Annotated in this window: 59 protein-coding genes and 1 tRNA gene (1 of these 60 only partly in view); 21 read left to right on the forward strand and 39 right to left on the reverse strand. The window is 65.5% G+C overall.

Annotated features, from left to right (window positions below):
* Nucleotides 1-234 precede the first annotated feature (234 nt).
* The 3 genes from ACI3K3_RS15530 (at nt 235) to ACI3K3_RS15540 (ending at nt 2334) form a co-directional block, all read left to right on the forward strand.
* Nucleotides 235-414: a hypothetical protein gene (locus ACI3K3_RS15530; protein WP_404915209.1), complete on the forward strand. Its 180-nt coding sequence runs from the start codon at nt 235-237 to the stop codon at nt 412-414.
* A 97-nt stretch (nt 415-511) separates the two neighbouring features.
* Entirely contained in the window at nt 512-1150 is a 639-nt protein-coding gene (locus ACI3K3_RS15535) for a glutathione S-transferase family protein (protein ID WP_404915211.1), read from the forward strand.
* A 119-nt stretch (nt 1151-1269) separates the two neighbouring features.
* Nucleotides 1270-2334 (forward strand): AI-2E family transporter, encoded by a 1065-nt coding sequence (locus ACI3K3_RS15540; protein WP_404915213.1) that lies wholly within the window; start codon nt 1270-1272, stop codon nt 2332-2334.
* A 60-nt stretch (nt 2335-2394) separates the two neighbouring features.
* Here ACI3K3_RS15540 and ACI3K3_RS15545 read toward each other — a convergent pair whose 3' ends face one another.
* Both ACI3K3_RS15545 and ACI3K3_RS15550 read right to left on the reverse strand, forming a co-directional pair.
* Nucleotides 2395-3027 carry a DUF4198 domain-containing protein gene (locus ACI3K3_RS15545; protein ID WP_404915214.1) on the reverse strand — a complete coding sequence of 211 codons (633 nt, stop codon included), beginning with the start codon at nt 3025-3027 and terminating at the stop codon, nt 2395-2397.
* A 27-nt stretch (nt 3028-3054) separates the two neighbouring features.
* A complete protein-coding gene (locus ACI3K3_RS15550) occupies nt 3055-5247 on the reverse strand; it encodes a TonB-dependent siderophore receptor (protein WP_404915216.1) in 2193 nt (730 codons plus the stop codon).
* Nucleotides 5248-5366: 119 nt separating this feature from the next.
* Between ACI3K3_RS15550 and ACI3K3_RS15555 the strand changes: the two genes are divergently transcribed.
* Nucleotides 5367-5825 (forward strand): ribonuclease inhibitor, encoded by a 459-nt coding sequence (locus tag ACI3K3_RS15555; protein ID WP_404915218.1) that lies wholly within the window; start codon nt 5367-5369, stop codon nt 5823-5825.
* A 54-nt stretch (nt 5826-5879) separates the two neighbouring features.
* Here ACI3K3_RS15555 and ACI3K3_RS15560 read toward each other — a convergent pair.
* Nucleotides 5880-5969, reverse strand: a tRNA-Ser gene (locus tag ACI3K3_RS15560).
* A gap of 154 nt (nt 5970-6123) precedes the next feature.
* Between ACI3K3_RS15560 and hspQ the strand changes: the two genes are divergently transcribed.
* On the forward strand, nt 6124-6504 hold the full coding sequence (hspQ, locus tag ACI3K3_RS15565) for a heat shock protein HspQ (RefSeq protein WP_404915333.1): 381 nt from the start codon (nt 6124-6126) through the stop codon (nt 6502-6504).
* 72 nt (nt 6505-6576) lie between these two features.
* Here hspQ and ACI3K3_RS15570 read toward each other — a convergent pair whose 3' ends face one another.
* Nucleotides 6577-7467 (reverse strand): ABC transporter permease, encoded by an 891-nt coding sequence (locus tag ACI3K3_RS15570; protein ID WP_404915220.1) that lies wholly within the window; start codon nt 7465-7467, stop codon nt 6577-6579.
* A 95-nt stretch (nt 7468-7562) separates the two neighbouring features.
* Between ACI3K3_RS15570 and ACI3K3_RS15575 the strand changes: the two genes are divergently transcribed.
* The 3 genes from ACI3K3_RS15575 (at nt 7563) to ACI3K3_RS15585 (ending at nt 9682) form a co-directional block, all read left to right on the forward strand.
* Nucleotides 7563-8264, forward strand: a complete 702-nt coding sequence (locus tag ACI3K3_RS15575) for a GcrA family cell cycle regulator (RefSeq protein ID WP_404915222.1) — start codon at nt 7563-7565, stop codon at nt 8262-8264.
* A 22-nt stretch (nt 8265-8286) separates the two neighbouring features.
* A complete protein-coding gene (locus ACI3K3_RS15580; RefSeq protein WP_404915224.1) occupies nt 8287-8994 on the forward strand; it encodes a peptidylprolyl isomerase in 708 nt (235 codons plus the stop codon).
* Nucleotides 8995-9334: 340 nt separating this feature from the next.
* Nucleotides 9335-9682: a hypothetical protein gene (locus tag ACI3K3_RS15585; protein ID WP_404915226.1), complete on the forward strand. Its 348-nt coding sequence runs from the start codon at nt 9335-9337 to the stop codon at nt 9680-9682.
* Nucleotides 9683-9795: 113 nt separating this feature from the next.
* Here the strand turns inward: ACI3K3_RS15585 and ACI3K3_RS15590 are convergent, their stop codons facing one another.
* The 7 genes from ACI3K3_RS15590 to ACI3K3_RS15620 all read right to left on the reverse strand — a co-directional run bounded on the left by ACI3K3_RS15590 (nt 9796) and on the right by ACI3K3_RS15620 (nt 17136).
* Nucleotides 9796-10470 (reverse strand): flagellar hook assembly protein FlgD, encoded by a 675-nt coding sequence (locus tag ACI3K3_RS15590; RefSeq protein WP_404915228.1) that lies wholly within the window; start codon nt 10468-10470, stop codon nt 9796-9798.
* Nucleotides 10471-10482: 12 nt separating this feature from the next.
* Nucleotides 10483-11895, reverse strand: a complete 1413-nt coding sequence (locus ACI3K3_RS15595) for a flagellar hook-length control protein FliK (protein ID WP_404915230.1) — start codon at nt 11893-11895, stop codon at nt 10483-10485.
* A gap of 126 nt (nt 11896-12021) precedes the next feature.
* Complete coding sequence (flhA, locus tag ACI3K3_RS15600; protein ID WP_404915232.1) at nt 12022-14121, reverse strand: flagellar biosynthesis protein FlhA; 2100 nt, start codon at nt 14119-14121, stop codon at nt 12022-12024.
* A 21-nt stretch (nt 14122-14142) separates the two neighbouring features.
* On the reverse strand, nt 14143-14604 hold the full coding sequence (locus tag ACI3K3_RS15605) for a helix-turn-helix domain-containing protein (RefSeq protein WP_404915234.1): 462 nt from the start codon (nt 14602-14604) through the stop codon (nt 14143-14145).
* The gene (gene fliN / locus ACI3K3_RS15610; protein ID WP_313433840.1) at nt 14604-14963 is read right to left on the reverse strand and encodes a flagellar motor switch protein FliN; all 360 of its coding nucleotides are present in this window, start codon (nt 14961-14963) and stop codon (nt 14604-14606) included. The genes ACI3K3_RS15605 and fliN overlap by 1 nt, the downstream gene beginning before the upstream one ends.
* Nucleotides 14964-14974: 11 nt before the next feature.
* Entirely contained in the window at nt 14975-16585 is a 1611-nt protein-coding gene (fliF, locus tag ACI3K3_RS15615; protein WP_404915236.1) for a flagellar basal-body MS-ring/collar protein FliF, read from the reverse strand.
* A gap of 95 nt (nt 16586-16680) precedes the next feature.
* Nucleotides 16681-17136 carry a hypothetical protein gene (locus tag ACI3K3_RS15620; RefSeq protein ID WP_404915238.1) on the reverse strand — a complete coding sequence of 152 codons (456 nt, stop codon included), beginning with the start codon at nt 17134-17136 and terminating at the stop codon, nt 16681-16683.
* Here ACI3K3_RS15620 and ACI3K3_RS15625 point away from each other — a divergent pair.
* The gene (locus tag ACI3K3_RS15625) at nt 17110-17451 is read left to right on the forward strand and encodes a hypothetical protein (RefSeq protein WP_404915240.1); all 342 of its coding nucleotides are present in this window, start codon (nt 17110-17112) and stop codon (nt 17449-17451) included. The two genes, ACI3K3_RS15620 and ACI3K3_RS15625, sit on opposite strands and share 27 nt — an antisense overlap.
* A 142-nt stretch (nt 17452-17593) precedes the next feature.
* Here the strand turns inward: ACI3K3_RS15625 and fliG are convergent, their stop codons facing one another.
* Nucleotides 17594-18622 carry a flagellar motor switch protein FliG gene (fliG, locus tag ACI3K3_RS15630; protein ID WP_404915335.1) on the reverse strand — a complete coding sequence of 343 codons (1029 nt, stop codon included), beginning with the start codon at nt 18620-18622 and terminating at the stop codon, nt 17594-17596.
* A gap of 105 nt (nt 18623-18727) precedes the next feature.
* Between fliG and ACI3K3_RS15635 the strand changes: the two genes are divergently transcribed.
* The 4 genes from ACI3K3_RS15635 (at nt 18728) to ACI3K3_RS15650 (ending at nt 25134) form a co-directional block, all read left to right on the forward strand.
* Entirely contained in the window at nt 18728-21472 is a 2745-nt protein-coding gene (locus ACI3K3_RS15635; protein WP_404915242.1) for a hypothetical protein, read from the forward strand.
* A gap of 10 nt (nt 21473-21482) precedes the next feature.
* Nucleotides 21483-21908 carry a flagellar basal body rod protein FlgB gene (locus ACI3K3_RS15640; protein WP_404915244.1) on the forward strand — a complete coding sequence of 142 codons (426 nt, stop codon included), beginning with the start codon at nt 21483-21485 and terminating at the stop codon, nt 21906-21908.
* Nucleotides 21909-22633: 725 nt separating this feature from the next.
* A complete protein-coding gene (locus ACI3K3_RS15645; RefSeq protein WP_404915246.1) occupies nt 22634-23692 on the forward strand; it encodes an XRE family transcriptional regulator in 1059 nt (352 codons plus the stop codon).
* Between the two features lie 80 nt (nt 23693-23772).
* Entirely contained in the window at nt 23773-25134 is a 1362-nt protein-coding gene (locus ACI3K3_RS15650; RefSeq protein ID WP_404915248.1) for a putative bifunctional diguanylate cyclase/phosphodiesterase, read from the forward strand.
* A 73-nt stretch (nt 25135-25207) separates the two neighbouring features.
* Here the strand turns inward: ACI3K3_RS15650 and ACI3K3_RS15655 are convergent, their stop codons facing one another.
* From ACI3K3_RS15655 to flgC, 8 genes are all read right to left on the reverse strand, one after another.
* A complete protein-coding gene (locus tag ACI3K3_RS15655) occupies nt 25208-25630 on the reverse strand; it encodes a flagellar biosynthesis protein FlgN (RefSeq protein WP_404915250.1) in 423 nt (140 codons plus the stop codon).
* Nucleotides 25620-25919, reverse strand: a complete 300-nt coding sequence (locus ACI3K3_RS15660; RefSeq protein ID WP_404915252.1) for a rod-binding protein — start codon at nt 25917-25919, stop codon at nt 25620-25622. The genes ACI3K3_RS15655 and ACI3K3_RS15660 overlap by 11 nt, the downstream gene beginning before the upstream one ends.
* A 2-nt stretch (nt 25920-25921) precedes the next feature.
* Nucleotides 25922-27043, reverse strand: a complete 1122-nt coding sequence (locus ACI3K3_RS15665; protein ID WP_404915254.1) for a flagellar basal body P-ring protein FlgI — start codon at nt 27041-27043, stop codon at nt 25922-25924.
* A gap of 58 nt (nt 27044-27101) precedes the next feature.
* Entirely contained in the window at nt 27102-28172 is a 1071-nt protein-coding gene (gene flhB / locus ACI3K3_RS15670; protein WP_404915256.1) for a flagellar biosynthesis protein FlhB, read from the reverse strand.
* 4 nt (nt 28173-28176) lie between these two features.
* Complete coding sequence (gene fliR, locus ACI3K3_RS15675) at nt 28177-28962, reverse strand: flagellar biosynthetic protein FliR (RefSeq protein WP_404915258.1); 786 nt, start codon at nt 28960-28962, stop codon at nt 28177-28179.
* 4 nt (nt 28963-28966) lie between these two features.
* Nucleotides 28967-29230 (reverse strand): flagellar biosynthetic protein FliQ, encoded by a 264-nt coding sequence (locus ACI3K3_RS15680; protein WP_021233031.1) that lies wholly within the window; start codon nt 29228-29230, stop codon nt 28967-28969.
* Nucleotides 29231-29405: 175 nt separating this feature from the next.
* Nucleotides 29406-29756, reverse strand: coding sequence for a flagellar hook-basal body complex protein FliE (locus ACI3K3_RS15685; RefSeq protein WP_404915260.1), 351 nt, complete (start codon nt 29754-29756; stop codon nt 29406-29408).
* An 11-nt stretch (nt 29757-29767) separates the two neighbouring features.
* A complete protein-coding gene (flgC, locus tag ACI3K3_RS15690) occupies nt 29768-30175 on the reverse strand; it encodes a flagellar basal body rod protein FlgC (RefSeq protein ID WP_086491344.1) in 408 nt (135 codons plus the stop codon).
* 117 nt (nt 30176-30292) lie between these two features.
* On the opposite strand from flgC, the gene ACI3K3_RS15695 reads away from it, so the two are divergent.
* Genes ACI3K3_RS15695 through fliP form a run of 3 tightly spaced genes read left to right on the forward strand, consistent with a single transcriptional unit; the run spans nt 30293 to nt 31608 of the window.
* Entirely contained in the window at nt 30293-30526 is a 234-nt protein-coding gene (locus ACI3K3_RS15695) for a FliM/FliN family flagellar motor switch protein (RefSeq protein WP_021233034.1), read from the forward strand.
* Between the two features lie 4 nt (nt 30527-30530).
* A complete protein-coding gene (locus ACI3K3_RS15700) occupies nt 30531-30872 on the forward strand; it encodes a flagellar biosynthetic protein FliO (protein ID WP_404915263.1) in 342 nt (113 codons plus the stop codon).
* Nucleotides 30865-31608, forward strand: a complete 744-nt coding sequence (gene fliP, locus ACI3K3_RS15705) for a flagellar type III secretion system pore protein FliP (RefSeq protein WP_404915265.1) — start codon at nt 30865-30867, stop codon at nt 31606-31608. The genes ACI3K3_RS15700 and fliP overlap by 8 nt, the downstream gene beginning before the upstream one ends.
* Before the next feature lie 91 nt (nt 31609-31699).
* Here fliP and ACI3K3_RS15710 read toward each other — a convergent pair whose 3' ends face one another.
* The 13 genes from ACI3K3_RS15710 to motA are packed head-to-tail and all read right to left on the reverse strand — an operon-like array spanning nt 31700 to nt 41180.
* The gene (locus ACI3K3_RS15710) at nt 31700-32347 is read right to left on the reverse strand and encodes a PilZ domain-containing protein (RefSeq protein WP_404915267.1); all 648 of its coding nucleotides are present in this window, start codon (nt 32345-32347) and stop codon (nt 31700-31702) included.
* A 22-nt stretch (nt 32348-32369) separates the two neighbouring features.
* Nucleotides 32370-32807 (reverse strand): hypothetical protein, encoded by a 438-nt coding sequence (locus ACI3K3_RS15715; RefSeq protein ID WP_404915269.1) that lies wholly within the window; start codon nt 32805-32807, stop codon nt 32370-32372.
* 27 nt (nt 32808-32834) lie between these two features.
* Nucleotides 32835-33701, reverse strand: a complete 867-nt coding sequence (locus ACI3K3_RS15720; RefSeq protein WP_404915271.1) for a flagellar motor protein MotB — start codon at nt 33699-33701, stop codon at nt 32835-32837.
* Between the two features lie 10 nt (nt 33702-33711).
* Nucleotides 33712-34026, reverse strand: a complete 315-nt coding sequence (locus ACI3K3_RS15725) for a hypothetical protein (protein WP_404915273.1) — start codon at nt 34024-34026, stop codon at nt 33712-33714.
* Between the two features lie 35 nt (nt 34027-34061).
* A complete protein-coding gene (locus tag ACI3K3_RS15730; protein ID WP_313433875.1) occupies nt 34062-34592 on the reverse strand; it encodes a chemotaxis protein CheD in 531 nt (176 codons plus the stop codon).
* 4 nt (nt 34593-34596) lie between these two features.
* Nucleotides 34597-34986 (reverse strand): response regulator, encoded by a 390-nt coding sequence (locus ACI3K3_RS15735; RefSeq protein WP_313433877.1) that lies wholly within the window; start codon nt 34984-34986, stop codon nt 34597-34599.
* 12 nt (nt 34987-34998) lie between these two features.
* Complete coding sequence (locus ACI3K3_RS15740; RefSeq protein ID WP_404915276.1) at nt 34999-36030, reverse strand: chemotaxis response regulator protein-glutamate methylesterase; 1032 nt, start codon at nt 36028-36030, stop codon at nt 34999-35001.
* The gene (locus ACI3K3_RS15745) at nt 36027-36911 is read right to left on the reverse strand and encodes a CheR family methyltransferase (RefSeq protein ID WP_404915278.1); all 885 of its coding nucleotides are present in this window, start codon (nt 36909-36911) and stop codon (nt 36027-36029) included. Before ACI3K3_RS15745 ends, ACI3K3_RS15740 begins: the two co-directional genes overlap by 4 nt.
* Nucleotides 36911-37399, reverse strand: a complete 489-nt coding sequence (locus ACI3K3_RS15750; RefSeq protein WP_404915280.1) for a chemotaxis protein CheW — start codon at nt 37397-37399, stop codon at nt 36911-36913. The genes ACI3K3_RS15745 and ACI3K3_RS15750 overlap by 1 nt, the downstream gene beginning before the upstream one ends.
* Nucleotides 37396-39594 carry a chemotaxis protein CheA gene (locus ACI3K3_RS15755; RefSeq protein WP_404915282.1) on the reverse strand — a complete coding sequence of 733 codons (2199 nt, stop codon included), beginning with the start codon at nt 39592-39594 and terminating at the stop codon, nt 37396-37398. The genes ACI3K3_RS15750 and ACI3K3_RS15755 overlap by 4 nt, the downstream gene beginning before the upstream one ends.
* Nucleotides 39591-39956 carry a response regulator gene (locus tag ACI3K3_RS15760; protein ID WP_404915284.1) on the reverse strand — a complete coding sequence of 122 codons (366 nt, stop codon included), beginning with the start codon at nt 39954-39956 and terminating at the stop codon, nt 39591-39593. Before ACI3K3_RS15760 ends, ACI3K3_RS15755 begins: the two co-directional genes overlap by 4 nt.
* Complete coding sequence (locus tag ACI3K3_RS15765; RefSeq protein ID WP_404915286.1) at nt 39953-40312, reverse strand: STAS domain-containing protein; 360 nt, start codon at nt 40310-40312, stop codon at nt 39953-39955. The genes ACI3K3_RS15760 and ACI3K3_RS15765 overlap by 4 nt, the downstream gene beginning before the upstream one ends.
* Nucleotides 40296-41180 (reverse strand): flagellar motor stator protein MotA, encoded by an 885-nt coding sequence (motA, locus tag ACI3K3_RS15770; protein WP_404915288.1) that lies wholly within the window; start codon nt 41178-41180, stop codon nt 40296-40298. The genes ACI3K3_RS15765 and motA overlap by 17 nt, the downstream gene beginning before the upstream one ends.
* Before the next feature lie 213 nt (nt 41181-41393).
* Between motA and flaF the strand changes: the two genes are divergently transcribed.
* From flaF to ACI3K3_RS15785, 3 genes are all read left to right on the forward strand, one after another.
* Complete coding sequence (gene flaF, locus ACI3K3_RS15775; RefSeq protein ID WP_313433889.1) at nt 41394-41756, forward strand: flagellar biosynthesis regulator FlaF; 363 nt, start codon at nt 41394-41396, stop codon at nt 41754-41756.
* A 230-nt stretch (nt 41757-41986) separates the two neighbouring features.
* Nucleotides 41987-44572, forward strand: a complete 2586-nt coding sequence (locus ACI3K3_RS15780; protein WP_404915290.1) for a PAS domain S-box protein — start codon at nt 41987-41989, stop codon at nt 44570-44572.
* The gene (locus tag ACI3K3_RS15785; RefSeq protein ID WP_404915291.1) at nt 44569-45189 is read left to right on the forward strand and encodes a response regulator transcription factor; all 621 of its coding nucleotides are present in this window, start codon (nt 44569-44571) and stop codon (nt 45187-45189) included. Before ACI3K3_RS15780 ends, ACI3K3_RS15785 begins: the two co-directional genes overlap by 4 nt.
* A gap of 61 nt (nt 45190-45250) precedes the next feature.
* Here the strand turns inward: ACI3K3_RS15785 and ACI3K3_RS15790 are convergent, their stop codons facing one another.
* The 6 genes from ACI3K3_RS15790 to ACI3K3_RS15815 all read right to left on the reverse strand — a co-directional run bounded on the left by ACI3K3_RS15790 (nt 45251) and on the right by ACI3K3_RS15815 (nt 51437).
* Nucleotides 45251-46711 (reverse strand): alginate export family protein, encoded by a 1461-nt coding sequence (locus tag ACI3K3_RS15790; protein ID WP_404915293.1) that lies wholly within the window; start codon nt 46709-46711, stop codon nt 45251-45253.
* A 354-nt stretch (nt 46712-47065) separates the two neighbouring features.
* On the reverse strand, nt 47066-47974 hold the full coding sequence (locus tag ACI3K3_RS15795; RefSeq protein WP_404915295.1) for a sigma-70 family RNA polymerase sigma factor: 909 nt from the start codon (nt 47972-47974) through the stop codon (nt 47066-47068).
* A 172-nt stretch (nt 47975-48146) separates the two neighbouring features.
* Nucleotides 48147-49220 (reverse strand): peptidoglycan-binding protein, encoded by a 1074-nt coding sequence (locus ACI3K3_RS15800; protein WP_404915297.1) that lies wholly within the window; start codon nt 49218-49220, stop codon nt 48147-48149.
* Nucleotides 49217-49654, reverse strand: a complete 438-nt coding sequence (locus tag ACI3K3_RS15805) for a hypothetical protein (protein WP_313433899.1) — start codon at nt 49652-49654, stop codon at nt 49217-49219. The genes ACI3K3_RS15800 and ACI3K3_RS15805 overlap by 4 nt, the downstream gene beginning before the upstream one ends.
* Nucleotides 49638-50975 carry a flagellar protein export ATPase FliI gene (gene fliI / locus ACI3K3_RS15810; RefSeq protein WP_404915299.1) on the reverse strand — a complete coding sequence of 446 codons (1338 nt, stop codon included), beginning with the start codon at nt 50973-50975 and terminating at the stop codon, nt 49638-49640. Before fliI ends, ACI3K3_RS15805 begins: the two co-directional genes overlap by 17 nt.
* A gap of 15 nt (nt 50976-50990) precedes the next feature.
* Nucleotides 50991-51437 carry a flagellar biosynthesis repressor FlbT gene (locus ACI3K3_RS15815; protein ID WP_404915301.1) on the reverse strand — a complete coding sequence of 149 codons (447 nt, stop codon included), beginning with the start codon at nt 51435-51437 and terminating at the stop codon, nt 50991-50993.
* Between the two features lie 174 nt (nt 51438-51611).
* Between ACI3K3_RS15815 and flgE the strand changes: the two genes are divergently transcribed.
* Nucleotides 51612-52928, forward strand: a complete 1317-nt coding sequence (flgE, locus tag ACI3K3_RS15820) for a flagellar hook protein FlgE (protein ID WP_404915303.1) — start codon at nt 51612-51614, stop codon at nt 52926-52928.
* Between the two features lie 104 nt (nt 52929-53032).
* Nucleotides 53033-54630, forward strand: partial view of a flagellar hook-associated protein FlgK gene (gene flgK / locus ACI3K3_RS15825; protein ID WP_404915305.1) — the 5' portion only. The gene runs 499 nt beyond the window's last position; only the first 1598 of its 2097 coding nucleotides appear in the window; its start codon is at nt 53033-53035; its stop codon lies beyond the right edge, outside the window.

The following is a 54630-nucleotide window of genomic DNA, read 5'->3' on the forward strand; positions in this document are numbered from 1 at the left end:
GCCGGTGGCCGCAGAGGAAGCGTCACCCCCACCCAACCCCTGCGCTCCCCGGCGCAAGGCGCTCCTTCCGCCCGGCCTCCGGCCCCGATCGTCTCCTGGCGATCGGGGCCGGACCCTTTTTGGCAGGCCCATAGCAGCCCTTCCGGGCAATACTGAGCACAGGAGCCATTTCCCGTTTCGCGCGCTCTCCTATCGTCACGGTCGTTCAAGACCGGCAACCGCAGGAGAGAAGACATGAGCATCAAGGGTCAAGCAAAGGAAGCCGCCGGCTACGTGAAGGAAGAAGCCTTCGAGCACGGCACCTCGCCCGAGGCCAAGCAGAAGGCCCAGGAAGGCCGCGATCTTCGCAACGAGGGCCGCATCGAGGATGGCAAGGCTCCCAAGCCCGGCGCACCGGGCACCGACAAGCCCTGAGCCGTATAGGCTTCAAGGCCTAGGGTCAGAACCCTAGATGGGCGGCCGGGAAGGTTCCTCGATGGAGCTTCCCGGCCGCTCTTGCGTTCAATCCCCCATGATCACCGTCCATCACCTCGAAAACTCGCGCTCCCAACGTGTGCTCTGGCTGCTGGAGGAATTGCAGCTGCCCTACCAGGTGCAACGCTATCAGAGGGACGAGCGGACCATGTTGGCCCCGCCCCGGCTGCGCAAGGTCCACCCGCTCGGCAAATCGCCGGTCATCGTCGACCACACCGACGGGGCTTCGCCGCGCACGGTCGCCGAAACCGGCGCGATCGTAGAGTACCTCACCGAGAAGGCAGGCGGCAGGCTGGGCATCCCGGCCGGGCGCGAGGACGCCCTGCGCTATCGGCATTTCCTGCACTATGCGGAAGGGTCGCTGATGCCGCCCCTGCTGGTGAAGCTGGTGCTGGGGCAGGTTCCGATCTTCGGCCGGATGGCGCAGAAGCGGCTGCAACCGATGATCGACGTCCATCTCGACTACGTCGAACAGGAACTGGCGCAGCGGGAATGGTTCGCCGGCGACAGCTTCACGGCCGCCGATGTCATGATGAGCTTCCCGCTAGAGGCCGCCCATAGCCGCGCCGGGCTGGACGGATCGCGCCCGGCGACGATGCGCTGGCTGGAACGGATTCACGCGCGCCCCGCCTACCAGGCCGCGCTGGCCAGTGGCGGACCGTATAAATACGCCTGATCCGACGAAGCCCCCGCCATTCCGCAGATGGCCGAATTGACAGCCGGCGACTGGCCGGAGCAAAGCGTAGCGCGGCGCGTTTCGATGCGTGACGATTTCGACAGGGGCAGTTTTCAGATATGACCATCAACCGTGCGCGGGTCGAGAGCGGGGGCCTGATCCTCTTTCTGGCCGCGATCACCATCGCTCTGACCCTGGTGGTTTCGAGCTTCATCGGCGCGCTGCTCTGGGCTGCACTGGCCGCGCTGCTGTTTCAGCCGCTGTTCCAGCGCTTCCTCGCCCGCTGGCCCGAACGGCGCAACCTCGCCGCCGCGCTGACGTTGCTGGTGATCGCAGTGGCGGTCGTGATCCCGGCGCTGGTCGTGACCAGTCTGGTCGTCGAGCAGGCCGCGGGGGTCTATGCCCAGATGCGCGATGGCCAGATCGATTTCGCCAGGTACTTCCAGCAGGTTCATGACGCCCTGCCCCTGCGCCTCCAGAACATGCTCGACGGGTTCGGTTTCAATTCCTTCGAACGCGCCCAGGCCCGCATCAGCGAGGCCGTAAGCAACAGCGTCAGCATAATCGCCAGCCGCGCCCTCGCGATCGGCGCCAATGCCGCAGCCTTCCTGCTCGCCTTCGGTGTCGGCCTTTACGTCACCTACTTCCTGCTGCGCGACGGCGAGCGGATCGGCCCGGCCATCGTCCGCGCCCTGCCGCTGGAGCAGAGCGTCGCCAAGCGCCTGGCGGAACGCTTCGCGACGGTGGTGCGAGCGACGATCAAGGGCAGCGGCCTCGTCGCCCTGGCGCAGGGCGCGCTGGGCGCGGTCACCTTCTCGATCGTGGGCCTTCCGGCGGCCCTGCTCTGGGGCATGCTCATGGCGATCGCGGCGCTGTTGCCCGCCATCGGGCCGGCAATCATCTGGGGCCCCGTCGCGATCTACCTGCTGGCGACCGGCGCGATCTGGCAGGCGGCGGTGGTGGTCGGTTCGGGCGTGCTGGTGATCGGCCTGGCCGACAACGTGCTGCGGCCGATGCTGGTCGGACGCGACACCGGCATTCCCGACTGGCTGGTGCTGGTGACGACGCTGGGCGGAATCGAACTGATGGGCCTTAGCGGCATCGTCGTCGGGCCGCTCGCGGGCGCCCTGTTCATGACCGGCTGGAAGATCATGACCGAAGAACGCGTCGGCCACGAAATCTAGCGGAAGACGGAAACGTCGCGGCGGGGTCACCCACCGCGACGTTTCCGAATGCTGCGAGGCTCAGTCCACCACGAAGCTGGTGGTGGCGATGCGGTGCAGCACGGCCACCTTGCCCACCGAGGTATCGAACGCGCCCTCGTCCTTTTGCGAGGCCGTCAACAGATAGCGCCCCTTGCCCAGCATCGGCACGGTGACGGCACCCTTGGCATCGGTCTTGATCGACTTCGTCCACTTGTCGGGCGAGATCACCGTGACGGCGGCATCGGCCACAGGCTTGCCGTCGCGCACGACCACGAAGCTGTCTCCACCCGCACGGACGGGAGCGATTTCGAACGGCATGACCGCGCGCGCATCGGCGCGGCCGGCGCGCGCGTAATAGGCCACCGCTTCCTTCTTGCCCTCTTCGCCCCAGGGCTGGAACACGCTGTCGTCATGGGCGCGGACATCGCCTGCCGGCACCGCGACCTCAAGGTAGCCCGCCTTGCGCGCCATCGCGGCCGTGCTGGCGGGAACCAGCTTCGGTGCCTTGAGGTGGTCGAACTCCGGATCGCCACCGGCAGGCAGCGGTTCCGCCGGTTCGCCGAGGTAGATCCGGGCGGGACCGGCGCCGTCGCGCTCGATCCAGACTTCGTGGGCCTGCGCGGCCGGGGCCAGAACGGCCAGCAGCATCGGTGCCAGATATAGTGCCTTCATGTCATCCTCCTGTTTGACGAGCGGAACTCAAGGGTAGGCGAAACGGAGCGTGGCGAACACCGTGCGCGGCGTGCCGAAGTAATTGCCGCGACCGGTGGACGAGATACGCGCGTAGTAGGTCTTGTCGAGCAGGTTGTTGACGTTGACCGAGAGCGAGATCTTCTCGTCGAACTCGTAGCCCGCGCGCAAGTCCACGACGGCATAAGCGCCCTGGCGAACGATGGAGGAGCGCGTCACCAGCGTCCCCGCCGCGTTGAACACCGCCGGATTGCCGCCATAAGTCGAACTGAACCAGGTCAGTCCGCCGCCCACGCTGAAACCGGCCAGGGCCCCCCCCGGAGCCTTGTAGTTGGTGAAGACCTTGACCGAGTGCTTAGGAATGATCGGCACCAGCGGCAGCCCTTCGAACTGCGCATTGGCGTCTTCCAGATATTTGGTGCGCGTGAAGCTGTAGCCGCCGTTGATCCTCCAGCCGGGCAGGATCTCGCCCGCCGCCTCGGCCTCGAAGCCCCGCGCGCGCACTTTGCCGATCTGGAGCACGACGGTGGCGTCGTCGGGATCGTTGAACAGGCGGTTGGTCTGCTCGATCTGGTATGTCGCCGCGCTCAGCAGCAGGCGATCGTCCATCAGCGAGAGCTTGGTGCCCACCTCGTACTGGGCGCCGAGCAGAGGCTCTATCTGCTTGCCATCGGGGCGGCTGCGACCGGCAGGAGCCGCCTGGGGGCTGAAGCTGTCGGCATAGGAGGCGTAGAGATTCCAATCGCGCGTCACATCCCAGACCAGTCCGGCGTAAGGCGTGAAGCGGGCCTCGATCGAATATCCGCCCTTCTTGCCCAGCACCGGAAGCAAGGTCTGGGTATCGGTATCCCACCAGGTCAGGCGCCCGCCACCGATCGCGGTCAGGCCCTCCACCGGGTTAAAACGCAGCTGACCATAAGCGCCGAATTGCGCGACGCGCGTGTCGCTGGCGCCGTAATTCTGGGTCACCGTCTGCCCCGTGCCACCCTGCACCGGGTAAGGCGGCAGCGGCCCATAGGGATCGAGCGGCGGCTCCAGCGGCGAGACGGGATTGTAGACGTCGATCTTCGCGTAGTTCGACAGACGTGTGAAGTACGACTGATAGGAACTGTCTTGGTAATCGACGCCCAGGATCAGCGTATGATCGCGCCCGAACGCGGGGAAGCTGCCGACGGCGTTGAAGTCGAACGAATGCGCTTTCATGAAGCTGTCGCCGCGATAGGCGATGTGGTTCGTCACCCCGTTGGTCGCGGTGATCGGCTGGTTGCCGATATAGCTGTAGATGTCGACGCGCTCGACGTCGGTGTAGAGCCCGCTCGCCCGGATCGTCCAGCGATCGCTGATCTCGTGCGTCACGTCCGCGAAGACCGACCAGATATCGGACCGGAAGCGGTTCCAGTCGGCACCGAGGTAGGTGGAACGCGGAATGTCCAGCAGTTGCCCGTCGCTGCCGTCGAGCCCACCGATGATGCCGGGCAGACCCGACTGGATCGCCGGCTTGAAGCGATCGTAGGTAGCACCGAAAGTGAACGTCGTGCGCTCGCCGATGTCCACTTTGCCGACGCCGAACAGGGTCAGGCGGTTACGGTGCGCCACGTCGAAGAACTGGTCCTGGTCCTGCACCATGGCCCCTGCGCGCACTGCCACGCCCTTGGCGATCGGCGCGGAGATATCCAGTTCGCCCCGGAAGTTCTGATAGCTGCCATAACCAAGCGAACCCTGGAGCTTCAGCTCCTCCAGCGGTCGCTTGCGGACGAGGTTGATGCTGCCGGCCGGATTACCCGACCCGCTGAACAGACCCGCAGGTCCACGCAGCACTTCCAGGCGATCGTAGGAAAACAGGTCCGGCACCACCGCCGGGAAACCGAAAGACAGTGTCGGCGTGCCGTCGATCAGGTAATTGCTGATCGCGAAACCGCGCGACATGTAGGAAGGATCCTCGCTGCCCACGCCGGTGACGGTGATGCCCGGCGTCGCCGTAAGCGCGTCTTCGAGCGTGAACAGGTTCTGCGCCTGGATCTGCTCGCGATCGACCAGCGTGACGGTGTTCGGAATATCCTTGAGCGGCGTCACCGTCTTGCCGACTTCCTCGCCGTAGCTCTTGCCGACGACGACGATTTCAGGACCGCGCTCGCCTGCCGCCTCGGCCTCTTCCGCCATTGCGTAAGTCGGGCACAGGCAAAGCACGGCCACGCCAGCCATGCCGGCGCTATTCAAAAGTCTGGTTTTCAAGATGTCGCTCCCTGATTCGCCGGAGCCGATACCGCATAATGCTATCGCAAGTCACTCTCATTAAGTCACGGCACGCAACTTCTTCGTGGGTGCGGCACCTTTCCCTGCCGGGACATGTTACGGGAAACACAAAAAGCAAAACGGAAGACCCGATGGAACAGCGACAATTCGAGATCGAGGGCAGCCGAATCATCGATATTCTCTCGTTCTACGCTGAGATCAACCGGCTGCTCATGGCCGATGAAACCTGGCAACTCGCCGAAAGCCTCGACGCTCTGAACGACGTCCTCTACGGCGGCTACGGCGCGATCCAGGGCAAAGAGCCGGTTCGCATAGTCTGGAAAGACATGCCCGCCACGAAAGCCGCCCTGGGCCGCGCCGCGACATCGGCCTTTCTGAAAGCCAGACTTGCCACGCGAACGATGTTCAACGGCAGACCGATCGTCGATCAACTCGCAGCGATGGAGAATGGCGAAGAGGCCACCTACTTCGACGTCATCATGGAAGTGTTTTCAGAACACCCCAACATCGAGATCGTCGCGGCATAATCCGCGGGAGTTTCGTTCGGTGAGTAGAATGGCGATCGCAGCAGATCAAGCTCTTGGCGGAGAGGGTGGGATTCGAACCCACGGTACGGTTTCCCGTACACTGCATTTCGAGTGCAGCGCATTCGACCACTCTGCCACCTCTCCGCTAGAGATGCGATAGCGATGGAAGGTCTCCATCGGGTCGGGAAGCGCGCCGATAGCCCGGCTTGTGGGACTTGCCAACCCCCTCTTTTCAAAAAATGGGGATTGTCCACAAGGCTCGCTTGTGGGCACCTCGCGGGAAACCTATATTTCAAGCATGAACAAGGCGTCTTTTTTTTCCCCGGCGGCCGGTCGCGTCATCGATGCACCGCGCGAAACACGCGCTCGATTCGGGATCGGGGATGTCGTTCGCCATCGAAACCATGACTTTCGGGGCGTGATCTTCGATATCGATCCCGTGTTTGCCAATAGCGAGGAATGGTACGAATCCATCCCGCTCAACGTTCGGCCCAAGCGCGACCAGCCGTACTATCACCTCCTCGCCGAAAACGAGGATTCCAGTTACGTGGCCTATGTCAGCCAGCAGAACCTGATGGCGGATGCCGAGGGCGGTCCGGTCGACCATCCTTCGCTGTCGCAGATCTTCGATGATTTCGACGATGGTCGCTATCATCTGCGGCGCGGCCTGACGCACTGAAATAGCCCAAATACTGAAAAACCCCGGTCGGATGGTCCGTCCGGGGTTTTCCTGTGTCGTCTGGCGAGCGGGTCAGCCCTTGAGCTTCCAGCCCGTTCGCAGGACCATGTAGACGATGCCGGCAAGCACGAGATCCAGCAGCCCCATTCCCAGGGCGCTATGCAGCACGGCCATGTTGGTATCGCCGATGTCGCTTACGCCCAGGAAGCCGAAGCGGAAGCCCGAGATCACATAGAAGAACGGGTTCAGGCGGCTGATCACCTGGAAAGCCGGCGCGAGGTTGTCGATCACATAGAACGTGCCCGAGAGCAGCGAGAGCGGCGCGATCACGAAATTGGTGACGGCGGCGTTATGATCGAACTTCTCGGCCCAGATCGAGGAAAGCAGGCCGAGCAGGGAAAGGAAGATCGAGCCGGTCAGGCCGAACCACACCACGGCCCAGGGGTGGGCCATGGACAGGTTCACGCCGGGCCACAGCAGCATTGCCGCCGTCAGCGCAAGGCCGACGAGGACCGCGCGAGTCACGGCCGCGCCCGTCATCGCCAGCATGAGTTCGCCTTCACTCAGCGGCGGCATCAGATAGTCGATGATCGTGCCCTGGATCTTGCCAGCCAGGAAAGAGAAGCTGGCGTTGGCGAAGGCGTTCTGCATCATGCCCATGACGATCAGGCCCGGCGCCACGAAAGTCGCGAAATTGACGCCGAGCACTTCGCGGCCCCCGCGTCCGAGCGCCACGGTGAAGATCACCAGGAACAGCAGGGTCGTGATCGCCGGTGCCCAGATCGTCTGGGTCTGGACCTTGAAGAAGCGCCTGACCTCCTTCATATAAAGGGTCTTGAGCCCCTCCCAGTTCACCTGGTGGATCAGGGGTTCTCCCTTAGCCGGGAACTGGCGGGCCGAAATCGCGCCGGGAGAGATCCCGTCGGAAGACGGCAGTTCGGTCGAATTCGTTTGATCGGGCATGGACCGGCGAGTATCGGCTGCGGCTTTCCAAGGCAAGCCGCGCCACGGAATTTAGGGGCGATTCTCATGTCGTCCGGTAACGAGATGGAACACGAATGAGCTGGACGGACGAGCGGATCGAGAAGCTGACCAAGATGTGGGAGGGCGGTGCCACCGCCAGCCAGATCGCTGACGAGCTTGGCGGCGTGAGCCGCAACGCGGTGATCGGCAAGGCGCATCGCCTGGGCCTCAAGGCTCGCCCTTCCCCGGTGAAGGCCAACGAAAAGCCTGCGCGCCCCGCACCCGCGCCCAAGAAGCCCAAGCCGGTGGAAGCCGCGCCTGCCGCGCCGGCACCCAAGGTGGAAGCTCCGGTGGTGCGGGCCGCCCCGCCGCCCGCCGCCGCGCCTGCGGCGCGCGCGCCGGAACCGGCCGCTCCGGCTGTCGCGGCCGACGATGCCGCACCGCCTGTCACGCCCCGTGGTCCGCGCGTGGTTTCGGTCGGCCCCGGCGGCTTCCTGCGTCAGGGCCCCGGCGATCAGCAGCAGCCGATCCCGCCCGCGCCGCCGCGCCGCCTGGTGCCGGCCAAGCCGAGTGCCGAGATCGCCGACAAGACCAGCCTGCTCGATCTGAACGATCGCGTCTGCCGCTGGCCGATGGGCCATCCCGGCGAACCCGACTTCCACTTCTGCGGAGACAAGGTGAACCCCGGGTTCCCCTATTGCGTCGAGCATTGCGGCCGGGCCTATCAGGCCCAGCTGCCGCGCGGCGCCCGCCGTCCTCCTCCGCCGCTGCCGTTCGGCGGCCCGCGGGTCCGCTGATCCCATGAACAAGGCGCGGCGCATGGTTCCGGCAATCCGGCTCCTGGCCGCGCCTCTTGTTATTGCTTTCTCGGCAGCTGTCCCGGCCCTGGGCCAGGATAGCCCGCCAGCTTCGGCTGTGGCGACAGTTCCGGTCGAGCATGTCTATGTGGCACTCACCACCAGCGCCGGCGTCATCGTGCTGGATCTCGACAAGACCCACGCTCCGCTGACGGTCGCGAACTTCCTCAAGTATGTGGACGGCAAGCGCTTCGACGGCGCGAATTTCTACCGCGCGATGCACCTTGATTGGGGCGATCAACCGAACGGGCTGCTCCAGGGCGGCCTCCAGGGCGTGAACGTCCTGCCGCCGGTGGCCCATGAGCCGACCAGCGCGACCGGCATCAGCCACAAGGCCGGAACGATATCGATGGCGCGCTTCGCACCGGGTAGCGCCACGGCCGACTTCACCATCATGCTGGGCGACATCCCCTCGCTGGATGCCAAGCCCGATTCCGATAACCCGGACCTGAAGGCAGGCTTTGCCGCTTTCGGCCATGTCGTCTCCGGGATGGACGTGGTGCGCAAGATCTGGGACGAGCCGCGCTCTCCCACCAAGGGCGATGGCGTGATGAAGGGCCAGATGCTGGATCCGATGGTGAAGATCGTCAGCGCCCGCCGGATGGCCGCCCCACCGGCTCCCTCACCGTCGGTTCCTACTCTGCCCGCACCCGCCCCGATCGCGCGCTGAAGGCACGGCCTTCCTGACGGAGCCCGTTTCGGGCTTCCCCTTACCAAGAGTTCATCCCTGAGCGAGCGTTAGCAGCCGGGCGCAACCGGCTTTTCCAGCAGGGTTGAGGCAATTCGATTATCTTGTAATTTCAACGTCGCACTTGGTGCCTATTTCCTTCCCAGCCCCCCCTGCGGGCGGCGGTAAGAGAAGATTTACTATGTTTCCGATGGAATAAGGGAAATCCCTTAGTTGGTCCTGCTGACTCGGCCAGCCATTGCATTTGCAGGGGTTGCGTAATTACCTCTCAGGTCCGGGGGCACGGACTGTATATTCGGTTCGATGTACTATTGAGAGTGCGATGATAGAAAATTTACCTTTCAATTGCGCCGGCGAAGCCGGTCCCAATGTCGTTTCGCACGAAGAATTCTGGTTTTCGCTGAAGGTAAGGGTCGATTCCACGACCCAGCTTTGGCAGGCCGCCGCGCTTCGCTGCATGAGCCATTCGGACATGTCCTATGAAGACGTGGACGAACTGATCGGCCCCATCGACGATCCGTCGATCGCGGACTGCCTGATGGTCCTGGCCCTGCCGGACCGCATACCCGGCTGCACGCGCCTGGACGTGGCCCTTCAGGCCTCTGAAAGCCCCGGCCTGGTGACGATGACCGGCAGCAACGACTGTCGCAGCACGGTGGGCCTTTCCTGAACGTAGTTCGCCCCTGAACCGCCATCGCGGTTCAGGGGCGAACTCTATCCGGATCGGAAGCAGGCCGTTCATCCCGGCCCGATGTGATCACCCGGCCGGGAAGAACGTGGATCTCAATCGTCGGTATTGGTGCCGGCCGCAGCGATCGCGACAAGGCCCGAAGCCGACATGCGGATGCCGTTCACGCCGAGCATGATGTTGGTCCCGTCGGTCACGACATCGCTGACGACCGCGACCGAATTGATCGTGGTGTCCAGCTTGTCACCGGCAGTATTGGTGGCCTCCACCGAAAGCGTATAGGCGCCGTTTTCCGCCTTCGTGCCGTCCGCCTTGGTGCCGTCCCACTTGTAGGTGCCCTGGCTGGCCGGATCGAGCGTGACGGTGTTCACCACCTTGCCGGCGGAATCCTTGATCGTGGCAGTGAGCGCGGACGGCGTTCCGTCGACGTAGTAGGTCCACTGGGCCGGAGCATCGCCCAGACCCGCCACCGGAGAGTCAAAACGCGCCTCGCGGCCGATATAGTTCGACGCGGCCGACATCTGCTGCGATGCCAGCTGGCCGAGGATGTCGCCCAGCTTGCCGGTCTGCTGGATCGACTGTTCCACCTGCGAATACTGCACCAGCTGCTGGGTATATTCGGAAGTGTCCATGGGATCGAGCGGATCCTGATGCGTCATCTGCGTCGTCAGCAGCTTGAGGAACAGGTTGTAGTCGGCCAGCAGGCCCGAAGTGGATGCCGCGGTCTTGTCGGTCGTCGCCGTGGACGAAGTGCCTGAAACGGTTGTCATTGTGCTACTGCCTTATGCCATGAGATCGACATGGCCGCTGCTGCGCAGGGGCCGATAGATCGGGTCGTCGCTCCCGCCGAAGCCATCTGAAAGGCCGCCTTGGGACTGGTGCCCGGCCTGATGCTGACTGTTCTGGTCGCCCTGCCAGCGCCCGCCGCCCTGCCCGCCGGACCGGCTGTCGAAGCGCAGGGACTGGCCGTCGGACCGGACCCCGGCATCGGCCAGGGCGCGGCCCAGATCCGTGCTTTCCCGGCGCAGCATGTCCAGCGAGGACGCGCTGTCGGCCGAAACGACCGCGCGCAGGACGCCGTCGTGATCGAAGGAGAGCCGCACGTCGATCCTGCCCATGTGACGCGGGTCGAGGCGGATGAGCAGATCGTCGCTGCCCTTGTCGAGAGCGCGGGCGATCTCGACGCCGATGTCGTTGCCGAACTGTCCCTCCTGTACGGAAACCGTGGCGCTCTGCGCAGCGGTCTGCGGCGCCGGTGCGTAAGGCAGGGCGGCCGGACGGCTGGCGGTGCCCGTCAGCGTCTGGGTGAACAGCGGCGTGGACAGGTTGGCGTCGGTAGGAGAAGAGCCCTGATCCGGGGCAGCGTCGGCGGCACCGGCAGCAGTGGCCGTCGTCGCCTGGCTGCGCGGGGCCGATGCCTCCGGTGCGGCCTTTTCGAAGGCAGCGGAGGCGGCACCAGCCTTCGCGGACTTGGCTGAAACCTTGCCGGCGGCCTCGCTCTTGTCCTGGGCGGTATCGCCGGCGGCACCGTCGTCAGCGACGTGCACGGCCTGCTGGCTGACCGCGAGTTGCGGTTGCAGCGAAGCGGCGGGCGCGGTCTGCGCGGTTTGCGGCACCTGCACCTGAAGGACCGGAACGATATCCGACGCATCCGCCTCACCGTGCTTGGCGGCGGGAGCCTCGGCATCGTCCGAAACCTCGTCCACGACGACGGCCTGGGTTTCTCCCTCGGCATCGGCGCTTTCAGGCGAGGCGGCCTGCTTGACGAGTTCCGACAGCAGTGGCTGCCGTGCGGCGACCTTTGGCTTGATATGCTCGGCAACCGGCGCCTCGCCGGAGCTGCCCGCGCTCTCACTGGGGACGGCAGATTGCTCCTTGCCCACCGGCTTTGCATCGGCGGCAGGGGCCTCTGGAAGCGCGGGCTCCGGCGCGGGATTCTGCGCGACCTGCGGCAGCGGGGCCATCTCGCCCGTCAGGGTGTCGGCGGCGGTTGCCGGCATGACGGCCGGATCGGAAGCCGCCGCCTGCTCCGGGGCCGTCGAGCCTCCCGAGGCGGGGGTCTTTGTCGGCGCCAGCCGGGCCGCGCCGAGCAGCGACTGGAACGATCCCGCGGCGGCGTTCACGCCTTTCAGGGCACCGGCCAGACTGTCGGCCGCCGACGCGGGGGAAGCTGCGCCGCCAGCAGCAGCGGCCATCGGAAACAGGGAATTCACCGAAACCGGCATTGCAAGACGTCTCCCGGCCGACGAACAGCGGCCATCATGTCATCATAGAAGGATTGCGACCCGGCCGGTCGGCGATCCGGGCATTTGCGGCCATAATCAGCCGACATTTCCCAGGCTGCGCAGGCGGGCGCGCGGATGGATCTCGTTCTGCGACAGCACCACCGTGGCCGGGCGCACGCGCTCGATGATGGAGCGCACGAAAGGCCGCAGCGGCGGGCTGGTGAGCAGGCAGGGAATCTCGCCCTGCCCGGCCAGCCGGTCGTACGTATCGCGCACGGAACCGATGAAGGCCTGGAGCTGCGAGGGCGCCATGGCGAGGTGGCGATCGTCGCCCTGCCCGACGATGGCCTCTCCGAAGGCCTCGTCCCATTCGCCGCCCAGCGTGACGATGGGGATCGTCCCATCGAATGTCTGCTGCGCCGAAATCTGGCGGGCGAGCCGGGCGCGGACATGCTCCGTCACTTGCGTGAGGTTGCCGGTCATCGCCGTCGCTTCCGCCACGCCTTCGAGGATCGTCGGGATGTCGCGGATCGACACGCCTTCGGCCAGCAGGTTCTGGAGCACGCGCTGCACCCCGGAGATGGAGATCTTGGCCGGAATGAGGTCCGCGATCAGCTTCTCGGTTTCCTTGTGGACTTCGTTCAGCAGCTTCTGCGTCTCGCCGTAGGAGAGCAGGTCGGCGATGTTGTCCTTGACGATCTCCGTCAGGTGGGTGGTGACTACAGTGCCGCAATCGACGACCGTCAGGCCGCGGAAGCCCGCTTCCTGGCGCATGTCGCGATCGATCCACAGCGCCGGAAGCTGGAACACCGGCTCCTTGGTGGGTTCGCCGCGAATGCCGATGTCCTGACCGCCGGCGTTGATCACCAGCAGCTTGCCGATGCGCAGCTCGCCGCGCGCGATCTCCGTCTCCTTGACGAAGACGATATATTCGTTGGGCAGCAGCGCCATGTTGTCCAGAATGCGGACGGAAGGCAGCACGAAGCCGTAGTCGATCGCCATCTGGCGGCGCAGCGCGCGGACCTGATCGTCCAGGCGCGGCTCGGCCTGGGCATCGTTGATGAGCGGCAGCAGGCCATAGCCGAGTTCGATGCGCAGGGCGTCGATCGCCAGGGTGCGCGAGATCGGCTCCTCGGCCTGCGCTTCCATCTGCTGCTGCTGTGCCATTGCCTCCTGCATGCGCTCCTGCGCGGCATTGGCCTGCGCCTTGCGCGCCATCGACCAGGCACCCCATCCGCAGAGCCCCGCCATCGCCGCGAAGGGGATGAACGGCAGGCCCGGCATCAGCGCCAGCACGCCCATCAGCACCGCGACGATACCGAAGGCCTTGGGATATCGGCCGAGCTGGTCACCCAGCGCCGCACCGGTCTTGCCGACGACGCCGCCCTTGGAGACGAGCAGACCCGCTGCCGTGGAGACGATCAGCGCCGGGATCTGGCTGACCAGGCCGTCGCCCACGGTGAGGATGGTGTAAGTGGTGAAGGCTTCCCCGAACGGCACGCCGTGGATGGCGACGCCGATGATCAGGCCGACCACGATGTTGATCGCGGTGATCAGGAGACCGGCGACGGCATCGCCCTTCACGAACTTCGAGGCACCGTCCATGGCGCCGTAGAAGCCGCTCTCCGCCTCGATTTCGGCACGGCGCTCGCGCGCCTGCGTCTCGGTGATCGTGCCGGCATTGAGATCGGCGTCGATCGCCATCTGCTTGCCGGGCATCGCGTCGAGGCTGAAGCGCGCCGCCACTTCAGCGATGCGGCCCGCACCCTTGGTGATGACCACGAAGTTGATGACGATGAGGATCGAGAAGATGGTGAGGCCGATGACGGTCTCGCCGCCCATCAGGAACTCGCCGAAGGCCGCGATCACGCCGCCTGCCGCCTGGTGCCCCTCATGCCCGTGGCCCAGGATCAGGCGCGTCGAGGCGAGGTTGAGGCCAAGCCGCAGCATCGTCACGATCAGCAGGATCGTCGGGAAGCTGGACAGTTGCAGCGGCTTCTCGATGAACAGTGCCGTCATCAGGATCAGCACCGAGGCGGTGATCGACAGGGCCAGGCCCATGTCGAGCAGCCAGCCCGGCATCGGCAGGATCAGCATGCCGATGATCGCGCTGACGCCCAGCGCCAGCGCAAGATCGCGGCTGGGGCCGAGGCGCGTCAGGAACTGGTCCAGCCTTTGAGAGACGATTGCGTTCATCGGGTCACCGGGTGCCTAGAGTCAGTGATGGCGGATCAGGCCGGGCGGCACGGCAACGCCGTCGGACAGGAACGTGCGCAGCTTGTTGCGCATGGTCCGGACCGAAATGCCCAGCATCGAGGCCGCATTGGTGCGGTTGCCCCGGCAATGTTCGAGAGTCTTGAGGATCAGTTCGCGCTCGACGTCGGCAATGTTCTGGCCGACGAGTTCGGAAACCGCCATGCCCACCGAAGGCCCGACCGAAAGCGTCTCCCCGGCCCGCTCGCCGCGCAGGCGGGACAGGACGTCCTCCAGGTTCACGGCGATATCGACGACCACGAGATCGGCACGCGCGCGGTGCCAGTCCTCCAGCACGGTGGAACTGGCGGTCCCCACGGCGATGCTGGCGGGCGAACCGCGCACCATTTCCACCGCCAGACCCATCGCGTTGCCGAGATCGCCCACCAGCATCAGCCGCGTGGGATCGTGTTCGGATGGAGGCATCATGCCTCCTGCCGGACGATTTCGGTGAGCGTGATGCCCAGCGTGCTGTCGATCAGCACCACTTCGCCGCGCGCGATCAGGCGGTTGTTGACGAAGATGTCCACCGGCTCGCCCACGCGGCGGTCGAGTTCGACCACCATGCCGGGCTTGAGCCGCAGCAGGTCGCCGATGTCCATCCGCGACCGGCCGAGCACGGCCTGGACCTTCACCGGCACGTCGAACACGGCCTGGAGATCGTCCGGGGTGGGCGGCGTGGTGGGGCGCGGCGGGATCGCCTGCTCCTCGAAGTTGCCGTCTGCGGGAATTTCGTCGGACAGGTGAGCAGGCGCCAGTTGGCGCGGCTCGAGCTCGTCGCTCATGGTCATACCTTTCAGCTGTTCATCCATTGACGGATTACGGATGCGGATTCTGCGGGACTGGCCGAGATGGCGTCACCGATGCGGCGCAGGGCGGAGAGCTTGATGCGCCCGTCCACTTGCGCCAGCGCGATTTCCTGATCGAGCATCTCGCCCTCGGCCGCGCGCTTTTCCTCAAGCTGGCGCATGGCCTCTTCGTCGCCCTCGGCGGCGCGCTCGTTGAGCGCCATGAGTTCGGCGTCGTCCGCGGTCAGGCGCTGTTCCACCACGCCCTCGACCAGTGGCGGCGGGGCCAGCTTGGGCTTGAGCATCTTGATGGCGAAGAGGATCACGCCGCCCACGATCAGGACCTTCAGAACGTCGAAGATGCGCTCCCAGGTCAGGCCGAAGGGCAGGCCGCCGGCCGCGCCGTCGAGGTCGGTGGGCGCATTGAAGGCCATGTTCTCGACCACCACGCTGTCGCCGCGTTCGGCATCGAAGCCCACCGCGTTCTCGACCAGTCGCTGGAGGCGCTGGACCTGCGGCGCGGGCAGTCCCTGCGGGCCGCCGTCCACCATCACCGCAACCGTCAGGCGCTTGACCTGCCCCGGCGTGCGGACCGCGACCTTCTGGGTGCGGCTGTTCTGGTACGTGACGTCTTCCGATGTCTCGTTCTGGGCCGAACGGCGCGCGTCGCCGCCATTGCCGTTCACATTGCCCTGATTGTCCGGCAGTTGCGCGCCGACCGTCACGCCGTCGGCACCGGCGGAGTTCTCGTCGCTCTGGTTGCTGGACTCGACCGTGGTCTGATGCGCGATGACCTGGGTGTCGGGATCGAAGACTTCCGATTCCTCGCGCACCTGGTCGCGTTCCAGCACGGCGGCGACTTCGGCACGGACTTTGCCCTGGCCGACGATCGGCTCGATCATACCCTCGATTTCGCTGCGCAGGCGCGCTTCCACGGCGGTCTGGCGGTCTTCGAGGTTGCCTGCCCCGGCATCGCCGCCCTCGCCCGCCCGCGCCAGCAGCGCGCCGGTCTGGTCGACGATCGAGACGGCCTCGGGATTGAGATCGGGAACGGCGGACGCCACGAGGTAGCGGATCGCCTGGATCTGCTCACCGGAAAGGCGCCCGTTGGTCTTCACGGTAACGGAGGCGCTGGCCTTGCGCGGTTCGGTCTCGAACATCGCACGCTCGGGCATGACGACGTGGACGCGGGCCTTGCTGACTTTTTCGAGGCTCTCGATCGAGCGGACCAGTTCGCCTTCGATGGCGCGGGTCTCGTTCAGCTTGGCGCGCGAGGAGGAAATGCCGAAAGGCTCCTCCGCATCGAGCACTTCATAGCCGATCTTGCCGCCGAGCTGCTCGGACGCCATCGACATCCGCAATTGGGCAAGCTTGTCGACCGGCGCCATGACGGCAGTGCCGTCTGCGGAGATCTGGAAGGGAACGTTCTGCCCCTTCAGCTTCTCGGTGATGGACTGCGCCGCCGACGGGTCGAGATCGGTATAGAGATAACCCATCTCCGCCGTTGGCGTGCGAAAGGCCATCCATCCCAGCCCGGCCAGCAAGGCAAGGGCCACGCCGCCCATCAGCAGGGCCCGGCGGGGGCCGATCTGCTCGATAAAGTTCCGCAACGGGTTCAAAAGTCGCCTCTTGTGTCAGCGGCGTCACCCCCTGGTGTCGCCCCTGACATTATAGGATAAGAAGCTAGGCAACTCTTGCCGGGAACAGGAAAAGTTTACGCGGCGTCGTCCGGGCCGGTTGCGGTTCCCAGAACACCGGCGAGTTCGGACATGACGGCGGCGCGGCGCGATGCGGCGTCCACGTTGAGGCCGCCTTCCGCCCAGCCGATATGGGCATCGCCGAGCGGCAGCGCCTCGTCGTCTACCACCACGATGGACATCGAGCGGCGCTCGCGCGCGCGGCGATCCTCCACCAGTCGCTCGATATCCTCGCGCATGGCGGGATTGGCGCGGATCGACAGCGCCGTATCGCGCGCAACCTGATCGAGCGCGCGTGTCAGCGCCTCGTCGATGGCACGTGCGGGCTGCGCGGTGATGGCATGTCCGGCCAGCAGCTCGGCGGCCTGGAGCGCGATCGCCCCGGCTTCCGCGATCACCTGGTCCATCACCGCATCGAAGCGGCGCTCGACATCATCGATCGAGGCATGAAGCGCGTCCGTGGCCGCCAGCATGGCTTCCGCCCGCTCGCCCCGTGCCTGCTCCAACCCCGCCTCGAAGCCATCGACGCGGGCCCGCGCGAGTTCGGCAACGTGGTCCTCGTGCAGGCGCTCGATCCGGGCCTGAAGTTCCTCGACATGTTCACGCAACTCGTCGTGTCGTCGCTCATCGACGGCCGGCTGCTCACTGGCAGGGAATCGAAATATCCTGTCGAAACCGAATGGCTGAATGGTCATGGGATCCTCCATCATCGCCGCACCCTCGGAATTCGCACGACCTTCCGGCCGATCGCCGCGGAGATTGCACCGCGACGTGTGAAACAGTTCTGAATCGTTCAGCCGATACGCCATTGGCTTCCCCAAATGGCAAGCTCGCGACAATCGCCGCGAGCGCACCGGATACCGGAATCTTTCCCGTCCGCCCAGCCACTTGGCCTGTACGAACGGAAGTTTAAACAGGTCATCGCACCGATCAATAGATCATCGCATCGTCGCTCTTGGGATCGACCAGCATGATCTCGCCGCGATCGCCGAGCGACTTGGCCAGGCGTACCAGCGCGGTCTGCGCTTCCTCGCATTCGCGCGCGCGGACCGGGCCCATGGCGGCCATGTCGTCGCGCATCAGCTTGGCGGCGCGCTCGGTCATGGCGTTGAAGAACAACTTCTTCATCTCATCCGGCGAGCCCTTGAGCGCCAGCGCCAGTTCGCGCTTGTTGCAGTTGCGCACGATCGTCTGGATCGCGCCCGGCAGCAGGTTGCCCAGATCCTCGAAGGTGAACATGAGCGCACGGATGCGCTCGGCCGATTCCGGCGCCTTTTCGTCGAGAGCGCCGAGCATGGCTTCCTCGGTCGAACGATCGAGCGCGTTGAACAGTTCGGCCATGGTCTCGTGCGGGTCGCGGCGCTGGGCGCGCGACAGGTTGGTCATGAACTCGCTCTTGAGCGTCTGCTCGACCTGGACGATCACGTCCTTCTGCACCGTATCCATCCGCAGCATGCGCATGACGACGTCGGTGGCGAACTCGCGCGGCAGTTCCGACAGCACGCGCGCGGCATGATCGGGACGCAGCTTGTGCAGGATCACCGCGACCGTCTGCGGATATTCGTTCTTGAGGTAGCCCGCGAGCACCGCCTCGCTGACGTTGGACAGCTTGTCCCACATCGTGCGACCGGAAGGACCGCGAATGTCCTCCATGATTTCCTTGACGCGATCCGCCGACAAGATGCCTTCGAGCAGCCTTTCGGTGGTCTCGTAGGAGCCATGCAGCGACGCCATGCTCGACACTTCGCCCGAGAACTGCACGAGCAGATGCTCGACCACGACCGAGGGCACCCGGCCAAGCTGGGCGATCGTCGAGGACAGTTCCTTGATCTCGTCGGTGTTGAGCTGCTCCCAGATCGGACCACCGTGGTCACGCCCGAGCGCCAGCATCAATGCCGCAGCGCGCTGCATTCCCGAGTATTTCTTGAGTTCCGGCGGCTCAACCACCGCGGCCATCATCGTCACTTCGATACCCCCGAAAAATTGCTCGATCCCGCACGGTCTGGGCGCTGTTCCCTCTATTTATAGGAGGAAGGCGCGTGCCGCCACCCGATGGAGACAGAATTGGCGATAAATTTAAACAATGGGTTGATCGGCCTGTCTGTTCTGGGCGGCACCAGTGCCTATTCCGCGCTTTCGACCTCGCTGGCCACCCTGGACAGTGCCGCCGTCATGAAGGCAAAGAAGGCGTTCACCCTCGCCGTCCCGGAAACCACGCCGCCCTGGCAGGAGGATGCCGACACCCGCCCGGTGAGCAGCCAGATCCAGGCCATCAAGAAGATGCTGTCGATCGTGGACACGACCAAGGACAGCAACCTGGAAGACCTGCCCGACGTGCAGACCGCCTTCACCACCTACAAGGCGCTGGACAGCCTGCGCATCCTGGCGGAGAGCGCGGCCAAGGCCACGACCTCGTCGTCCGAACGCGCATCGCTGCAGAAGGCCTTCGCAAAAGGCCTGGCGGATCTTCAGACTTATCTGGGATCGGCCGCAACCGACCTGCTCAGCATGAATTTCGGGACGCCTTCCAGCGTTGCGACCACGGTCGGCACCAAGCCTGCCGGTATCACCACCAAGATCGCCGGCGAAGGCGTTTCCAAGACCCGCGACGCGGCAATTGTCGGAATGACCGGCAGCGAAGTGCTGCAAATCAAGCTCACGCGCGGCACCTCGTCCGAGACGGTCCAGGTGGACCTGTCGCAGACGACGCAGCCACCGACGCTCGATTCGGTCGCCGCCGCCATCAACGCGGCCATCGGCGCCACCCAATCGACGGACGCCAACGGCAATCCCCTGGTCGATGCGGACGGCAACCCGATCAGCAAGTGGAAATCCTCTTTCACCGTCGAGAAGAACGACGGCAAATGGGGTCTGGTCTTCAATCCCAGCGGCATCGAAAAAGTCGCCATCGACCAGGTCGGCGCCGAGGACGCGCTGATCATCGCCAGCGGCGAGACGGCGAGTTCCGCGCCCACCGCGGCCCGCATCTACCGGGTGGAGGATCTTGAAGGCTCGCTGTCCTGGCAGCGCCTCAACAAGATCAACGCCGTGGACACCGCCGCGACGGCAACCGCGAAAGCCGCCGCCGCCGCGCGGGCCGCTTCCACCAAGACCACGACTACCAGCTCCACCGATACCACCGAGCCGGACTACACCGTCGCCGCCGCCACCCAGGCCCGCGCCGTGGTGACCGACGCCGAAGGGTTCAGCTACGTCGTCGGCACGACGGCGGGCGATCTCGGCTCCAACCTTTCGGACGGCGCCAACGACCTGTTCCTCACCAAGGTCGACAGCGAAGGCAAAGTCGTCTGGCAGCGAAGCCTCGGCGCGGCAGGTACGGCCGAAGGCGCGGCCGTCACCATCGGTGCCAATGGGGATATCGTCGTTGCCGGCACCGTGAGCGGCGCCTTTAGCAACAGCGACGATAGCCAGACCGACATGCTCGTGGCCCGCTTCAATGCGGCCGGCAGCGAACTGTCCAGCACCGTGATCCGCCAGGTCGGCAACGAAACCGCCAGTGCCGTGACGGTTGGCGACGATGGCAGCATCTACGTCGCCGGCAGGGCATCCACGGGCGGCGGCGACGCCTTCGTCGCTCGGCTGGATGCCACCGGCAAGCTGCAGGAACGCCGCATCATCGACAGCGGCGGCTCCGATTCGATCTCGTCGCTGGCGATCGACGGCTCCGGCAACCTCCTGGCGCTGACCAACGAGAAAGGCGTGTCTATCGTCCGCCGGCTCGACGCCTCCTCGTTGAGTACCGACCTCGGCTCGATCTCACTGGGGAACGTCACCGCCCGCGCCATCGCGGTGTCCGACAGCGGCGAAATCGCGGTGGTCGGCTCCACCAGCGCTCCCGCCAGCGGCACCCAGGTCAATGGCATGAGCGGCGGGCAGGACGCCTTCGTCACCCGGATCGACGCGGGCCTGACGACAGCCTCCACCACCTATATCGGCACGTCCGAGACCGACCAGGCCGACAGCGTGGCCTATGTCAACGGCACGCTCTACGTGGGCGGCCGTACCGCCGGAGCGCTTGACGGGACCAAGTCGGGCACCGTGGACGGCTTCGTTGCCCGCATCGATTCCGCCAGCGGCGAAATCGAGAAGATTTCCCAATGGGGCCTCCCCAGCGGCAAGGCCGAACCGGTGAAGATTTCCGTCGCCACGGGCGGCTCCACCGTGCTCGGCGCGCTGGGCCTCAGCCGGGGCACGATCAACCAGCAGGAATCGACCACGCTGACCTCGCAGACCAGTCTGCGCGCCGGGGATCAGTTCACCATCCGGGTCGATGGCGGTGCCACGCGCACGATCACGATCGATGCGGAAGAGACGATGGCGACGCTGTCGCACAAGATCTCGCGGATCACCGGCACCAAGGCGACGATCACCACGCCCAAGGTGGATGGCGAAACCACGCTGCGCATCCAGGTCAAGTCCGGCTTCAAGATCGAGTTGGGCGCCGGCGCGGACGGCAAGGACGCCTTGTCCAAACTCGGCATAGACCCGGTCCGGCTGGTCGCGTCCAAGACGCCGGTGAAGGATGCACCGAAAGTGACGCCGGGCGGCGTCTACAGCCTCAATCTCTCGCTTTCGCTGAGCCTGACCGACGCCAAGACCGCCGCCGCCGCGCTTACCAAGGTCACCGGCGCGCTTTCCATGACCCAGTCCGCCTATCGCTCACTCTACTGGGATGACGGCAAGGCCGCGCAGGTGAACGGCACGCTCGCCACCGGTGCCGGGTCTGCCTACCAGCAGAAGCAACTCGCCAACTACCAGGCCGCCCTGTCGCGCCTTTCCGGTTCCTGAGGTAATTTTCATGTCATCTCTTCCTCCTATTTTCGACGGCATGGGCCAGGCCATGAAGTTCATGGCCGGCCACCAGCGGGTGATCGCCGAGAACATCGCCAATAACGAGACGCCGGGGTTCAAGGCCCGCACTATGGAGGCGCCGGACTTCTCCTCGCTCGTTTCGCAATATGGCCAGGCGAACGGCGCGCCCCGCGTGTCCCGTCCTCGTGTCGAACTGTCCGGCGGCATGACCGCTCTGGGCGCGAAGCCGCCTCAGGCGGGCAGCCACATCGTGCTGGACAGCGACACCACGGAAACGAAACCTGACGGCAACAACGTCACGCTTGAAGATCAACTGCTTAACCTCGGTCAGGTGCAGGCCGATTTCGCGGCCATGACCAATCTCTATCGCAAGCAGATCGGCCTGATGAAGGCAGCGCTGGGTCGCGGCTGACCTGACGGTCAAGGCCTGCCGCAAGCCGTCAGGTTGCGCAGGTAGGTTTTCAAGGGGCCGCCGTCCTTCGCGGACGCGGCCCCTTTATTTTTGCGGATAGCGTCCGCGTGCCGGGCGCGGTTCTACCTCTTTAGGATTAGCTGAACGCCAGGCCAATACCGATAGCCGTAACGCTTCGGCAAATGCTGCTGCGTTCAGCCTGGCTTCAAGTTGCCCAGTGCTAATCCTAAAAAAGAGAAAAGGGGATTCTGATAGGAGGAACCAGACAGCGTCGAGAACGTTCTGGCTACAACCTACTTAAGTTTCAGCTTCTTAAATCGAATATCACAGGCAGGTCCTTGCCCGCCCGGATACTCCAAAGCAGGAGGAAATTTTTTCCTGCAATGAAGCTGAAATTTCCCCGAAACACGACAAGAGTACCCGTTATGGTGCAAAATAGGAAGGATACTGGTGGAAGTTATTGCCGCCCTTTACGATCCGACCCACTTTGGTACGATATACATAATGGATTATTGACCAACCGTCCGTTCCATGGAACAAAATCCACATCCACAGCTAAATTAAGAGCCTCAATGACCCAAAAACCGCTTGGATCGCATAAGCGGACTGGGAAGGCGCTTGCCACGGCGCCGACCGCTATCGAGATCGATGCCTATCGCACGCTCGTCTTTCCGAACCGCATCCGGAAATTTCGCAAGCAGCTGAATATTGGATCACTGCTGGAGTTGTCGGATAAGCTTCCGACAATCACTTATATTCGCCTGTCGAAGATCGAGCGGGGCGAAATATTCTCCCGCGCGGCAGAACTGCGGGACATTGCCACCGCGCTGGGCATCGATCCGGAAGAACTGCTGATCGACATCGACGATCCGGAGTTCGACATCGCCGCCTGGGCCGATCCGCTCCACGGAAACGATCGCACCGATCCCGAAGCGGAACGTTTCGCGGTCCTGCTGGCAGCCGCGTTGCGCAACCGGCGCGGGTCGGATGACGCACTGACGATCGCTGCGCTGGAACAGGAATATGGGATTGCCCCGGTCATCCTCTCCAGGATCGAAAACGCGCTGAAGCCTTACGATCGCTGGAACGACGACGTTCGCGGATCGCTGCGCCGTCTTTTCGCCGCTTCCAGCGACGCCGATCTGATCGCGATCGTTCAGGATGCGCACCAGCGCGGGGATCTCGACGCAGCGCTGCCGCTGGTGGCCAATCCCGAGCTTCGCATCGCCAAGTCCCGCGCCCGCATCGCAGCTCTTCGCGACGAGCTGCGCCAGGGGCAGGACGCCGTTTCGCCGCCCGCCGGTAAGGGCATGCCGCATCCGCTGTTCGATCGAGGCCCTGCAAAGCCTAAGACCGCAGCGCCGGAAGCCAAGCCCGCCCCGGAGAGCGCGTCCCTCGAAGCCGCGCCCCCCGAAGCCGCTCAACGCCTGCTACCGGTCTATGGCAGCCCCCTTCCGGAAGGCCTGATCGCGCGCACTCCCGCCGGAGACCAGGTGGAAGCCCCACGCAATGCCGGGCCGCGCGCCTACGGCCTGCGGCTTGGCCGTCCCACACTGGGCGCCGGACTGCCGGGGCGATCGATCCTCATCGTCGATCCCGATCGGTTCCCTTCAGCCGGTGGCCTCGCCGTCGTCACCGAAGGCGAGGGTCTGCGCGTGCTCTCCGTAACGCTGGACCGCCATGGCCGCATGCTCGGCTATAGCGAGAACCCGGATCTGGAAGTGGCGATCGACGAACGCGATCCGGCCGACCTGGCCACCGTATTGGCGGCTGTTTTCGAATAGATGACAGCAATTGACATGTCGCCCGGACCGCAGTCCCCGCCGGTGCGATATAATGGGGTGTCAGACGTCCGGAAAGCACGATGCGCACACCCAGACCGTTCAAGCCGAATGGAGAGCGGCCCCCGCCGCGATCCACGGCCCGCCCATCGGCACAGCGCGTCGCCCCCCTGCGGGTAGCCCCGCTGCGCCTGATCGAGCAGGCCCTGCAAGACCTTCGTTCCGGGCATGCTGTCGGCAATCCCGCCTCTTCGCTGCACGCCGGTCCGGTTTCGCTGCTTCTGGTGAATCTCGATCGCTTCAAGCTGGTCAACGATCTCTGCGGCCATGCCTCCGGCGACTTCCTCATCCACGTGGTGCACGAACGCTGCACCCGCTTTCTGCCCGCTTCGCAGGTGGTCCATCTGGGGGCTGACGAGTTCGCGCTCCTGCTGCCTGACCGGGCGGCTCAAGCCGCCGCCGAGCAGATCGCCGGCCAATTGCTCAAGGCCATCGCGGAGCCTGTCAGCCGTGGCCGCCATATCGTCCGCCCAACCGCCTCGATCGGCATCGCGACCGATCTGCCTGGCGACGATCCCGGCCCGGAACTGCTGCGCGGCGCCTCGATCGCCCTCTCCCACGCCAAGGAGGCCGGCGGAGATTGCGCGCGAAGCTTCGTCCCGGAGATGCTGGCCCACCTCGTAGACCGCGCGGCGCTGGAAGAAGATCTGCGCGGCGGCTTGCAACGCGGTGAACTCGTGCCGCATTACCAGCCCATCGTCGCCCTTCCCTCCCGCGAAATCGTCCGCTTCGAGGCGCTTGCGCGCTGGCATCACGCCCGCCAAGGCCTGCTCGGCCCGGACTGCTTCCTGCCGCTGGCAGAGGACGTCGGCCTTGACGACGAACTGCTCTACGCCATGTTTCGACAATCCTGCCGGGACGCCCGCGGCTGGGACGAGGGGATCGGCCTCTCGCTCAATCTGGCCCCGCGACAGGTCTGCGATCCCGGTATCGCCGCGCGATTGCTGCGCATCGTCTTTGCCAGCGGCATTCGGCCGGGCCGGATCACCGTGGAAATCACCGAGAACGCATCGGTAGAGGACGTCGAGGCGGCACAGGCGACCCTGGCGGCGCTGCGGGAAGCGGGCATCGGCGTGGCTCTGGACGATTTCGGCGCCGGCTACGCCAGCCTCGCCCGGATCTGCGCGCTGCCGCTGGACATGATCAAGATCGACCGCACCCTGGTCCAGTCGCTCGACAGCGATGCGGGGTGCAAGTTGGTGAAAGTGGTCGCCGATCTGGGGCGCAGCCTCGGGATGCCGGTGACCGCCGAAGGCATCGAAACGCCGGAGCAGGCGCTTCGCCTCCAGGAGCTGGGATGCGCTTTCGGGCAAGGGTATCTGTTCGGCCGCCCTGCCTCCGCCGCCGACACCGCCGCTCTTCTGGCGCTGGGCACCTCCCTCTAGAAACGATGAAGGGCTCCCGGCGATCGTCTCGCCGGAAGCCCTTCACGCCTTGCAGCCCCCCGCAATCAGGCAATCAGTATTCGGTGTTGAACGAGATCGGCGTCGTCAGGTCCAGGCGGGCGATGTCGCCTCTCGCCCCATAGGTATAAGTGCGATTGCCCGAGAGCCGCTTGGCTTCGCTGGCGATGGCGCCCATCATTTCCATCGACAGGTCGATCTGCCGCTCCAGCAGCGCCGAGTTCACCATCGACGCCGCGCGCAACTCGCCGAGCGCTTCGGCCAGGCGTTCCCGCGTCTCGTCGTCCATCTGTTCGGTCCATGCCGGATCGAGGCGATTGCGGCGCGCCAGCACTTCCTCAAGCGAGGCCACCAGCCGCGTCTTGGCGGCCGCTAGTTCGGCCAGGTCGAGCGCGCGCTCGCGCCCTTCCAGGCGCTCCGTTTCCTCGCGCATGACCATCGAGAGCGAGGTCATGATCTCGATCAGTTCATCGGGCATGGCCGCTGCCTCCCTGCAGGCGGATGATCTGCGCTTCCACGGCCGAGGCGATCCCCAGCCCCTTACCCTTCGCGATCTGGTTGCCGATCTGCTCGGCCAGCACGCCGCGGAACATCTCCTCGCCGTGGCCGCCGTTGAAGTCTTCGCCCTGTTCGACGGTCTCCAGCATGATCTTGGTGATCTGCCCGGCGAAGACGCCTTCGAAATCGCGCGCCACCTTGGCGGGGCTGCGGTCCGGCGTTTGGACGACGGGGCGGGAAGGAAGCGAGGGAAGAACCGGATCTGCCATCTTTACTGTACCGCTATTTCGGCCTGAAGCGCGCCCGCCGTGCGCAGCGCCTGCAGGATGGTGATGAGGTCGCGCGGGCTGACGCCGAGCGAGTTGAGACCGGCGACCAGGGTCTGGAGCGAAGTGCCGCTGTTCAGCACCGCCAGATGCGCGCCGCTGCCGTCGTCCGCCTCCACGCGGGTGCGCGGCACCACGGTGGTCTCGCCATTGGAGAACGGCGCGGGCTGCGAGACGATCGGCGTCTCGGTGACGCTGATCGTAAGGCCGCCCTGCGCGATGGCGACGGGGCTGACGCGCACGTCCGCACCCATGACCACGGTGCCCGCCGCCTCGTTGATGACGATGCGCGCGACCTGGTCCACCTGCACCGGCAGGTTCTCGACGCGGGTGATGAGGTCGATCACCGAGCCGCCGGCGGGATTGATCTCCACCGTGCCGGGATCGAGCACTTGCGCGGCGCCCGGCGCCTCGCGGTTGATGGTCGCGGCGATCTGGCGCGCCGTAGTGAAGTCCGGATTCTTGAGCGCCAACTTCAGGGTCTGGGCAGAGCGTAGGTCGTAGGGCACCTCGCGCTCGACGATGGCGCCGCCGGCGATGCGCGCCGTGGTCATGACGCCCCGGCTCAGCTTCGCGGCCGCGCCCTGCGCCTTGAAGCCGGACACCGCGACCGGCCCCTGCGCCACGGCATAGATCTCGCCATCGAGCGCGCGCAGTGAGGAGACGAGCAGGATGCCGCCTTGCAGGCTGGTGGAATCGCCCAGTGCGGAAACCTGCACATCGATGGTAGAGCCGGAGCGCGCATATGGCGGCATGGTGGCCGTCACCGTCACCGCCGCAACGTTCTGCGTCAGCATCTGCGTGCCGCGAATGTTCACGCCCATGCGTTCGAGCATCGCCTGAAGCGTTTCCTCGGTGAACGGCACGTTGCGGATACGGTCGCCGGTTCCCTGAAGGCCCACGACGAGGCCGTAGCCCACCAACTGGTTCGGCCGCACGTTCTCGACATCGACGATGTCCTTGATGCGCGGCTGCGGACCGGCGAAGGACGTGCCCGGCGCAAGCAGGGCGGCGGCAGCAGCGGCCAGCAGGGCACCGTGCATCCTCGATTTGAAGGGCTTGAGCATCACTGACCTTATAGGATGATTGGGGCGGCGGGCGGCGGGCAGGTTCGGCATTTTCACCTCACTTCCGCCCGGTCCGGGCAAGCCGCATGACGTAGCCGATGATCTCGGCGACGGCGGCGTAGTGTTCGATCGGGATCGGCCGGTCGATATCGACAGCAGCGTAGAGTGCGCGGGCAAGCGGCGGGCTTTCGACGATCGGCACTTTGGATTCGGTGGCGATCTCGCGAATGCGCAGGGCGATGGCGTCCACGCCCTTGGCCACCACCACCGGCGCGGCCATGGCGCCGTGATCGTACTTGAGCGCGATGGCATAGTGCGTGGGGTTGGTGATGATCACGCTGGCCTCGGGCACCGCCGCCATCATCCGCTTGCGCGAACGCTGCATCTGGATCTGGCGGATCTTGGCCTTGATCTTGGGATCGCCGTCGCTCTGCTTGTGCTCGTCCTTCACTTCCTGGAGCGTCATCATCATGCGCTTCATGAAGGCGCGGCGCTGGTAGATGAAATCGAACAGCGCCAGCGCCAGGACCAGCAGCATCACCGCGCGGATCGCCTCGAATGCCATCTGTCCCGCCGCAGCGCCCACAGCGCCCGGTGCAAAGCCCACCAGCTGGTCGAAGCCGGTCATGCGCGGCTTCAGCACCAGGAACACCACCAGGCCGATCGCGCTGAACTTGGCGAGCGTCTTGGCGAACTCCACCAGGGCGCGCATGCCGAAGATGCGCTTCAACCCGCTGGCGGGATTGAGCTTGGACCATTTCGGCTTCAGGCGCGACCAGCTCAGCGTCGCCCGCCCCTGGAGAAAGATGATGGAGACGGCGCAGGCGAACAGCACGCCCAATACCGGCAGCAGGGAAACGATGAAATGGCGCGCCACCCCCGTCATCAGGTTCTGCGCGCCGGCAGAATCGAGCGAATAGTCCTCGGCGCTGCCCCATAGGCGCGTCATCATCATGCCGAGGTGGCGGATGGCCGAGATGCCGACCCAGCCGGTAACGATCAGCGCGCCTGCCATCATCGCGGCGTGGCGCATTTCCGGCGCCATCGCCACTTCGCCACGCTTGCGGGCATCCTCCAGTTTCTTCTGGGTCGGCTCGTGGGTCCGCTGGTCCTTGTCGCTCTCGGCCATGGCGTCAGAAACTCCATCCGTTCTGCATGAAGCTGCCCATGGCGGTGGCGAAGGCGGTCAGCATCGTGCCGAGCGTCATCGCCAGCACCGAAATGCCGAGCAGCAGGTTGAGCGGCTGGGTGATGAAGAACACCTGGATCGAAGGCGCCACGCGGGCGGCCAGGCCGAGCCCCACGTTGAACAACGCGCCGTAGAGGATCAGCGGCGCGGAAAGGCTTACGCCCAGCGCCATCGCCTGCCCCGTGACCTTCACCGCAAGATCGGCGAACTGCGCGGCGGGCGGCAGGCCGCCGACCGGAAATACGGAATAGGACTGAAAGATCGAGGCGATCCACAAGTGATGGACGCCCAGGCTCATGCAGACGATGATCGCGGCAATGCCGAACAGGCGCGACAGCAACGGCGCCTGGCCGCCCATCGACGGGTCCGCAATGAGCGCCGAGGCCAGGCCTACCTGTTGGCTGGCGATGGAACCGGCGATCGCGGCGGCGCTGAACAGGATCTTCACGATCATGCCCATCGCGATGCCCACCAGCATCTCGCCGATCACCAGCAGCGGCAGCGATGCCTCGGACTTCACGGCAGGCGCTACGTGTCCCTGAAGCATGCCGTAAAGCCCGAGAGTGAAGCCCAGTGCCATGACCAGCCGGATCTGCGGCGGGATCGTGTCCTCCGAGAAGGCCGGCAACAGCATGATCACGGCCCCGACCCTGCAGAACAGGATCAGGAACGTCGCCGCATCGATCGGCAGCGCCGCCAGCGAGGCGATATCGAGGGAAGCGCCGCCCATGACCTCAACCCGTGATGATGGCGTCGGCGATACGGTCCATGAAGGCGCCGAGCGCGTGCCCGATCATGGGCAGCGAGAGCAGCATCACCACCCCCAGCACCAGGATCTTGGGCACGAAAGTCAGCGTCATTTCCTGCACTTGCGTAAGCGCCTGGAGCAGGCCGATGACGACGCCGACGATCAACGCGGCGATCAGCATGGGGCCGGCGATGGTCAGCACCAGCACCAGCGCCGCGCGCGCGATCTCGATGGCTTCGGGTGAGGTCATGACGGACGACTTTCCTCTAAAAACCGGCTTGGACAGGACAGGTCGAAATTCAGTTCAGGTGGAGTCGAGAACCGTGATTTTGGAGCATCGGAGCGCAGCGGACATTAAGTCCGTGAGCACCGAAGCGCAGAAAATCGCGGTTCGCAGGCCCGCATGGGCTGAATTTCGGCCTGTCCTAGATCTGCATCCGCATGATTTCGGAATAGGCGTTGACCACGCGGTCGCGCACGGCGACGACGGTATCGAGCGCCGTTTCCGCCGCGCCAATGGCCGTCACCACGTCGATCAGGTCGCCCTTGCCCGCGACCTGCTTGACACTTTCCGCCTCGGCGGTGCGCAGCGAGGTGGAGGCGTCGGTCACCATGGATTCCACCATGCCGGCGAAGTTGCCGCCGCCGGTGCTGGCACCGGCTCCGGAAATGCCGCCGGCCATGTCGCCAAGGCCGGTGAGGCCACCGGTCGAGGGCGCAGCCGTCTTCATCGCGCGGCCATAGGCGGCCGCGGCGTCGAGTGCTCCGATTGCCATGGAACTGTTCCTTACTTGAGCAGGTCGATCGTGCGCATGGTCATGCCGCGCGCGGATTCGATCGCATTGAGATTGGCTTCATAGGATCGCTGCGCCGCCTTCATGTCGGCGGCCTCGATCAGCGGATTGACGTTGGGCTGGCTGACATAGCCCTGCGCGTCGGCGGCCGGGCTGCCCGGCTGGTAGACGCGCCCGAACTGGCTCTTGTCGCCTTCGATCGACTTGACGGCCACCTGGGTGGCGCCGCTCGCACGGTCCACCTCGGCGGTGAAAGTGGCGACCCGGCGGCGATAGGGATCGGCATCCGGCGTCTTCGCCACGGAGTCCGAGTTCGCCAGGTTTTCCGCGATCACGCGCATCCGCAGCGACTGGGCGCGAAGGCCCGATGCCGAGACGCCGATCGAGTTGTTCAGTTCCATCAAGACAGCTCCTGCCCTGCCCTTGCGGCAGTCAGCATTCTTATAGGCATTTTTTGCCTAGCTCGACGTGATCCTATAAAATTAATTCCTATAAGCAGGCTTGAAAGGAGACGCGCCATGTCCGTCCTCGAAGGCATTCCCATCGACATGTCGATCGTACTCGGATCGACCAGCATCCCTATCCGCCAGGTTCTCAAGATGAGCCGCGGCGCAATGATCCCGCTCGACTGCGGCCATAACGACCCCACCCGCGTCTACGTGAACGACCAGCTGGTGGCGGAAGGCAAGATCCTGATGAACGGCGAGATGATGTCGCTGGAGATCACCAAGGTCGTCGAGCGCGAGCGCTGAGCGAATGGACTTCCTCTCCCTCCTGCGCACGATAGGCGCCCTCGGCGTGGTGCTCGGCATGCTTGTCGGCGCGCTTTGGGCGGTGCGCCGCTACGATCTGAAGCTGCCGCAGAAATGGCTGAACGGTCAGCTTTTCGCGGGCCTCGGCGCCGATCGCTCCGACCGGCGGCTTGAACTGATCGAGCGCCTTGCCATCGATCCGCGCCGCTCGGTCGTCCTCATCCGCCGCGACTATCGCGAGATCAGCCTGCTGATCGCGCCCGAAGGCGTGGTCATGCTCGATTCCGCGCCGTGCATCGGTCCGGTCACTCCGAAAGCTCCACCGAAAGCTCCTTCCGATGCATAAGCGTTACGCCGTCGCCGCCGCACTTTGCGGGGCGGCAATTCTTGCCGTCGTGCCCGAGGCCGCCATGGCCCAGAAGGCCGCGGGCGCCCTCGGGGAAGGCGCCATGTCGGGCCGCGTGATCCAGCTCGTCCTGCTGATGACCGTGCTGAGCCTGGCGCCCGGCATCCTGATGACGATCACGTCCTTCACCCGCATCATCGTCGCGCTGTCGCTGCTGCGCTCTGGCCTGGGCGTGCAAGGCGTGCCGCCGAACCCGGTGGTGATCAGCCTGGCGCTGTTCCTCTCGTTCTTCGTCATGGCCCCCACCTTCGACGCGGCCTGGAAGGACGGCATGGTCCCCTACAACCAGGGCCGCATCAACGAAATGCAGGCGCTCGACCGTGCCAGCAAGCCGTTCCACACGTTCATGCTCAAGCAGGTCCGCGACGACGACGTGAAGCTGTTCGTCCAGCTCTCCGGCAAAGTCCCCGCCTCGCGCGCGGAACTGCCGATGACGACGCTGATGCCGGCCTTCATGATCTCGGAACTGCGCCGCGCCTTCGAGATCGGTTTCCTGCTGCTGCTGCCGTTCCTGGTCATCGACCTTGCCGTGGCCGCTGTGCTGATGGCCATGGGCATGATGATGCTGCCGCCCGCGACGATCTCGCTACCGATGAAGATCATCTTCTTCGTACTGGTGGATGGCTGGGCGCTGATCGCCGGATCGCTGGTGAAGAGTTTCGGCGGACCGGGATAAGGGAATGGGATTCGTCGTCCCGGACTTGATCCGGGACCGCTGGCCGTGACCAGCCCACCCCTCGGCAGGGCGCCTCACCGCGCTCTTGTTTCTAAAGTATTGCCAGCGGTCCCGGATCAAGTCCGGGACGACGCGACAGCCAGGCACCGAAGTCGGCAAAGGCGAGCGGTTCCAGGAACGAGAGGCCATAGGCGCCCTCGCCCACCCAGCGCACGGCCGCCTCGCGTTCACCCAGACTGGGGACGATGAGGCGGACGATGCTGTCGCGCTCCATGCGCAAGTCCGCGAAAAGACGCGCCCCGCCCTGCGACAGGTCGATCAGTCGCACCTCGTGGCGCTGATGCGCGACCAGCAGTTCGGCGCGGCAATCGACATCGAACCGGGGCCCGCGGGCGATCCCTTCCGGCCCAATGCGGTTGGCGACATGGCCGAGCAGTTCGGCAACGTTGACCGGACCGTCGAATTCCATGCCGATCCTGCCATTGAGCGACCAGCGCACGCGGCCGTGCAGCACGTCGCCCGCCTTCAGCCGCACCTCCACCTTGTCGTCGACGCCGAAGGTGCCGTGGACTTCGGCCATGAGGCCATGGTCGGAAATGTTGCGGATACGGCAGATCGTCTCGCCGGACCGGCCGGCGAGCTTGCCGATCAGCAGGATCGTGGTGACGCGCGGTCCGCGCGGCGTTCGGGCGGACGCGTCTGGCATGGCGAAAGCAGAGGCGGGAACAGAACCAGGCATCGCGTCCTTGCGCTCCCTCCGCTCAGACCGGCGACGCCTGGGTGACGACCACCCGGCGCACGAGATCCTTGCCGTAGACTTCGACGGCTGCATCCATGACCACGCGGCGGAACGCCTCGACCCCCGGCACCATGCCGTCCGGCCCGGAGGCCAGCGGCGTGCGGTAGGTGCGCATGTTCACGGCGTTGAGCAGCAGCGGAAGCTGGCCGGTGACGTTCTCGGCCTCGCCCTTGGCGACTTCGACCTGGCACTCGAACGAGGCATAGCCGGAGAGCCTGCCGTCCGGGAAAGTCAGCGGCGCCAGCATGGTGCCGGTCGGCACGAATTCGGTTTCGACCTTGACCGGGCCGAGGTCCGGCATGACCTGCGGCAGGAACTGCCGCGCCGCATAGGCCCCGCCGATACCGACACCGGTTCCGGCGATCAGGGCTGCGAGGCCGATCACGATCCGCTTGATCACGACAGTCTCCAATCTTTACGCATCATTTCAGAACTTGAAGCTGGCGTCGCGCGGCAGCGCCGAGGGTTCGGCCATGACGACGATGGTGATGCGGCGGTTCTCCGGACGATCCGGGCGGTCGGGATAGACCGGCTCGGTCCCGGCCTTGGCCACGACTTCGGCGAAGCGGTCCGCCGGCAGGCCCGAGGCCACCATCGCCGCGCGGGCCGAAAGGGCGCGCTGTGCCGAAAGGTTCCAGTTCGCCTCGCTCTGGCCGCCGCTGCTGTCGGTATGACCCTCGATCGCCACTTGCGCGCCGGTGCCCGCCAGCTTGCGCGCGATCCGGCCCAGCACGCCGAGCGCGTAATCGTTGAGCTGCGCGGTCGGCCCCTTGAACATCGAGCGGTGCGCGTTGTCCATCAGGTGGATGCGGAAGCCGTCGCGGTCGGGCTGGACGTCGATGTTGCGCTTGCCTTGCGTGGCGTCGACCGGCGGGTCGAGCGAAAGCTGCATTTCCTGCGCCATGACGCGGAGCGAAGCTTCGGGTATCTCGGCTGTGCCACCGCGCGCCGCGCCCTTGGTGCCGGCTTCGGCCGAGGGCTGGCCCACAGACACACTGTCGGCAGACTGGGCGCGGCGGCTGTGCCCACCCATGCCCGGCTGCGAGCCGGGCTGGTTGGTCAGCGTCGTCGCCGGAGAAGCCTTTTGGTCATTGGGCGAGAAATATTCCGCCAGCCCCTTCAACTGCTCCTTGTCCGGATTGGCCAGGAGCCAGAGCAGCATGAAGAAAGCCATCATCGCGGTCACGAAGTCGGCATAGGCCACCTTCCAGGCGCCGCCGTGGTGACCGGCGTGCGCATGTTTCTTGACCTTGCGGATGACTATCGTGGGATGATCGTCGGTACCCCGTGCCACTGTCTATTCCTCAGTCCAGCGCGGCGCGAAGCCGGTCCTGCATCACGCTCAGGCGCACCTGGCCGACCGCCTCTCCCGGAGTCTGCCCTCCGGCGACGCGGTCGAGCAGCGCGGCGCTCTCATCCACATGCTGGGCGATCAGGTCGAAGGCCTGAAGCTGGTCGATATAATCGAGGACGAAGCGCTCGTCCGTCACCAGCACTCCGGCCAGCTGCTCCAGCAACTGGCGCGCCACCCGCATCTCCTGCGCCAGCGCCTGCCAGAGCGGGGCTGCTGGCGAGGCTGGGCCCGAGCCCTTTGGCGCGCCCTCTTCGTCGATGATCATTGCGTTTTCCTGCGCTTTCATTCGCTCGGCCATGGTCAGAACAGTTCCAGCTCGCCGGCCGGCTCCGGTATCGGCGCGGGCTTGGGCCGCACGACCGGCGGCAGCGGCTGATCCTGCACCTGCGTTGCGCGGACGCGCCCTTCGTAAGGCATGAATTCCACTTTCCGGGCCTGGGTGCCGCCAAGGTCGCTATGATCGACGGCGATCCCTTCGGTCTGCATGAAGTTGCGCGCGAACTGGGCGTTCTTGGTGCCGATCCCGCCAAGCCCGGCGACGATGTTGGCACCCCCGTAGAGGTGGCCGCGCAGCCGCGAGCGTTGGGCGCCGCGCTTCATCAGGGCATTGATCAGCAGCTCCATGGCATGAAGGCCATAGCGCTGCATGTCCGCCGGGTTCACCGGCACGTCGGCGCCCGGCTCTCCCAGCAGGAAATGGTTCATACCGCCCACCCGCGCGACCGGATCCTGAAGACAGGCCGCGACGCACGAGCCCAGCAGCGTCGAGATGACGACGCCGGGCTGGTAGACCACATGATATTCACCCTGAACGATGGCGACCCGGCGCATGGACTTAGACCAGCTCCCCGAAGACGCGCTCGATCTTCTCCTTCAGCGCCGCCGGCGCAAAGGGCTTCACGACATAGTTGTTCACGCCCAGCGCGGCCGCCTTCTGGACGACTTCCTTGTCCGCCGAACCGGTGAGCATGATGAACACGGTCTTCCCGATGACGGGATCCTGCCGCACCGCTTCCAGGAACTGGAGGCCGTCCATGTCGGGCATGTTGTAGTCGGAGATGATGAGGTGGACGCGGTCGGACTTGATCGCGGCAAGTGCCTCGACCGGGCCCGCCTTGTCGCGGATATCCTTGAAACCAAGATCCTGTAACGTGCGACGGATCATCGCGCGCATGGACGTCTGATCGTCGACCACCATTACTTTTATTGCAGACGCTGCCGGCATGAACCGCTCCATTTACCGCCGACATGCGCCGAGGATAGCCTCGGGCATGGCGGACAAACTGAATTCCTTTTCCACCGCGCCCGCCTCGAAGGCGGCGCGGGGCATTCCATAGACCACACAGGTCTCGCGATTCTGCCCGAGCGTGCGGGCTCCGCCGTCGCGCATGGCCTTGAGGCCGAGGGCACCGTCGGAGCCCATCCCCGTGAGGATGACGCCCACGGCACGCGACCCGATCCGCGCGACCGAGCGGAACAGCACGTCCACCGAGGGACGGTGCCCGCTGACGGTGTCGCCCGGCACGAGCTTGACCTGTCCGCTGGTGCCGCCGAGCAATTCCATGTGCTGGCCGCCGCCGGGCGCGAGGTAGACCGTGCCCCGGCGCAGGTTCATGCCGTTCTGGGCTTCCACCACCTGCACCCGCGCGGCCTTGTCCAGCCGCGTGGCGAAGCTGCCGGTGAAGGCCGCGGGCATGTGCTGCACCACCAGGACCGGCGGGCAGTCCGGCGGCAGCGCGCCGATGATCGAGAACAGGGCTTCCACCCCGCCGGTCGAGGCCCCCACCGCGATCACGACGTCGCGCAAGGTTCCTTGCGCGGCGTTGACCGGGGTCGGCGGACTGGCGGTACGGCGCACCGAGGAGCGCGCCGCCGCCTTGACGATCTTGCGCAGCAGCGCCCCGTCCTGGGCGATTTCCAGCGGATTGCCCGAAGGCTTGGCGATGCAATCCACGGCGCCCAGGCGCATGGCCTCGATCGTCGCCTCGGTCCCGCGCGCCGTCAGGGTGGAGCACATGACCACCGGCATGGGCCTGAGGCGCATGATGCGTTCGAGGAAGGACAGGCCGTCCATTCCCGGCATCTCGATATCGAGCGTGACCACGTCGGGATTGAGCGACTTGATCATCTCGCGCGCGGCGTGCGGCTCGGGCGCCATGCCGACGACCTCGATCGCCGGATCGTGGCTCAGCAGCTTGTTCAGCAGCGCGCGCATCGCCGCGCTGTCGTCGACGATGAGGACGCGCGTCTTTTCCGGAGCGACCGTCATGCGGCGCCCCCGTCGTTACGCGCGTAGATCGTCTGGCCGACCGGCTTCATCTGCCGCGCGGCGGGGCCGATCAGGCGTTCCGAATGGCCGATGTAGAGATAGCCGCCGGGCGCCAGCATCTCGACGAAGCGCGCCTCCAGCTCGGCCTTGGCGGTATCGTCGAAATAGATCATCACGTTGCGACAGAAGATCACGTCGTACTTGCGCCGCATCGGCCAGGGCTCGAACAGGTTCAGCACCCGCGCCGCGACCAGTTCGCGCAGCGGCTCTACCACGACATGGTCGCCGTTCGCTTCCTGGCGCATCCAGCGCCGCCGGTAGCTCTCCGGAACCGGCTCGACCGTCGCGGCGGAATAACGCGCATCCTGCACGGACTGCACGACGTGCGGCGCGATGTCGGTGGCGAGCAGGCGCACGTCGCCCTGCTGGAGCCAGGCCGCGCTCGTCGGCCCGTCTCCGGCCAGGCACATGGCGATCGAATAGACTTCCTCGCCGCTGGAGCAGCCCGCAGACCAGATGCGCACCTTCTCGCCCTTGCGCGCGCGGTCCTGCAACTGGGGCAGGACGTCGCGGCGCAAGTGGTCGAAGTGGTGGTTCTCGCGGAAGAAGTGCGTGTGGTTGGTGGTCAGCGCCACCACCATGGCGTGGCGTTCCTCCGCATCGCGCTGGACCAGTGCAACGTAATCCGCGAAACTGGACAGCCCATGCTCGCGCAGCCTCCGGCTCAGGCGCGAGTGGACGAGCGTCATCTTGGCCTCGACCAGATGGATGCGCGCCTCTCGCTGCATGATCGCGGCGATGTCGCGGAACTGGGGAGGACGCAGCTCGGCCGTACCGGCCAGCGTTCCGCCCGTTCCCGCAGGGGTAGCCAGTACCGTCATTACGCGAAGTCCGGCACCTGGCGGGTCAGGCTCAGCGCGTCGAGGTCGAGCAGCAGGCACATGGCTTCGGCATTGGCCGCGTCATGGGTGCGGCGTTCGATCTTGACGAGGCCGGCGATGGCGCCCTGCTCGTTGATCTCGACGTCCGGCGCAGGCTGGATCTCGCTACCCTGGATCACGACGATGTCCTGCACTTCGTCCACCAGGAAGCCTGCGTGGCGACCGGCGATGGTGACGACCAGGATGCACGAGCGCGAATGCAGCTCGCTCGGCGCCCAGCCCAGACGCTCGGACAGGCCGACGACAGGGACGACCGAACCGCGCAAGTTGGTCACGCCCTTCACATAGGCCGGGACGCTGGGCAGCGGGGTGGGCTCTTCCCACTCGCGGATTTCGATCAGCGAGCGCATGTCGATGCCGAACAGGCGGTTGCCCAGCGTGAAGGTGACGATCTTGCGTTCGTCGAGTTCGGTGTCTTCGGTGCTCATGCTGCCATTCCTTTCAGCGCATACTTGGAAGAGCCGCCGGTCGATGCGACCAGGGCGTCGATGTCGAGGATCAGCGCGATCGAGCCGTCTCCCAGGATCGTCGCGCCGCCGAGGCCGCGGATCGGGTGGAGATTGTCCTCCAGGCTCTTGATCACGACTTCGCGGCGGTTATCGATGGTATCGACCATCAGGCCGACATGTCCGGCGGTCTCGCTCTCGACGATGATGACCAGCGATTCCTCGGCAGGCCGCTGCGAGCGCATGCCGAACAGCTCTCCCACCCGCCGCATCGGCAGATACTGGCCGCGCAGCTCGATCACTTCCGATGTCGGCGAAGTCGCCTGCACCTGTCCCGTCTCGGGCTGGACGGTCTCGACCACGTTGGCCAGCGGCAGCACGAAGCGCTGGTCGCCCAAGCGCACGATCATGCCGTCAAGGATCGCCAGGGTGAGCGGCAGCGCCATGGTGAAGGTCGTACCCTCGCCCGGCACCGAGTTGATCTCCAGCCTGCCACCCAGCGCCTCGACGTTGGAGCGGACCACGTCCATGCCGACGCCGCGACCCGAAATGTTCGAGATCGTCTCGGCGGTGGAGAAGCCCGGCGCGCAGATCAGGCCGTCGATTTCCTCGTCGGAAATCGGCACGTCGGCCGAAATGATACCGCGCTCGATCGCCTTGGCGCGCACGCGTTCGCGGTTGATGCCGCGCCCGTCGTCACGCACGCGCACGATGATGCGCGCGCCCTTCTGCTCGGCGGAGAGGTGGATCGTGCCTTCGGCGGGCTTGCCGGCGGCGATGCGCTCTTCCGCGCTTTCGATGCCGTGGTCCACCGCGTTGCGGATCATGTGGGTGAGCGGGTCGCCGATCTTCTCGATCACGCCCTTGTCCACTTCGGTCATCTCGCCGATAGTTTCGAGCACGACCTTCTTGCCGGTCTCGGCCGAAAGATCGCGCAGCATCCGGGGCACGCGCGAGAACGCCTGCTTGATCGGCTGCGCGCGCAGCGACATGACGTTGTCCTGGATCTGCCGCGTCAGGCGCGACAGTTCGGGAAGCTCCACGCGCTCCTGATCGGCGGGCGAGAGCCGGTCCGACAGGATCGACCCCCGGATCACCAGTTCGCCCACGAGGTTCAGCAGCTGATCCAGCTTGGACAGATCGACGCGGATGCTCTGCGCCACTTCGACGCTGGCCTGGCGGGCTTCGGCCTTGGGGGCCGGCGCCGGTGCGGCCTTGGCGATCGCAACGGGGGCAGCCACCGCCGCAGTGCTGGGAGCGGCGGGAACCAGCGTCAGCAGTTCCTCCACCGGAGCGGGCAACGGCTCGAAGACACCGAAGCCGTCGAAGTCCTCGACGGCCGGGTCTTCCACCACGACCACCACGGCTTCCTCACGCGCGATCTCCACGATCGAATCCGGAGACACGAAGTCGAAGCAGTCGCGAATGTCCTGCTCGCCGACGGTGCCGGGAACATGCAGGGTCCAGACGAAGTAGCTTTCCTCGGGATCGAGGTCGCGCAGGCCTGGGAGGGTTTCCATGTCGACGCTCGCGACGGCGGCGCCCATTTCCTCCAGCTCGCGGATCACCAGCATCGGCTCGCCGCCGTTGCCCAGCGCCCCGCGCGAAGGTCCGAAGCGCACGGTCCATCCCGCCGGTTCGGCCGAGGCGAAATCGTCGAGATCGACCGCGACGGGTTCGAAGCCGAAGGGATCGAAATCGTCAATCACCGCCGCAACCGGGGTGAAGCCGAAATCGTCGGCTTCCTCGGCCTGGACGGGCGCGGGTTCTGCCGCGGCTGGAGCTGCCGCACCCTTGCTTTCAAGGATGGCGTCGAGCTGTTCCAGCATGGTCCCGTCGGCAGGCGGTTCTGTTCCGCCCTGCGCCGCCGTGACATGGTCGGAAAGGATGTCGAACGCGCCCAGCAGGGTCTGCGTCACCTCGGCGCTGGCCGGGATGCGGCCGCCGCGCACTTCGTCGAGAACGTTCTCGAAGCGGTGTGAGAACGCCAGCAAGGCCGAATGCCCGAAGGCGCCGGACCCACCCTTGATCGAGTGGACCGCGCGGAACACGCCGGCGATCGTCTCGGAGGAGGCATCGCCCGCCGCCATGGCCGAAAGACCGGCCTCGGCCACGGCAAGGCCCTCGGTGCATTCTTCGAAGAAGATGCCCTGGATTTCGTCGAGTTCGTCGCTCACGGGCAGACGCGGCGGACGGCCGCTCCCAGCTTGGTCGCTTCGAAGGGCTTGGTGATCCAGCCGGTGGCCCCGGCCTCGCGGGCGCGGGTCTTCTTCTCGTCCGAGAACTCGGTCGAAAGCACCAGGATCGGCGTGCCGCGGAATTCGGGCACCGCGCGCACCGCCTCGATCAGTTCGAAGCCGTCCATCTTGGGCATGTTGATGTCGGTGATCAGCAGGTCCGGCTTGACCTCGTGCATGCGCTCCAGGCCATGCTCGCCGTCATCGGCGGCTTCGACGCGAAAGCCCTGCGCGGCGAGGGAGGCTTTGAGAAGCATCCGCATCGATGCGGAGTCGTCGACGGTCAGGATGAGTTTGCTCACGACGGAAATTCCTCTTCAGAAAGGCCGACGGCTTCCGCGAGCCCACAGGCCTGCACGCGCTGGACGAAGGCGGTGCTGGGATTGACGATTTCGAACTCGTGGCCGGCCTCGCGCGCTTCGGCGCGGGCGGCGACAAGCAATTGCAGCACTGCCTGGCCGACGGTTTCGACCTGGCTGGCGTCGATCTGGATCGCGCCGTCGAAGTCGCAGGCCAGGACCATGCGCACGCGCAGGTCTTCGGCCGTCACGGTGGTGCCGTGGACGGGCAGATGCAGGGAACGGTCTTCGATGGTGATATCCGGGGCGATCTCCGGCGCCGCGTCTGCGAGCTGCACGGGTTCAGGCGGGTTTGGCATTGAGCTGATCCTTCACTTCGTCGAGCGCGGTTTCGAGCTGCGTGAACGAGGGCGCATAGGGCGACGGCGTCATGCGGCGCGCCAGCTCGATGGCCACTTCGGTGGGCTGGCCCTGCGCGTGGCCGATGATCGCGGTCTTGACGATGAGGTAGGGCTTGAAGTCGGAATCGATGATCTGCTGAAGCTTCTGCGCGATCGGGCCGACCAGGCAGTAGGCCAGAAGCACGCCCAGGAAGGTGCCGACCAGAGCGCCGCCGATCATCGCACCGAGGATCTCGGTGGGCTGGTCGATCGAGCTCATGGTCTTGATCACGCCCAGCACGGCGGCGACGATGCCCAGCGCGGGCAGGCCGTCGGCCATCATCTGGAGCGCGTGCTGCGGGGCCAGTTCCTCGGCGTGATGGCGCTCGATGTCGCCTTCCATGGCTTCCGCGATCTGATGGGGATCCTCGAAATTGACGGTCATCATGCGCAAGTAGTCGCAGGTGAACTCGATCAGCCCCTTGTCCTCCAGGAGACGCGGATAGCGGGTGAAGATGGCGCTTTCCTCAGGGGCGTCGAGATGCTTCTCGATCGAATTCGCGCCTTCCTTGCGGAACGTGGCGAGCAGCGTGAAGAGCAGCGCCAGCAGGTCGCGGAAGTCGACCTCGGTCCAGCGACCGCCCTGGAATACGCGCTTAATCCCGGCCCAGGTCTTCTTGACCGTGGTCATGGAATTGCCGAGGATGAACGCACCCACCGCCGCTCCGGCGATCGCCAGCATTTCGTGCGGCAGGGCGTGGGCGATAACCATGATATTGCCGCCCGACATCAGGAAGCTGCCGAAGACGCACAGCAGGATGACGACAAGGCCGATGGCGTTGAGCATGAAAAAGATCCGCGATTGATGGCCGCAACGGGTGAGAGGGCCGAAGCCCTGCGTTAGTTATAGGAGGCTCGGCGCAAGGCCGGTGCGGCGCGATGGATTTTCCGTCACATCAGGGCATGGCCGGAACCGTCGACCGCAAAACCGGCATGGCCGCGACCGGGGTGGGCGCCTTTGTCCTATATGAAGAAGGCGCACGTCTTCGCTGGAGCCTTTATGTCACTCAACGCCTATCAACGCGTGCAGCAGATCGCCGCCACGCCCCGCCGCAACGAATACCGCCTGATGAGCCAGATCACCGGCGAGATGATCGCCGCGCGTGACGCGGGTCTTGCCGGCGCGCAACTTGCTCCGGCCCTTCACCGCAATCGAATGGCATGGTCCACCTTCTCCTCGATGTGCGCCACGCAAGGTAATCAGCTTCCCGACGACTTGCGCGCCAGAATCATTTCGATCGGCATGTGGGTGGACAAGTACACATCGGAGGTCATTACAGGACGCGACACCATCGATGATTTGATCGTGGTGAACCGTGCGATAATCGAAGGGTTGGCCAACGAGAACGGTACTGGCAACTAAGGAATATCACTTATCATATGTTGATAAGTTTTTAGAAAATATAATCAGGCGCTTATTGCTGTACGGCCCGAACGGATCGGATTGTCGCCGCGCCCCTCTATTTACAAAAACGAACAAACCTATATTGGCCCGCTCTCCTTGATGCTTAAGACGCAAGGCGGAACAAGCGGGTCGGAATGCAGGAACTGAATCCACCGCCACAGCGCTTGGGCGGGCCATTTTCTGCGCGGATGGCTCCGGTCGTTCCCGCCTTCGTGATCGCGGCGCTCCTTGTCTGCTTCCTTGTCCTGCTCGGCTGGGCATTGGGGATGCCCCGGCTGACGCGCATCACAGGCGGCGGCTTTCCGATGCAGCCGCTCACCGCCGTGGCGGGTATCGCCGTCGGCCTGGCCATCCTGCTGAGCGGAACATCCCGGCCCCGCGCCGCCGCCTGGGTGCTCGCGCCCTCCCTGAGCATTGGACTGGCGGCCCTCTTCCAGAGATATTCGGGCCTTTCCTTCGGCATCGACGGCCTGCTTCCCGCATTCGGCATCGTGCTGCTGTCCCTCGCCGTTCTGGCGCTTCACGCGCGGAACCGCGCCCTCAGGCATTTCACTGTCGTATTGGCCTGCGTGGCGATCGCCATTGCCGCGATTTCCGGCCTGCTTATTCCGCTTGGCATGACCCGGCCGGTCCCGACCAACCATCAAGCCCTGATGTCGGTGCCTACGGCGGTCACCATTTGCCTGCTCGCGCTGAGCGTCATAGCGCTGCGCCGCCAGCACGCCTGGCCCAGCAAGCCAGATTGCGGATTCGGCGCAGCCACGATCCAGTCCTGCCTGATGCTCTGCGTCGTCCTGCCGGTGATTTCCGCCCTCGCCCATTTCTGGGCCGAGCGCGGCGGCATCGCCTCGCCGGAAATGATCGAGATCGTGCAGGCCATCGCCCAGGTGACCGTGTCCTGCGGGCTGATCGCCTGGGCCTGGAAGCGCATCGCCCGCGAAAGCGGCGCGCGCTGGGCGGTCAATCTGGCTCTGGATTCCGCTCCGGTTTCCATCACCGACGTGGACGGGCGGATCCTGCGCTGGTCGGCGGGATGCGAGCGCCTCTACGGCTGGACCTCGGAGCAGGCGATCGGCCGCTTCCAGCACACCCTTACCGGCACGCCGCCCGTCTGCATCGAGGCATTACTGGAAGGCGCCTGCCACGAAAGCGAAGTGACCGCCTACCGCAGGGACGGCAGCGCCTTGCGCGTGCTCCACAATCGCCAGGCGGTGCAGCCGCGCGCCGACCTCGCGCCGATGGTGGTCCACGCGATGACCGACATGACCGCGCGCGTCCAGGCAGAGCGGGCAATGCTGGCCAGCGACGCCCGGCTGTCGCTGGCGGTCGATCTCCATGAGCTGGGCATCTTCGAGTGGTCGCTGTCGACCGACCGCTTCGTCTTCCACGGCCATGCCGAACAGCTGTTCGCCTTGGAGCCCGGCGGCTTCGAGGGCGGGATAGACGCCTGGAAAAGGCACCTGCTCACCACCTTCGGATCATCCTTCCGCATGCCCGGTGCTCCCGAAACCTGGCAGGCCGGGCGGCACGGGTTCCGCCTGGTCACGGTGGCGCCCGCGACCGCCAGGGTGATCGAAGGCACCGCGCATATCCACCGCGGTCCGGGAGACGAGGTCTCCTTGATTGGCATCGTGATGGACGCCACCGAACGCGAGCATCGCGCCGAGATGCTGCGCTCGCGCGAGTCCGAGCTGCGCTCCATCCTCGACACCGTACCCGAAGCGATGATCACCATCGATGAGCACGGCCAGATCCGCTCGTTCTCGGTGACGGCGGAAGCCCTGTTCGGCTATGCCGCCGCCGAAGTGCTGGGCAAGGACGTGCGGCTGCTGCTGCCTCGCTACGTGCGCCCGGATGCCGCATCCGTGCTGCCCGCCCCCGGACAGGCCGCGATCACCAGCATCACTGCCGGCCGCGACCGGCAGGGCAACGAACTGCCGATCGAGATCGCCGTGGGCGCCGCCAATATCGGCAACGAGCGCATCGCCATCGCCTTCATCCGCAACATGCGCGAGCAACTCGCCGCCCAGGCCCGCCTCAGCGAGTTGCGGGAGCAGTTCCTCCACGCCTCGCGGCTTAGCGCCATGGGCGAAATGGGCGCCGGACTGGCCCACGAGCTCAACCAGCCGCTCACCGCCACCTCGAACCTGCTGGGCGCCATCGACCTTATGATGGCGCGCGACGGCGATCCCGAACAGGTCCGCTGCATGCTCGAACTCGCCCGCCAGGAAGTGCTGCGCGCCGGTTCCATCATCCGCCGGATGCGCGCCTTCGTCGCCAAGGGTGAACTGGACTTCCAGGCCGAGCCGCTCGACGACGTGATCGCCGAAACCCTGCAACTCGCTCGCTCGCGCAGCCATGCGCCAGGCACCCGCCTCACCTATCGCCCGAGTGCGGATGCGCCATGCGTCCTTGCCGATCGCATCCAAATGCAGCAGGTGCTGATCAACGTCATCAACAATGCCTTCGACGCGCTCGCGGGCCTCAACGACAGGCAGCCGGAAATCACTCTCTCGACCCGCCAACTGAACGATGGCCACATCATGATCAGCGTTATCGACAACGGCCCCGGCTTGCCCGAAGCCATCATCAACCGCCCCTTCGAGGCCTTTTCATCCACGAAGCCGAGCGGCATGGGCCTGGGCCTGTCGATCTGCCGCCGCATCGTGGAAGCGCATGGCGGGCGCTTCTCGTTGCGGAACGTGCCCGATGGCGGCGCGGCGATCGAATTCACCCTGCCCGCCTATACCGAACTGGAGCGCAGGGCAGGATGACGACCCGACGGATCTACATCGTCGACGACGATCTCGCCGTGCGCACCTCGCTGGAGTACCTGCTGGCGATGATCGGCGACAGCCGGATCACCTGCTTCGATTCCGGCGATGCCTTCCTGGAATCCGCCGCGCTGCTGGAACCGGGGTGCCTGCTGCTGGACCTGCAGATGCCGGGCGCTTCCGGGCTTCAGGTTCTCAGCACGGTCGGTGGCCGCCCCACCCGTTTCGTCCCGATCGTGCTGACTGGAGAAGGCGACGTCTCGGTGGCGGTCCAGGCGATGAAGCTCGGTGCGATCGACTTCATCGAAAAGCCCTGCGACCACCTGAAACTGATGAACGCGGTCGAATCCGCCTTCACCCATCAGGCCGCCTCCACGGCAGAAGAAAAGCGCAAGGAAAAGGCGATCTCGCTGCTTGAGCAGCTGTCGCCGCGCGAACTGGACGTGTTGAAGGGCCTGATCGACGGGCAGTCCAACAAGATCATCGCCCACGCCCTGGACATCAGCCCGCGCACGGTGGAGATCTATCGGGCCAAGCTGATGGAGAAGCTCCAGGTCCGGAGCCTCTCGGAAGTGCTGCGCATCGCCTTCGCCGCCGGCCTGGTACCGATGGATTAGGCCCTGAACAGACAAGCCTCCCGCGCCGTTGGTGCGGGGGCTTGCCTAGCGCGGATCGACCTCAGAAGTCGAAGTAGAGATCGATGTACCCGTATTTGGTGTCGCCGGTCGCGGGCGCGTTCGGCGCATCCTTGAGGAAGCGGCCCTTGGCGAGGTAGGCAACACCGGTGTCGACGCGCAGAACCTCGGGGATCAGCGTCCGACGATAGCGTGCTTCCACCTGGTTTCCGGCGAAGCTGCCGCTCCGTCCGGATGCGTCCCTGACGCCGGTGTTGGAGAAGCTGTCGGTCTTCGAATCGAGCCAGAGAGCACGGTACATGACCATCACGTCTGACTTCGCGTCCGCCTTCACCTCGACCCGCGCACCGCCCGAGATGGTGTTGAAGCGGCCCACGGCGCCGTAAAGGCCGGTGGGGCCGAAGTCGAAGCGTCGCGCGCCGAACAGGGTGTCGAAGCGGTTGTAGGTCCGGCCATTGCGGCGATCGCCGCTGGCGATGTCGAAGTCCAGCGACAGGCGCGGCTGCCAGCCGCCGGTGAACGTGCGACCGGCCTCGGCATGGATGAAATAGGCCGATACGTCGAGGTCGGTCCGGTCCGTGGGCGCGGTTGTGGCTCTGGCGCGGCCGAACTGGTAGGCGCCTTCGATGTCGTAATCCACCCGCCCCTTCTTCGGCGCGCGATAGGCGCGCAGGCCCGGCGTGAAGATGTGGCGGTTGCGGGTCGGCCGATCGGCGCTGTCGCGTTCCGCCAGGCCATAGCCGTAAAGCTCCAGCGATCCGCCGAAAACGCGGGCCTTGGTCAGCGAGGCGCCGAACAACTGAAGGTCGCTCGTCTCCTGGTCCCACTTGATCGAATTGTCGTGAATGCCTTCGGAATCGTCTGGCAGGCGAAGCTGCGGCATCGCCCAGAGCAGGGTCAACTGATCCCCGCCGCGACCCTTCCACTGGAAATTGACGCCGGTGTAGGCATTGGTGGTGTTCCGGAATGCCTGCCGCGCGATCAGGCGGCGCGATCCCAGGTTCATGGTGAACCGCCCCGCCGTCACTTGCGCCTTGGAGCCGCCACCCAGCCCGAAGTCCAGCCCGACATAGGCCTGGACCATCTCCATCGCATCCACTTCGCTTGTTCCAGCAGAGGAATTGGACTTCTCGCCATAGGCGCGGCCGTCCCACAGTTCGCCGCCGATGCGCCAGGGGCCGCCGTCGTATTCCACCTGAAGCGTCGTCTTCAGTGAGAACATGGCATCGTCCTGCGCCGCGTTGGGCCTGAACTGGCCATCGATGCCTTCGACGCGGGCGCGTACTTCGCCCTTGATCGTCAGTCCCTCGGGCGCGCCTACCGCGCGTTCCAGCAGCCCTTCGGCATGGGCAGTCGTGCCCTGCCCCGCCAGCAGCAGTCCCCCACCCACAAAGCCCAGAAGTGTCACGAACGATGTCGAATGGAAAAGGGATTTGCGGCCCTCCGGAACGAGGGCGGACAGGACTGGTCCGGACTTTACCGGAACCGAGAGGCAGGCAGGCATTACGATCTCCCGAAGTTGCGGTCCATTATAGGATGGCAGCAACAATTGCAGGGAGCCGTAGCCGGGATTTTGCCCGCAGTCGTGTCGAATTTTTCGCGCGCTACGGGGAACGGCAATCCTGCCAGGCAGGATCGCCGCAATCGTTTAAGGCACTTTCCAATCCGACAGCTTCCGATGCGGTTGGACGAGCCGAGTTCTCAGACAAGCCGTCGTCCCGGACTTGATCCGGGACCGCTGGCCTTGTCGCGCCCAACCCTCGGCAGGGCGTATGTCTGCGAGGTAGCACCTCAAGGATTGCCAGCGGTCCCGGATCAAGTCCGGGACGACGTTATCGTCCATGGGCCTGAACTGCCATCAATGGGCGGCGACGGGCGCCAGCATGGACTGGCGATATTCCGCCATCATCGTGAAGCGCGGATCGGCGCCGGTGAGGTCGCTCATGGTCTTGGCGGCGCGCTTGGCGATCTGGCGGACGCGCTCCTTGGCAACGCCGCTATCGTCATCGCCGGTGTCGAGCGCGGTGATCTCGAAAAGACGCCCCTCAACGACGCGACGGTTGTGCTCAAGGCGCTCTTCCAGTTCGGCCATTTCGGCGGGATCGAGCATGGACTTGCCGGTGCGCCAAACCGAGCGGCGGGCGCCGGTTTCGCCCAGCGGCGTCTCGGTCAGGGAATTCTGCGCGCGCGTTGCCTTCTTCGGCTGCGCCTTGCGGCGGATGCGTTCCACGCCGATGTTGCGCAGATGCTCGACGTAGCTGTCGGTCAGCGACGCCATGGCCTGCCGCGCGAGATAATCGGAAGCGCCAGCTTCCGTCCGTCCCAGGGCGTCCTCGTCCTCGATCGAGGCCACGATCGACTGGCCCTCTCCGTCCTCGCCCACGCCCACGGCGTCCAGCGACACGGTGACCGCCTCCACCTTCTTGGCCGAAGGGCGCTGGTCGGTCATCAGGCGGAAGCGCAGGCTCTGAAGCTCGCCCCGGATCTGCCAGTTCACGAAAGTGGTGAACTGCGCCTTGGTCGGATCGTAAGCCTGGATCGCGCGGTGCACGGCGATCGCGCAGACCTGTTCGGCGTCGTCCCAATGGGCGACAAGCCCGTACTGACGAATGAAATGGCGGATGCGCGGCGCGATCAGCTTGATGATCTGCGCGAAGGCGCGGTCCACGGCGACGCGCTGGCGCGCGGATTGTGCCTGGCCTTCGGCCGGCATGTTCGCGCTGACCGTCGCTACCGCGGACTCCAGAGCGATGGTGATCTTCGACATGTTGAACCCCCGGTTAGAGAGGAGCTACGGGCGCCCATCGCCGCTGCTCCGCTTCAACGAGACCCGTTGTCTCGTGAATTTCTGAACGCGAGGTTAATCCTATAAACGTCTTTCCTATATTTCCTATAATTTTTTTCACTTCATCGGGAACTAAGTGCGTTTCACCGCTGGATCAGGCGGAAAAGCGGTCCGGACGGATGTTGCGGCCGACATAGTCGAGCAGCCAGGAACGGTGCGCGGCGACCGCGCTGCCGGCCATTTCGATCCGGCGATTCGCATTCGCGGCGCCGACTTGCGCATTAAGGAGCGTGCGGGCACGCTCAGGCGACAGGCCGCCTTTCAGGAAGCGCACGGCGTCGCCCAGCCCCAGATGATGGCCAAGATAGGCCGCCTGCGCCATTTCGACCTCGCCGCCGCCGATCCGCACGCCCGAACCGCGCAGCGAATCGAGATTGGCGCGGGCATAATCGGCGATCGTCTCGATCGAAGCCTGCGGATCGTAGCGCAGCGCCAGCAACGCGCCCCGGCTCTCGCTGCGGACATGCCCGCGCGCATTGAGCCAGCCGTTCGCCTGCGCGAAAGTGTGAAGCCACGTACCCTCCCGCTCAGCCTCGCCTTCCCAGGTGCGGTTCAGGAATTGGCCCATTCCCGCAGCACTGGATCGCGGGTTGCGCGAATAGGGCAGCCAGCGTCCATCGGAACCCTTTGCCGCCTCGGCATTGACGATCGTGGCAAGCGCCGCCGCCGGTATCCCGGTGCGCGAAGCCGCGGAGCCGAGAATGCCCGCGTAGCGAGCGTTCGGGCCGCCCTGCATCGACAAAGCGCCCTTGGAACGCTCACCGGGATTTTCGCCGGAGCCTTCATTGCCCTGTTGCCGCGCGAAGCGATCCCAAACACCAGCCTGGGAAGAGCACGATGGATCCGACGCCTGCGGCCTGGGATGGGCCTGTCCCGTTTCGGCAGGTCCAGTGTCGGCAGATTGGGCGGAAGCGGCCTTGGTGCGTTCATCCAGCAGCGCCAGCAGCCCGTCGAGACCGAGCGGATCGGTGCGCTTGTCGACCAGTCCTCCGGCCTGCTTTTCGTCTTCGCCGCCCAGCGCGGCGCGCCACAGGCGGCCGGAAAGCTCGCTGCGGGCCTGGGTGTAGATAAGCTGCGCCTTCTGCGCCGGGGTCAACCCCTGAAGGTTGCCGGTCTGGGCTCCGAGAGCGGCATGGCCCATCGTCGCACCGGCCGCACCCTCGATCATCGCGAATCTTCCCGGCGCATCGCACGACGCGCCTTGATGAAGGACATTGCCGCGAAATCATCGATCCCCGCCTGCTCGGCATTGGCGATCACGCGCTGGGCATCCTGCCGGAAGCCGTCCGCCGCCGTCTCGATCGCGCGGAATGTGCCATAGGCATCGACCGCCTGGTCGCGCAGTTCGTCGAGCTTGGCCTTCAGCACGACTTGCGTCGCCGCCAGTTGCCGACGCTCGCCGCGCATCCGCTGGAGATAGGCGTGCGAACAGACCGCCATGTCGCCCGCAGCCAGACCGGCTTCGCGCGTGATCGACCGGGAGACCCGGTCCCGCGCCTTTTCGACTTCGCCCAGCACGCCGGAATGGGTGCTGATCGCCGCGCTCATCTCGTCGATCTCGCGCTGCTGCACCCGCAGCGCGGCGTCATAGGGCGTCTTCATCGGTGACCTCCATGAGCGCCGCGAGCGCCTCGAAACTCTCCTGCGCGAAGCCGCGATCCTGCTTGCCCTGCTTCAGCAAGTCCTCGATGCGCGGAGCCAGCGCCACGGCGCGGTCCACTTCGGCGCTCGACCCGGCGCGATAAGCGCCCAGACGGACCATCTCTTCCATGTCCTTGTAGGTCGCCATTTCGCGGCGCGCAGCAAGGCGGATATGGTTCTCCTCCTCGCCCAGACAGTGCGGCAGGGTTCGCGACACCGACTTGAGCACGTCGATCGCGGGATAGCGGCCACGCTCGGCGATCTGGCGGGTGATGACGATATGTCCGTCGAGAATGCCGCGTACCGCGTCGGCCACCGGCTCGTTGTGATCGTCGCCGTCCACCAGCACGGTGAACAGTCCGGTGATCGTGCCCTGCCCCGGAAGGCCCGGTCCGGCGCGTTCCAGCAGGCGCGGCAGTTCCGCGAAGACGGTGGGCGTATAGCCCTTGGTCGCGGGCGGCTCGCCGCTGGCCAGGCCGATCTCGCGCTGCGCCATGGCGAAGCGGGTGACCGAGTCCATCAGGCAGAGCACGTTGAGCCCCTGGTCGCGGAAATGCTCGGCCACGGTCAAGGTGGTCCAGGCAGCCTGGCGACGCATCAGCGCGGGCTCGTCCGAAGTGGCGACGACGACGACGCTGCGGGCGAGGCCCTCCTCGCCGAGATCGTCCTGCACGAATTCCTGCACTTCGCGGCCACGCTCGCCGATCAGGCCGATCACCGCGACGTCGCACTCGGTCCAACGCGCCAGCATCGAGAGCAGCACCGACTTGCCGACGCCGGATCCGGCGAACAGGCCCAGGCGCTGGCCACTGCACAGCGGCGCGAAGAGATCGAGTGCACGCACCCCGGTAGAAAGGCGTGAACCCACCCGCGCGCGCGCCGAGGCCGGCGGCGGCGAGGCCTTGATCTTGCGCAGCATGGCGCCCTGTTCGAGCGGTCCTTTGCCGTCGACCGGACGGCCGAGGCCATCGACCATGCGGCCAAGCCAACCGCTCGAAGGCCGCAGGGCGAACTGGCTGGCGGAAAGATTGGCGCGCGATCCCGAAGCGATGCCCTGCGGCTCGCTGAAGGGCATGCAGTGGGCGATGCCCCGGTCCAGCCCCGTCACTTCCGCTTCCACCTGGCCGGTGGGCGAATTGAGCGTGACGCGAGAGCCGATCTGGGCGGCGCCCGACAGGCCCTCAACCTCGATCAGCGCGCCGCGCACGGCCACGACCCGGCCATAGCGGAGGTCCGGCGTGAGCAGGCGAAGACCTGCGGCAGCGGCGGCTAGACTAGCCATGGCCCCCTTCCCGCGTCAGTCTGCGGGGGCGATTTCGGGCGCGGCTTCGGCGTTCTGCACGCCGGCCGCTTCCGCCAGGCGCGAAAGCGCGTCGGATTCGTAGCCGATCAGCCAGCGGCAGTCCGCCAGCGCATTATAGAACTGGCCGGTCGCCACCTTCTGCGCGAAGCGGATGCAGACGGCCTTGGCCTCGGCGGTTTCCAGCGCCAGCATCAGCGATTCCAGCCGTGCCAGCAGAACCTGCTGATGCCGCGCAAGATCGGCGGGGTCGATATAGGCCATCATGCAGGCGAAATAGAGCTGGCGCGCCGGAGAGGTTGCCTCCTCCGGCTTCATTACGTCGCGCCCGCGCAGGATCGTGGCCTCGTTCTCGACCACCAGGTCGGTACGGCCCATGGCCCGCAAAACCGCGCCGTTCACGATTACCGGCTCCCCATTGCGAAGCGAAATGCGAAGAGTCATGTCCATTGCCCCCGTGACATCTGCCTCATTTATAGGATGACTGAGACATGTCCGTGGCAATCCGTTACAAATTTTCGTGACGGCTCATCAGGGTAGGATCGCAATTCTTCCTACAATGGCTCTGTTCGGTGGCCGGTACGCCTTTACCCCGGCCGTCACGCACAGGAGAACCACATGAGCCTCTATTCAGCTCTTTATGCCGGCGTTTCCGGCCTCGGCGCGCAGGCGAGCGCCATGGCCACGGTCGCGGACAACATCACCAACGTCAACACCATCGGCTACAAGGGCGTTTCCGCCCAGTTCCAGACGCTCGTCACCGACGGCAAGATGAAGAGCAGCTATTCGGCCGGTGGCGTCACCGCCGCGCCCAAGGCGCTCATCTCCAAGCAGGGCCTGCTCCAGGCATCCAGCAGCCTGACCGACATCGGCATCGACGGCGCCGGCTTCTTCGTCGTGCGCTCCAGCGCCGACACCAGCGGCCAGATCGCCTATACCCGCGCCGGTTCGTTCACGCCCGATGCCGACGGCTATCTGCGCAACACTGCCGGTTACTACCTGACCGGCTGGCCGCTCGACGCCAACGGCAGCTACACCAACAACGGCAGCATGGATTCGCTGGAGCCCATCCGCCCGAACTCGCTGACCGGCGCGGCGCTGCCCACCACCAAGATCTCGATGCGGGCGAACCTCGATTCCACCGCGACCCCGATCACCGGCGCCTATGTCCCCGGCTCCATGGCCTCGGGTGCGCTGTCGCCGCAGTTCTCGCGTTCGGTCGAGATCTACGATGCGCAGGGCACCGCGCACACCCTGACGTTCAACTACGTCAAGACTGCCGCTAACGAATGGGTTGCCGAGATTTCCGGCGATCCCGCGCAGATCGCCAGCTCGAACGGCGCGGCCATCACCAACGGCGTTCTCGCCAGCGGCACCGTGAAGTTCAATGCCGACGGCAGCCTCGACCTTGCCGGTTCGGATGCCGCGCTCTTCGCCGACCTTGACATCGGCTGGTCCAACGGCGCCGGCTCCACGCCGATCACGCTCGGCCTCGGCACCGACGGAGGGCTTAACGGCCTGACCCAGTTCGGCAGCGATTCCGCCCTGCTTTCGTCCAGCGTGGACGGCGGCGTGCTGGGCACCGTGGCATCGGTCGAGATTTCGGACACCGGCATCGTCAGCGCCGTGTTCGACGACGGCACCACCCGTGCGATCTACCAGCTGCCGATCGCCACCTTCCAGAATCCGGACGGCCTGACCCGCACCAGCGGCAACGCCTACATCGCCTCGGCCACTTCGGGCAACGTCGCGATCAACGAGCCCGGCGCGCTCGGCGGCGGATCGATCGCGGCGGGCGTTCTGGAAGCCTCGAACGTCGACCTGGCGTCGGAATTCTCGAACATGATCCTGTTCCAGCGCGCCTACAGCGCTTCGTCGAAGATCATCACGACCGTCGACGACATGCTCCAGGAAGTCAGCAACCTGAAGCGCTGACCTTGCCCGAAAGACCGGAGCGTTTTCATTCGAAGTGAAAACGCTCCGGCCGACTTCCCCAAGACCTTACCTTTCCCGGCGATACTTTCAGGAAGACCAGAACCGTGTCCCTCAACCAGATACTCAATTCCGCAATGTCCGGCCTCTCGGCCTCTCAATCCGGAATGGCGACGGTTTCCAACAATATCGCCAACGTCAACACGGTGGGTTACGCAAGGCAGAAGCCGGCGCTCACCACCGGCGTGGCGGGTGGGAAGGTCAGCGGTGTCGTCGTCGGCGAGCCCTCGCGCGTGGCGGACAAGTTCCTGGAGAACGCCGTCTACCAGCGCGCGGGCGCAGCCGGCCGCAGCGAAGCGGCCTCCACCTACCTCGACCGCCTGCAATCGCTGCTTGGCTCCACCGATTCCAAGTCGGGCATCGCCGCGCGCCTGAACGCGATCACCACTTCGGTGTCGCAGATCGCCAGTCTTCAGGGTTCGGCCCAGTCGATCGCGCTGTTCACCGGCAATGTCTCCGACACGATCCAGAGCCTGAACCAGTTGCAGGGCGACGTTGCCAACCTCCAGGCCGATGTCGAGAGCGAAGTCTCCGACACGGTCGACCGCGCCAATGTGCTGCTCAAGAAGATCCACGACCTCAACAGCGAGGTCGCTCGCCTCCAGGGCCTGGGCAAGAGCGTCTCCGGCCCCGCCGACGAGCGCATGTCCGCGCTGGAGGAACTGAGCGGGATGATGAACGTGACCGTGCGCGAGCAGAGCGACGGCCGCGTGACCATCGACAGCGCATCCGGCCAGGTTCTGCTGGACAAGCGCCTGCGCCAGCTGAGTTACCCTTCGGGCGCCGCCGCCTCCCAGGCGACCTATCCGGCGATCGACATCCGCTTCGCCTCCGACAACGGCGTGATCGGCGCCTCCACCGGCGAGAAGATCGATTCCACGGCAGTCGGCGGGAAGCTCGGCGGCCTGCTCGACATTCGCGACCGGGCGTTGCCCAACTTCTCGGAGCAACTTGGCCAGCTGTTCACCGGCATGGCCGAGGCTCTGAACAAGGTTTCCAACGAAGGCACCACCTTCCCCGCGCCCCAGTCGCTGACGGGCCAGAACAACGGCCTGGTCGGCACAGACCGGTTCGGCTTCACCGGCAAGGCGACTTTCGCTGTCGTGGCCAAGGACGGCACGCTGGTCTCCAAGGCGACGATCGATTTCGACGCCCTGGGCCCCACCGCCACCGTCGACGATGCGATCGCCGCGATCAACGCCGGCCTGGCGCCTGACGGGTCGGCCAGCTTCACCGACGGCGTCCTGTCGATCAGCGCGAATTCCAACGCGAACGGCATTGCCATCGCGCAGGATCCGACCACCCCCAGCGACCGCGCGGGCGTGGGCTTCTCGCAGTTCTTCGGGCTCAACAACCTGATCCGTTCGGACAGCAGCGCCCTGGCACCCTCGGGCTTCACCGCCACCGATCCGCATGGCTTCGGCACCGGTGAGACCGCCCAGATCGTCCTGCGCGACCCGACCGGCAAAATCCTGACCGAATATACGCTCACGGGCTCGGCCGGATCGACCTGGGGCGATCTCGTCACCGAACTCAACGGCAGCCCGCTTTCGGCCTATGGCAGCTTCGCGCTGGACGATCGCGGCCGCGTGCAGTTCAACTCCAACACCGCCAGTTCCGGTTCGACGATCTCGATCCCCTCGGA

The organism is Novosphingobium sp. ZW T3_23 (genome assembly GCF_044987305.1).
In the GTDB taxonomy this organism is placed as follows: domain Bacteria; phylum Pseudomonadota; class Alphaproteobacteria; order Sphingomonadales; family Sphingomonadaceae; genus Novosphingobium.

Excerpts from the sequence above, each read along its gene's own strand:
- flhB (WP_404915256.1), bottom strand. The coding sequence starts at position 28,172 with ATGGCCGAGAGCGACAAGGACCAGCGGACCCACGAGCCGACCCAGAAG.
- ACI3K3_RS15575 (WP_404915222.1), top strand. The coding sequence starts at position 7,563 with ATGAGCTGGACGGACGAGCGGATCGAGAAGCTGACCAAGATGTGGGAG.
- ACI3K3_RS15535 (WP_404915211.1), top strand. The coding sequence starts at position 512 with ATGATCACCGTCCATCACCTCGAAAACTCGCGCTCCCAACGTGTGCTC.
- ACI3K3_RS15540 (WP_404915213.1), top strand. The coding sequence starts at position 1,270 with ATGACCATCAACCGTGCGCGGGTCGAGAGCGGGGGCCTGATCCTCTTT.
- flgE (WP_404915303.1), top strand. The coding sequence starts at position 51,612 with ATGAGCCTCTATTCAGCTCTTTATGCCGGCGTTTCCGGCCTCGGCGCG.
- ACI3K3_RS15550 (WP_404915216.1), bottom strand. The coding sequence starts at position 5,247 with ATGGCTGGCGTGGCCGTGCTTTGCCTGTGCCCGACTTACGCAATGGCG.
- ACI3K3_RS15680 (WP_021233031.1), bottom strand. The coding sequence starts at position 29,230 with ATGACCTCACCCGAAGCCATCGAGATCGCGCGCGCGGCGCTGGTGCTG.
- ACI3K3_RS15655 (WP_404915250.1), bottom strand. The coding sequence starts at position 25,630 with ATGCCCGATGAACTGATCGAGATCATGACCTCGCTCTCGATGGTCATG.
- fliG (WP_404915335.1), bottom strand. The coding sequence starts at position 18,622 with ATGATGGCCGCGGTGGTTGAGCCGCCGGAACTCAAGAAATACTCGGGA.
- ACI3K3_RS15730 (WP_313433875.1), bottom strand. The coding sequence starts at position 34,592 with ATGCGCCGGGTCGCCATCGTTCAGGGTGAATATCATGTGGTCTACCAG.
- ACI3K3_RS15660 (WP_404915252.1), bottom strand. The coding sequence starts at position 25,919 with ATGGCAGATCCGGTTCTTCCCTCGCTTCCTTCCCGCCCCGTCGTCCAA.
- ACI3K3_RS15595 (WP_404915230.1), bottom strand. The coding sequence starts at position 11,895 with ATGGCCGCTGCTGCTGGCGGCGCAGCTTCCCCCGCGTCGGCGGCCGAC.
- ACI3K3_RS15665 (WP_404915254.1), bottom strand. The coding sequence starts at position 27,043 with ATGCTCAAGCCCTTCAAATCGAGGATGCACGGTGCCCTGCTGGCCGCT.
- ACI3K3_RS15570 (WP_404915220.1), bottom strand. The coding sequence starts at position 7,467 with ATGCCCGATCAAACGAATTCGACCGAACTGCCGTCTTCCGACGGGATC.
- ACI3K3_RS15790 (WP_404915293.1), bottom strand. The coding sequence starts at position 46,711 with ATGCCTGCCTGCCTCTCGGTTCCGGTAAAGTCCGGACCAGTCCTGTCC.
- ACI3K3_RS15580 (WP_404915224.1), top strand. The coding sequence starts at position 8,287 with ATGGTTCCGGCAATCCGGCTCCTGGCCGCGCCTCTTGTTATTGCTTTC.
- ACI3K3_RS15765 (WP_404915286.1), bottom strand. The coding sequence starts at position 40,312 with ATGCCAAACCCGCCTGAACCCGTGCAGCTCGCAGACGCGGCGCCGGAG.
- fliI (WP_404915299.1), bottom strand. The coding sequence starts at position 50,975 with ATGGCTAGTCTAGCCGCCGCTGCCGCAGGTCTTCGCCTGCTCACGCCG.
- ACI3K3_RS15800 (WP_404915297.1), bottom strand. The coding sequence starts at position 49,220 with ATGATCGAGGGTGCGGCCGGTGCGACGATGGGCCATGCCGCTCTCGGA.
- ACI3K3_RS15745 (WP_404915278.1), bottom strand. The coding sequence starts at position 36,911 with ATGACGGTACTGGCTACCCCTGCGGGAACGGGCGGAACGCTGGCCGGT.
- hspQ (WP_404915333.1), top strand. The coding sequence starts at position 6,124 with ATGAACAAGGCGTCTTTTTTTTCCCCGGCGGCCGGTCGCGTCATCGAT.
- flaF (WP_313433889.1), top strand. The coding sequence starts at position 41,394 with ATGTCACTCAACGCCTATCAACGCGTGCAGCAGATCGCCGCCACGCCC.
- ACI3K3_RS15530 (WP_404915209.1), top strand. The coding sequence starts at position 235 with ATGAGCATCAAGGGTCAAGCAAAGGAAGCCGCCGGCTACGTGAAGGAA.
- ACI3K3_RS15625 (WP_404915240.1), top strand. The coding sequence starts at position 17,110 with ATGAAGCGCGTCCGTGGCCGCCAGCATGGCTTCCGCCCGCTCGCCCCG.
- ACI3K3_RS15640 (WP_404915244.1), top strand. The coding sequence starts at position 21,483 with ATGTCATCTCTTCCTCCTATTTTCGACGGCATGGGCCAGGCCATGAAG.
- ACI3K3_RS15620 (WP_404915238.1), bottom strand. The coding sequence starts at position 17,136 with ATGCTGGCGGCCACGGACGCGCTTCATGCCTCGATCGATGATGTCGAG.
- fliP (WP_404915265.1), top strand. The coding sequence starts at position 30,865 with ATGCATAAGCGTTACGCCGTCGCCGCCGCACTTTGCGGGGCGGCAATT.
- ACI3K3_RS15590 (WP_404915228.1), bottom strand. The coding sequence starts at position 10,470 with ATGACAACCGTTTCAGGCACTTCGTCCACGGCGACGACCGACAAGACC.
- ACI3K3_RS15785 (WP_404915291.1), top strand. The coding sequence starts at position 44,569 with ATGACGACCCGACGGATCTACATCGTCGACGACGATCTCGCCGTGCGC.
- ACI3K3_RS15605 (WP_404915234.1), bottom strand. The coding sequence starts at position 14,604 with ATGCCTCCATCCGAACACGATCCCACGCGGCTGATGCTGGTGGGCGAT.
- ACI3K3_RS15695 (WP_021233034.1), top strand. The coding sequence starts at position 30,293 with ATGTCCGTCCTCGAAGGCATTCCCATCGACATGTCGATCGTACTCGGA.
- ACI3K3_RS15725 (WP_404915273.1), bottom strand. The coding sequence starts at position 34,026 with ATGATCATCGACGAAGAGGGCGCGCCAAAGGGCTCGGGCCCAGCCTCG.
- ACI3K3_RS15710 (WP_404915267.1), bottom strand. The coding sequence starts at position 32,347 with ATGCCTGGTTCTGTTCCCGCCTCTGCTTTCGCCATGCCAGACGCGTCC.
- ACI3K3_RS15700 (WP_404915263.1), top strand. The coding sequence starts at position 30,531 with ATGGACTTCCTCTCCCTCCTGCGCACGATAGGCGCCCTCGGCGTGGTG.
- ACI3K3_RS15750 (WP_404915280.1), bottom strand. The coding sequence starts at position 37,399 with ATGAGCACCGAAGACACCGAACTCGACGAACGCAAGATCGTCACCTTC.
- fliN (WP_313433840.1), bottom strand. The coding sequence starts at position 14,963 with ATGAGCGACGAGCTCGAGCCGCGCCAACTGGCGCCTGCTCACCTGTCC.
- motA (WP_404915288.1), bottom strand. The coding sequence starts at position 41,180 with ATGCTCAACGCCATCGGCCTTGTCGTCATCCTGCTGTGCGTCTTCGGC.
- ACI3K3_RS15685 (WP_404915260.1), bottom strand. The coding sequence starts at position 29,756 with ATGGCAATCGGAGCACTCGACGCCGCGGCCGCCTATGGCCGCGCGATG.
- ACI3K3_RS15780 (WP_404915290.1), top strand. The coding sequence starts at position 41,987 with ATGGCTCCGGTCGTTCCCGCCTTCGTGATCGCGGCGCTCCTTGTCTGC.
- ACI3K3_RS15740 (WP_404915276.1), bottom strand. The coding sequence starts at position 36,030 with ATGACGGTCGCTCCGGAAAAGACGCGCGTCCTCATCGTCGACGACAGC.
- ACI3K3_RS15795 (WP_404915295.1), bottom strand. The coding sequence starts at position 47,974 with ATGTCGAAGATCACCATCGCTCTGGAGTCCGCGGTAGCGACGGTCAGC.
- ACI3K3_RS15585 (WP_404915226.1), top strand. The coding sequence starts at position 9,335 with ATGATAGAAAATTTACCTTTCAATTGCGCCGGCGAAGCCGGTCCCAAT.
- ACI3K3_RS15815 (WP_404915301.1), bottom strand. The coding sequence starts at position 51,437 with ATGACTCTTCGCATTTCGCTTCGCAATGGGGAGCCGGTAATCGTGAAC.
- ACI3K3_RS15545 (WP_404915214.1), bottom strand. The coding sequence starts at position 3,027 with ATGAAGGCACTATATCTGGCACCGATGCTGCTGGCCGTTCTGGCCCCG.
- ACI3K3_RS15805 (WP_313433899.1), bottom strand. The coding sequence starts at position 49,654 with ATGAAGACGCCCTATGACGCCGCGCTGCGGGTGCAGCAGCGCGAGATC.
- fliR (WP_404915258.1), bottom strand. The coding sequence starts at position 28,962 with ATGGGCGGCGCTTCCCTCGATATCGCCTCGCTGGCGGCGCTGCCGATC.
- flhA (WP_404915232.1), bottom strand. The coding sequence starts at position 14,121 with ATGAACGCAATCGTCTCTCAAAGGCTGGACCAGTTCCTGACGCGCCTC.
- ACI3K3_RS15650 (WP_404915248.1), top strand. The coding sequence starts at position 23,773 with ATGCGCACACCCAGACCGTTCAAGCCGAATGGAGAGCGGCCCCCGCCG.
- flgC (WP_086491344.1), bottom strand. The coding sequence starts at position 30,175 with ATGGAACTGAACAACTCGATCGGCGTCTCGGCATCGGGCCTTCGCGCC.
- ACI3K3_RS15735 (WP_313433877.1), bottom strand. The coding sequence starts at position 34,986 with ATGCCGGCAGCGTCTGCAATAAAAGTAATGGTGGTCGACGATCAGACG.